The sequence below is a fragment of the Paraburkholderia sp. GAS38 genome (assembly GCF_050434965.1).
Taxonomy (GTDB): domain Bacteria; phylum Pseudomonadota; class Gammaproteobacteria; order Burkholderiales; family Burkholderiaceae; genus Paraburkholderia; species Paraburkholderia phenazinium_A.
The window spans coordinates 1-55,023 of sequence record NZ_JBNDJO010000016.1 but is presented as its reverse complement, the minus strand read 5'-3'; the positions used below and the strand labels follow the sequence as shown (position 1 = coordinate 55,023).

Here is a 55,023-nt window from a genome sequence, read left to right as displayed (position 1 = left end):
TTGGGCATCGACGGCGTTTACCTGAACAATGCACGGGAAACCGCGGCAAGCGTCGCGGCGAGCGCCTTCGGCGCGATCGCGCGGCTTGCGCTATCGTGGCGCGAAGCGAATCAGGAGAGCCCAGCGATGAAGAAGTACGCCGTCCGCGCCACCGTCGCGCGCGCGTTATCGATTGCGATGGTCGCCGTGGCTGCCGCGTGTACGCCGCTACAGGTCGTCACGCATTCGGTCAGTCAAACCGAAGCCAACGTACCCGCCGGGCAGTACACGCTCGATCCGCATCACTGGAGCATCACGTTCGACGTCGATCATCTGAAGTATTCGCGTTTCACGGTGCGTTTCGATCGCGCTACCGCTCAGCTTGACTGGAATGCAGGCGGACTCGAGAAGAGTTCGGTGACGGCCGACATCGACGCCGCGAGCGTCGATACCAACGTGCCGTTGCTCGACAAGCAGGTCAAAGGCAGCAGCATGTTCGACGTGGAGCGCTATCCGCAGATCCGCTTTGTGAGCACGCGCTTCGAACGGACCGGCGACGCGCGCGGCAAGCTCACCGGCAATCTGACGATCCACGGCACGACGCAACCGGTGACGCTCGATGTGGTCTTCAACGGCTTCGGCCCGGATCCGCTCACCAAGCAGGACACGCTCGGCTTTTCAGCGGAGGGCAGTTTCAGCCGGTCGAAGTTCGGTCTGGGGACATGGTATCCGGCCGTGGGCGATGACGTTCACGTGCGGATTCAGGCGGAATTCGTCCGGCCGCCTGCGGGCGCGTAAGCGGCGCACGCAGGCTTGCGGGCGGAAGTGTTTGCTGCTCGTCGAAGACTACGATGGGTTCGAAGTCTTCGACGGCCAGGCAGCGGGTCTGCGTGGCTTAAGCGGTCCAGTCGAGAATGACCTTGCCGCTTTCGCCCGAAAGCATCGTAGCGAAGGCACGCTGGTAATCGTCGACCGGGAAGTGGTGCGTAAGGATCGGCGACAGGTCCAGCCCGCTTTGCAGCATCGCGACCATCTTGTACCAGGTCTCGAACATTTCGCGGCCGTAAATGCCTTTGATTTCCAACCCTTTGAAGATCACCTGGTTCCAGTCGATGGCCGTTTGTGCCGGCGGAATACCGAGCAGCGCGACCTTGCCGCCGTGGTTCATCGCTTCGAGCATGCTGGTGAACGCGCTCGGCACGCCGGACATTTCCAGGCCAACGTCGAAGCCTTCGGTCATGTGCAGATCGGCCATCACGTCGCGCAGCGAATCGCGCGAGACGTTCACCGCGCGCGTCGCGCCCATCTTGCGCGCGAGCTCGAGCCGGTAGTCGTTGACATCGGTAATCACGACATTGCGTGCACCGACGTGTTTCGCGATCGCCACCGCCATGATGCCGATGGGCCCGGCACCGGTAATCAGCACATCTTCGCCGACCAGGTTGAACGACAGCGCCGTGTGCGTCGCGTTGCCGAACGGGTCGAAGATGGCCGCGAGGTCGTCGGAGATTTCGGGCGGAATCCTGAAGGCATTGAAGGCGGGAATCACCAGATACTCGGCAAACGCGCCTTCGCGATTCACGCCCACGCCCACCGTGTTGCGGCACAGATGGCGACGCCCGGCGCGACAGTTGCGACAGAATCCACAGGTGATGTGTCCTTCGCCCGAGACGCGATCGCCGACGGCGAAGCCGCGGACTTCCTGGCCCATTTCGACGATCTCGCCGACGTATTCGTGACCCACGTGCATCGGCACGGGAATGGTCTTCTGCGCCCAGTCGTCCCACTTCCAGATGTGGATGTCGGTACCGCAGATGGCCGTGCGCCTGATGCGGATCATCACATCGTTATGGCCGACTTCGGGCTTCGGCACGTCCGTGAGCGTCAGGCCCGGCGCGCGTTCGAGTTTTGCGAGTGCTTTCATGTGCGCCTCCAGGTCTTAAATGATGCCGAGCGAACGGCCCACGCGCGCGAATGCGTCCACTGCGCGGTCAATCTGTTCAGGCGTATGCGCGGCGCTCATCTGCGTGCGAATGCGCGCGCGACCCTTCGGCACCACCGGGAACGAGAAGCCGATAACGTAGACACCTTCTTTCAGGAGCTCTTCCGCCATGCGCGAGGCAAGTTGCGCGTCGCCAAGCATCACCGGGATGATGGGATGTTCGCCCGGAACGAGCGTGAAACCGAGCGCGCTCATCTTGCTGCGAAAATGCGCGCCATTGGTCCGCACGCGAGCACGCAATTCGGCGCCTTCGGCACTCGCCAGCAGCTCGAGGACCTTGAGCGAAGCCGCTGCGATGCTCGGCGTGAGCGTGTTCGAGAACAGATACGGGCGCGAGCGTTGCCGCAGCAGTTCGACGACTTCCTTGCGCGCGGCCACGTAGCCGCCCGATGCACCACCGAGCGCCTTGCCGAGCGTGCCGGTAATGATGTCGACGCGCGAAAGCACGCCGCAATGCTCCGGCGTGCCACGACCGTGCTCGCCGATAAAGCCGACCGCATGCGAATCGTCGACCATGACCAGCGCGCCGTAGCGATCGGCCAGATCGCAGATGCCGGCGAGGTCGGCGATGATGCCGTCCATCGAAAATACGCCATCTGTCGCGATCAGCTTGAAGCGCGCGCCGGCGGCGTCGGCTTCTTTCAGCTTGGCTTCGAGGTCGGCGAGATCGTTGTTCTTGTAGCGAAAGCGCTTCGCCTTCGACAGCCGCACGCCGTCGATGATGCTGGCGTGATTCAGCTCGTCGCTGATGATCGCGTCGGATTCGTCGAGCAGCGTTTCGAACAGCCCGCCGTTCGCGTCGAAACAGCTCGAGTAGAGAATGCAGTCGTCAGTCTGCAGGAACGCGGCGAGCGCCTGCTCCAGTTCCTTGTGCACCGTCTGCGTACCGCAGATGAAACGCACCGACGCCATGCCGAAGCCGTCGCGATCGAGCCCGTCTTTGGCGGCCTCGATCAGCCGCGTGTCGTCAGCGAGGCCCAGATAATTGTTGGCGCAGAAGTTCAGTACGTTCGTGCCGTTGGCGAGCCGCACGCCGGCCGATTGCGGACTCGCGATCACGCGCTCAGTCTTGTAAAAGCCGTCGGCGCGGATCTGCTCGAGCGTGCTGCGCAGATGGGCGAGGTAGGGTTCACGCATACGTCAGACTCCTGAATGGGCGGCAGGCCGCACGGCCGCGATGTTCGGCGCTGTGGCGGCCTGCTATAGTCGAATATCAGTTTTATCGAACAACTTCGATATTCCGAACTTAAGTTCGGTATGTCGAACAACTTTAAACGATAGGTCAGAAAATGGCAAGTTCGGGCACCCGGCGCGCAGCAGCCAGCGCTGCACCCACTCTAGCCCAAACCGTCGCGGCACCGCCGCGGGTGGGCGAACAGATTCAGCGGCTGCGCAGCGAGCGCCGCATGACGCTCGACGATCTGTCGCGCGCGGCGGGCGTGTCGAAGTCGATGCTGTCGGAAATCGAGCGCGACAAGGCCAATCCGACTATCGCGGTTGCGTGGCGCCTGACCAATGCACTGGGTGTCAGTCTCGATTCGCTGTTCGCGCAGCAAAAGGCACCGGAGGCGATCGCCGTGTCGGGGCCGCACGAGATTCCGACGCTAAGCGGGCACGACGCTAAATATCAGTTGCGGGTGTGGGGGCCGATCGAGTTGGCCGGCAAATTCGAATGGTACGAGCTGACGTTGCAGCCGGGTGGCGCGCTCGTGTCCAACGCGCACGAACCCGGCACGCGCGAACATTTGACGGTGTTGCACGGCTCGATCGAAATCGAGGCGGCCGGGACCACCAAGCGCCTGAAGGCGGCAGACACGGCGCGCTACGTGGCCGACGAAGCGCACGCGATCCGCAATGCCGGCAAGAGCGAAGCCAAGGCATTGCTTGTGGTGATTCACGGCTAAGCGGTTAGCGCACCGTTAATGCAGAACGAATAAAGCCGAGGAAGAGGGCGGGTTAGCCATTTGGCCGAGTTGCGCTGAGTACTGTATGTTTGTACAGTATACGCAGATTGACCGGAGCCGAAATGAACGAACTGACAACCCACCACGCCGACCACGGCCTGGCTGCGCTGCGCTTCCAGACCGCGGCGCGCGATCTCGAACACATCGTCCAAAGCATCGCCGCGCGGTATATCGTGCAACAAGTTCCGCTAACGTGGCGGCTTCTGCACGCCATTGAGGCGGAGGCCCTCGCCGACCTCGGATTCGCCAGTCGCCACGACGCGCTCATGCTCGGACTGTTTCAGCGCCCCTCGGCACTGCCGTATCCGGAGACGGACGAGCCGGTGGATTTCGGCGCGTCAAATGCACTGCCGGCGGTGTTCGCGTTCGCTGTTGCCGTTTACGAGCACGCGTATCGCAAGGCGGCGCAGGCCGCGCCGCGAGCGAATGTACGCCGGCGTGCGCGGGCTTGGGGAGGGTGATCGTGATCACGCCTGCTATCCGATTGGTGGCGTCTGACCTACAATAAGACGCAACTAACGGTAAAACAGACTATGGTCTCTTCCCACTCGCCCGGCTCCGCCGGCCGAGACATCCCCGCTGCCGATCTCTTCGATCAGGAACGCGAAGACTGGCGTCGCGATCCGCGTATTGCTTTCGACGCGTGGCTCGCCAAGCAGCAGTTTCGCAAGTCTTCCGCCGAGGTGTATCAAGCGCAATGGGGATTGTTTCTCGATTGGTTGAAAGTTCGGCATGCCAACCTTATCACCGTAGACACCCGGACAATTGCCGATTTTGTCGCTGGACTGGCGATCCGAAAACCGCAACGGGTACGCTATTTACGGCTGATCGAACGTGTGCTCGATCATGTCCGCGAGATCGAACTTGCGTCGACCAATCCCGCACGGTTTATCGCCCAGGACGGTGAAGCAGCCTGGCGCAATGCACGCGACAACGAACCCACTGGTTTTCTGACCAGCCATGAGCGAGCGTTGCTGGTTGCACATCTGTTCTCGCCGATCACTGCGCTCTCCGCAGCGCAGCGTTGGAGAGAACGCCGCGACCGGGCATTGATTGCGGTGTTTCTCGGTGGAGGATTGAAAACCGGTGAAGCGCGAACGCTTACGGTTAGTTGCGTGACAGCCGGTTCACCTTGGATCCTGATCGAGTCACCGAATCCGCTGACGGCGCGCCGAACCCGGCTATCGCCGTTTGCCGTCGCGGCGCTGGATGCATGGCTCGCGGAACGGCGCCTGTCGGAACTGGCCGGACATCTCGTATTTCCCGCGTCGCCCTCTGGACGGCCAATGCACAAGGCCACCATGCTGCGTTCAGTCGACGCGCTGATCGAAGCGGCAGGCTTCGCAGAATCGCGCGAGTCGCGAGCCAGCCCGCAAACGCTGCGCAACACCTTTGCCGCCGACCTGTTCGAGACAGGTGTCGCGCCGGAGTTGGTCGGCCAATGGCTTGGGTTCATGCAACCCGTTTCCGCCAATCGACTCCATCGAGCGTGGAAAACCTGGTCCGAGCAGCAGAAAATTCCCATCGGCGACGCGCCGAATTCCGACGAACCGCCTGGTCGGACAACGCCGGACGGCGGCCGTTCGAACGAATAAGAGTGTAAAAACTGCCCCGGAAAGACTCACCTTTCCAGTCCCGAATTACCTCACCTTTGGCCGGCTTCCTTCTTCTAGGGTAGCCAGGCGTGTCCCACTATGCAGTCGAAGTGACCGGTTTCAGCGCCAAAAACCGGCTGACCGCCTCAAGCCGCGAGTGACCAGGCCCCGACGAATGCTCGCACTCCGGGCACTGGAGTTCGTAGCGGTGATCCACCTCGGACAGCTCGGGTTCACCTTCCTCACACTTTGGACAACGCAGCGGCAACGCGACATGGCCGTCCGCGACAGTACCGATCGTCGCCATTTCGTCGGAACTCAGGCGACCGGAGTTCGCGAGCGTACATAACAGGCTCGCGACGGCTGGATCCACGTCCTGTTGGGTACGCAGCACTGCAATTTCTTTTGTCAGCGCGTCGAGTTCGTCCGATTGTTCACGCAGTTGCGAGTCCAGACGGTCGCCTCTGGCTTTTGCCGCCGCGATCTGCTGGATGAACTCGAACTCCTTGCGACTGGCATCGCGCACGCCGGATTGGTAGGTCGCGGCCATGCTGCGCAACGAGTCGAGCTCGACCAGCATGGGCTTGACACGCCGTTCGGCCTCGGCCACGGCGTCCTTGATCTGTTGCGCATAGTGCTCGGTGCTTTGACGCAACTCGACATGTAATGCGTCGATTCGGTCACGCAAGCCGGCGTTGGTGGATTGCTCGGCTTCAAGCCGTTTGCGAAGCGCTTCGTTCTCTGCATCGAGCCGGCGGACACTGGATTGCAAACTGTCCTGATGAACCGTGCCGTGCGTGTTGGCCGTGGCCAGTTCCGCTTCGAGCGCGCGAACCCGTTCCCACGCCGCGTCGGCTCTTGCGTCGCTTCGGCGAATGGCTTCCTCGGACGCCTGGCGACGAATGTCGGCCTCGCGCGTGTCGCGTACCGCGGCCGTGATCTGCGACTGGACTTCTTCGCGCTCGCTGTCGAATGCGGAGCGTGCATGAACGATCGCTTCCTCGAACAAGGCGCCGAGCAATTCACCGGCCCTGTCCTCAAGCGCTTTGGGGATGATTCCAGCACCCACACGAACACGTGACGCACTGCGGATACGCTCCCAGAAGGTGTCGATGTCTTTGGGAATGTCGCTCGCACTGCCGGTTTGGGTCAGATCTCGCACCGCAGCCATTGATGGGCGAATGCCAAGATCGAAAAAAAGTCGCTTGCAGGCATGCAACGACAATTCCTGGCGACGTGCGCCGTTTTCACGCATCGACTCAAGTTCCTGCCGGATCGACTGACGTTCTTCGTCCAGATTCATTTACACCTCGACGTTGCTCGAATTCGAGGAATCATAACAAATTACGTAGTATTTGCTACAAGTATGAAGGCCGAACTGGCTTTCTCGTCAAAGGGAGCCAGATTCGGTCTACATAGCCGAGTCCGTAGTAGCCCAATGCAGAATTTCCGTGAAACAAAACGAAGAATAGTCAATAAGCCATTGGAAAGAAACGAGTTTTTCGGTTTTTTCAGCGTGTCGTCACTGTTTCACGAAGCGGAATGCCGACTGGTGTTGGACTTGGGGGATGTCCGAAGGACGCGCGGGGTGGAAATTCTTGAGAGTAATAAAAGTAAACACCCTTGAACCCTTGTTAAAAACGTTAACGCCACGGCAGATCCTTACCAGGCAAGGGTTTCAGCGAGGTCAGGTGAAGCTTTACGGGAGTCCTGGTGAGGGCTTGCAGGATAGTCGAGTGATGGGGTTCGGGGGCCGTGGTGAGGGCCTGCGGGACAGTGAGTGAGCGGGTTCAGGAGCTGCTTACAAAGTACCGGCCGGCGAAAGGTGAGATTTTGCGGGACCAGATGGGCCGGGCAGCCCGGCTGGACGTAAAAATGACCTGGCCGTCGCCCGATCGATGCGGTGAGCGCTTTCGGGATAGATTTTAGACGCTCTTTTTAGGGTAAATCGAGGCCCCAAAAAGCCTCCGGTGAGACAACGCGGGAGAAAACGCGTACCCAAGGTGAGGCTTTTCGGGGGCTGACCGCGGTTATGCCCGATTTTTGGGCATGTAATGCCCTAAGGTGAGGTTTTGCGGGAGCAGGTGGCGGCCTCTCCGTGTCCCAGGGCATTGATTGAACCTGGGAAAGGGCATTGGCGGGCAAAGGTGAGGTTATTCGGGAGGCGTCGAAGGGGAGCTCCGGCACCATCGGAAACCGCACCGTTCATGCTTGAGGTGAGCGTTTCCGGGAGCTAGTCGGAGGCTAAAAATCGCCTGAGGTGAGGTTTTTCGGGAGGAAGTTTGCGGTTACTTACGTGAAATGCCCCACTGAGCTTGATTGGTGAGAGCGAATTCGCCCGGACCGAATCTTCAATGGTGAGTCTTTTCGGGAGATTGCCGTGATGGGGTGATCGGGTGGCCGGCGCTAGTAGCCGACAGCTAAGGTGAGATTTTTCGGGACCTATTATTTCAAGAGATACTCGATATGTGTTCCATAACCAATTGAAATATAAGAGTATTTTAGTGATTAGTGAGAATGGTGAGTCTTTTCGGGAGCTGAATGTGGCCGTGCTGCGGGTGCGCAAGCGAGGAGCGATTCCGGTCAAAGGTGAGGCTTTTCAGGAGCGTTTTGGGGCGATATTCCAATGCGATTTGACGCGGGCCGCGTGTTTTCGCGGCTTCGGCTGGAGCAAAGGTGAGTGTTTTCGGGGGATGGGTGAAGCGGATTTCGGGCGGTAGTGGTTGTTGAATCGTGGCTAAGTAGACCGGTTGAGCTGAATACGTCTCCTGAGTCGTGCCGTTGTTGCTGCGATGCCGCGAAAACGCCGCCCTGCTCCGGCCAACCCCCGGGCGCTCGCTGGTGGGGCATTGACGTGTTGGCGCCGTTCACAGTGGGAGGCTGCGACAGCGGCAATGAGGCGCTTTGTGGGTCGAGTGGGCCTGGCGAGACGGCGCGGTATGCCGCCGGGCTGGCCGTGGGGCGATACGTCGCGGCCCGTGTCTTGTCCGCAAGGTGGCTGCATAGGTTGGCAAGATGCGAGCAGTGCGTTAGTGCGAGATGGAGCGCCTCAGCGAGGGTTGCAGGCGGCCGCGGGTTACTTCCGGGGGAGCGGGATCCGAAGCGGTGCGTTCGTGTGGGCTGGAGTGCCTCACCATCGGCTGTAGGCGATTCTGTGTTGCCTTCCAGGGGCGCGAGATCTGAAGCGGTGCGTTTGTGCCGAGTGGAGCGCCTCACCATCGATCGCAGGACGATCCACGAGTCGCCCCTGAGCCGCGAAATCCGAGCGGTGCGTCGACGAGCATCGCCGCTGCTCACCGTGGCTCGCCGGTTATGCCGTGGGGTGCCGAGCTTCACGCGACGGTCACGGCTGCGCTGTGCGCATCCCCCCAGCGCCGTTTCACGCGCAATGGGTGCGTCCTCGACAACGAGTCGATCTCCGGCAAACCCATACCAGTGCCTGGTTCCAGGGTTTGCGCTCGCCAACCTGGTAAGTGGTTTGGCCCGCACGGCGATTTCCGACCGGTCGACCCGTGCCGACCACCCAGGAGTGCGAATCAAGTCGAGAATTTGCGAGAAATTTTAGGGTGAGTCGATACGGGAGCAAACACCTCCCTTTCGGGATGGAGCCAGGAAAGGCGCATTTTTGCCTATCCCGCGAGGAGCAACGACGCCCGCAACCTGGCCCGAAACGCTTGAGGTGAGCGTTTTCGGGAGTGAACCGAGGTGAGTCGGGAGCCGTAAGCGCACTTCACCGGGAATGGTGAGGGGCGCCCTATAGACGTGCTTCACCACAGTCGGTATGCTCTCGCCAAATCCCTCCTCGACCCGACGCATGGCCACGAAGCGCGCGAAGAAGACTGATGTGGTGAGCCCTAGCTCCGCCGAATTGCGCAAAGCCGTTGAGGCGATCGCGATTCAGCCCAAGAGCGGCAAAATCACCCTACTCACCCGAAAGCTGTTCAACGTTCTGCTGGCGGTCGCCCAGCAGGCCGACGAGTCCGGCGACACGTACCGTGCGCTACTCTCGGATATTGTGGCCAACTCGGCGTTCGACTCGAACGACACCGCGCTCGTCAAGGAACACCTGCGGCGGATGGTGTCGGTGCAGGTCGAATGGAGTACCGGCACCTCCAGCCAGAAACCTGGCCGCAAGTGGGGTATCTCCACACTGATCGCGGACGCGGAAATTCTCGAAGACCCGACCACGCGGCGCGTGTGGGTCGAGTTCTCGTTTGCACCCAAGATCAAGAAAAAGCTGCTCGACCCGGTTCAGTACGCGCGTCTGAGCCTGCAGTTCCAAAGCCAACTGCGCAGTAGCGCGGGCTTGGCGCTGTACGAGATCTGCGTGCGCTATCTGACCAATCCGAGTCATCTCACGATGCGCGAATCGTGGGAATGGTGGCGTCCGATTCTCTCCGGCACGCCCGACACAGAGGCCGGCGACGAGGCAAAGCGCGAGTACAAGTACTTCAAGCGTGACTATCTGCGTCCGGCTATTGCTGAGGTGAACGCGGTAACCAACATCTTCGTCGAGCTGATCGAGCATCGCGAAGGTCGCCGTGTGGCCGAAATCCAGTTTCGCGTGACGGAGCGCAAGCAGCCAATGTTGGCGCTCGATGAGCACCCGAACGTCTTCGACAGCACGCTCGTCGACCGTATGGTCAAGATCGGCATTCCGCTCAAGGAAGCGCAGACGCTTTACGCGGACAGCGAGGAAAACCGGATTCGCGCTGCACTGCAGATGACGGAACAGCGCATGCGCAGCACGTCGCTGCCGCCGGTGCGTAGTGCGCCGGCGTTGTTCAAGGATGCGTTGAAGAAGGGTTATGCGCCGCCGGTTGAGGCACTGGCATCGGGCAGCGGTGGCAAGGCGGCCGTCGCGGCGCCGGCGGACGACCTCAAGGCACGCCTGCTGGGCGAATATTCTGCTTATCGTCGCAAGGAAGCGCGTGCGCTCTATGACGAGCAAGGCGAGTCCGACCGCGAACTGGCGCGTCGATCGTTTGAGGACGACGAGTTGCCGGATCTGGGTACGCACATGCGCGACGACTGGCGTCGTCGCGGCCTGGAGTCGAAGATCACCGAGACCGCGTTCTTCGACTGGCTCGCCCGCAAGACGTGGGGTGAGCCGACCGACGGGGACCTGCTCGCTTTCACTTTGAGCCAGTCCCGAGCAGCCTGACAAACCTGCTTCAGCTACTTGTTCGTACTAGTGCGGCGTCACGGCCGACGCCGCACTTGCAAATCACTTCTGCTGCAACATCTGCTCGATCTGCCTCAGGATGTCGTCGCGCTTTTCCTTCGACAGACCCTTCAGTCGCAGTTCGATGCGGTCATCGCCGTACGACTTCAGATCGCCAACCGACACCCCATCCAGCTTGATCTCGAGACGCTGCGCGTAGCGCTGCCGGCCCGCGGGCTTGGTGCTCTCCTGCGCGGTTGCGCGACCCTTCACGATGTCGGCAACCTGGCGCGTACTCAGATCGTCCGACAGGATCTTGTTGATCAGCCGTAGCGTGGAGTCGGATCCGCGGGCGGAGTGATACCGGCCAACCTGATAAGCCATGTTCGAGCCGAAGCGATCTGTTCTCGCGACCATCTCCTGCATGACTACCTCGGGCAACTTGGCAATCGACAAGGCAACCGCGACCGTCGACTCGTCCAATCCGAGATGCTCGGCCAACTCCTTCTGGCTTTGGAAGTACTTCTCGTCCAGAAAGCGCTTCCACACGACCGCGTTGTCGAACACCGTTTGCGAGTCCCGCTGCACGTTAAGGTCGTAACCGAGCTTGTAGCTCTGGAGGCCGATGGGCAGATCAATGACGATCGCCTTCACCGATTCCTTATTGGCTTCCTTCAACGCGCGCACGCGGCGGCCGCCGTCGCTGACGAAATACGTGCCGGGATTGTCGTAGTCGGGGATCACATGGATCGCCTGCTGCTGTCCCTGCTTCGCCAGATTGACCGCGAGCTCCGCGATCGATGACTTCAGATAAAAATGGCGCGGATTGAACGGGCTGGGCTTGATCGACTTCAGCGTGAGTTCGATCACCTGACCGGGGCGGTAACCGTGCTCGAGGCGCCATGCGTGGTACGCGGCAGACTCGTTCAGCGATTCCGCGGTGTCGGCTTCGGCGACGACGGGGGCAGAAACCGGCTGACTGGAGCGGCCTGCAAAGTCGCTCGCCTTCGGTGCGTTCTGTACCAGACCATCGATGGCATTGAGGCGGTCGAGGGCGGTTCGCTTTTCGCTGCTAGTCGTGTCCGGACGTGCTTGAAAGCCTTTGGCAAATTGGGAGGGTTTCATTCAGTGTCCTTTATGCGCATAAATTCAGGGGAGCAGGGCGGCGATTTCATCCGCGAACGCCCGTACTTCGGCGGCGGCCAGTTTGGCGCCGCGGTCATTCATTTGCAGCACGGTCTGCCCTAGCGCCATGGCCTGCTTATAGGCTTCGCGGGTGGGGATCTGGGTTTTGAGCAAGGGGAACCCCAGTTCTTCCAGCGCGCGCTTGAGTTCGCGGGTCAGCATCCGCTTCTCTTCCGTCTTGTTGAGCAGGAAGACCGCGCGCAGGTCTTCGTTCATCGCCTGCGCTTGCTGGATCAGTTTGACCAAGCCCACGCTCGACCAGTAATCCGCTGGTGAGGACGAGGTTGGGATGATGGCGACGGTCGCGGCGAGCAAGACTACGCCGGAGACTTTCTCAGTGATGGAGGGCGGGCAGTCTACGACGATGATGTCGTAGTCCCCCACGAACTTCTTGATCTCGCGGTGGATCTGGCCATCGAACTCGGAGAGGTTGACGACCGGAAACGGGATGCCGTTTTCGCTATCCGATGAGGCTCTGGTCCAGTGAACCAGCGTGTTTTGTCCGTCAGCGTCAACGACGAGGACGCGCTTACCTTTCTCATGAAATGCAGCGCCGAGGTGCATCGCGATAGTGCTCTTCCCGACCCCACCCTTCTGCTGAGTTACCGCGATGATTTCTGCTGCCAATCTTCACCTCCTCTTTTTAGACGCTGTTGGATTTTACCTTGATGAATTTGTATTTCAATCGCTTTTGTCGTAAACGTGCGACGCGTTAGCCATTTGGCCAAGGTTTATGCGCATAAAGGAGGCTGGCTGGTCGGACGGACTCGGCAACGGAGGGCCGGCGTGAATAATCGGAACGGCAACGGCAACGGCCGGAGGTCCGTGCTCACAGGTGGGTAGATCGAGCGAACTATGGCGTCTGGCCGTGACGATGATGTGTTGGATACCTTGGGTGCTGTTGAGCGGAAGGACCAAGGGGGCCGTTCATGAGCCTGCTCTGCGAACCGCGTGCTCCGCACCACAAATGAGGTGCCTGTGCGTGAACGGAGTCGAGGCATTGGCTGTGAGCAGGAGCAATCGCGGGGCATCGTTTGGAGACGACCGAGGCAGGGTCTTTATGCGCATAAACAATGTGCCGAGACGCTGAGATTGACCGGATCGGCAGCACGGGCTCTTACGAGGACTTAGCCTCGCCGTCTAACAGATGGCGTCATGCGCGCCCTCACGCGTCCCCCCCCGTCCCACCCCCCCCGCATCGGACACTAAAAGCTAAAATCCTCCCTCCCCACGCTCACCCCTTCTCAAGCAGAACGCCGCCATGATCACGATCTATCACAACCCTCGCTGTTCCAAATCGCGCGGCGCATGCGAGTTGATCGCCGACACCTACAACGTCGCGAACGAACCCGTCGAAGTCGTCGAATATCTGAAGCAACCCTTGTCGGTGGAGCAACTGAAAGCATTAAACGTCATGCTGGATTGCCCGGTCCGCGAGATGCTGCGCGACACGGAAGCCGAATACAAACATCTAGGCCTGAACAGCGCCGAACTCTCCGACGATCAGTTATACGAAGCGATCGAGAAACACCCCATCCTGATGCAACGTCCGATCGTCGTACGCAATGGACGAGCGGTCATCGGACGGCCACCCGAAAATGTCAAAGTGCTATTCGACTGAATTCACCCGTTGCCTCCACCTGACCGACCCAGCCCACAAAAGCACAGAAACACAGCGCAAGAAAATCGCTCGCCATCGAGAACACCCGCGTCGTCGCCCCGCCGACCCCACGTTCTCGATATGAGTCCCTGAAAGCTAAAGCCGGCTTCATCACACCCCACCCCGAGGCCCGCTACAATCGCCGTCACCGCGCATAACCGCGGTGGCGTCAATCAACAAAAGGGACATCGTGCATTTACCGACAACACTCGCGCCGTGGTCGCCCCACGACACCCAACTGATCCTTTCATGCGTGCTCGGGCTCGCGCTGATCATCGTTTTCATCAGCGTGCTGAAACTCGCGCCGTTCCTGTCGATTCTGGTCGGCACGTTCGCTGCAGGATTCGCCGCCGGTTTGCCGCTCGAGGCCGTGGCCGGTGCGTTCAGCAAAGGCGCGGGTGCGCTGCTGGGCGACGTGGGGATCATCATCGCGCTGGGAGCGATGCTGGGTGCGCTCATGGCGGAGTCCGGCGCCGCAGACCGGCTCGTATCGACGATCCTCAAGCATTCCACGCCGCGATTGCTGCCCTGGATGATGGCACTGGTCGCCATCATCATCGGTTTGCCGCTGTTTTTTGAAGTCGGGCTGGTGATGATGGTGCCGATCATCTTCGTCATGGCGCGCCGCTCCAAACAGCCGATCCTGCTTATCGCGATTCCCGCGCTGGCCGGCATGACGACACTCCACGCGCTGTTGCCGCCGCACCCGGGTCCGCTGATCGCCGTTAGCGCACTGCACGCCGATCTCGGTCTCACGCTGCTGCTCGGGCTGGTGGTCGCGATTCCGGCGGTAATTCTGGCCGGTCCGGTCTACGGCCTCTGGCTGTCGAAGCGCATGCACGTGCCCGAGCCGGAAGAAATGGGCAAACTGTTCACGGCCCAGCAGGATGCTGCCGAGCCGCCCAGCTTCGCCATCTCGCTGATCACCATCCTGTTGCCGGTGATTCTGATGTTGGGCCGCACGGTCGCCAAGCTGCTGCTTCAGCCGGAGACCTTTCTCTTTAACGCGCTCAACTTTCTCGGTGAGCCGTTGGTCGCACTGGGGCTCACCGTCCTGTTTGCCATTGTGGCGCTCGGCTGGTCGCGGGGCATGCCGCGTGATCGGGTCGGCGGCATCCTGCGCAAGAGCCTGCCGCCCATCGCCGCGCTGCTGCTGACCATCGGCGCAGGCGGAGGGCTCAAGCAGGCGCTGGTGGTGGCCGGCATCAGCACGACAGTCGGCAAGATCGCCGTGGGGGCCCATATGCCGCTGATCCTGCTTGCGTGGCTGATCGCCGTCGCGTTGCGTCAGGCCACCGGCTCGGCCACCGTCGCCACGACGACGACGGCCGGCATCGTGGCCCCGGTCGTCATCGGTCTGAGTCCTACGCACGATTCGCTGATGGCGTTGGCAATCGGCGCAGGCTCGGTGTTCTTCTGCCACGTCAACGACGCGGGCTTCTGGATGGTGCGCGAGTACTTCGGCCTGAAACTGAAGCAGACGGTGTTCGTCTGGTCAATCCTGCAGACCATCGTGTCGGTGGTCGGCCTCGTGCTCACGCTTGTCATGTGGAGTGTCCTGACCTGAGCCCGCCGCTGCCTCGCGGATACCGAGGGGCGAAGCAGCCGCGTGCAGCCGGTGTCCGCGAGGCAGCGATTGAAGCCTGATTGGCACTTCGCCCACCCGGCGCCGGCCTACACTGCTTCGTATCGGAAGGCGCTACAGAACGCGCCTTTCTCTCTCTGGATACGGAGCATGTGATGCTTGAACTGAGGCCGTCCTGCGAACGATGCGGCAAGCCATTGCCGCCGAACGCGTCCGACGCAATGATCTGCAGCTACGAATGCACCTTCTGCGAAGCCTGCGCGTTGAGCACACTTTGCAATGTGTGTCCGAATTGCGGCGGCAATTTCCAGCACCGGCCAATCCGTCCGCGCGCGATGCTCGCGAAACACCCTGCCGGCATGCAGCAGCACGAGCCGCACGTCGACGAACCCGCTCATGCGGCTTATCTTGAGCGGTATCGCACGACGCCCCCCAGCGAACGCTGATCACCGCCTTGCGCGGTGCGCGAGCGCCGCCGCGTCTCACTCTTCCGGCCGAACCTCGCCGGCGCCGTCGAGGCCACTGACTTCACGCGAGGCCGCCCGCAGCAGACCGATGTGCTTGCGGTAATTGCGGCAGCCGCTGCAGGTGGGCAGATGCAGGCCGACGGATACCCATTCGCCGGCCGTCAACGGCCGATCGAGCGCGTCCGATAACAGACGCGTGATGTTCTTACACTTCCCCATTCGCATCCTCTCTCGATAGGCCCTTTTCGGTGAGGCACGTACGCAGCCTGAGCCGCGCGCGATAGATCAGGACGCTGCAGTGATTGGCGGTCATCTGCAGTTCGGTGCAGATCTCCTCGGTCTCCAGATCCAGAAACTCGCGCATCATGAACACCCGCCCGATATGTTCCGGCAGATGGTCCAGACACATCTCGAAGAGCTGCCAGAACTGCTGTTGACGCAGCGCGGTCTCCGGTGTCGGCCAGGGGCGCGGTTTCGCCTCGTTGGACCAGTGGCCGTTGTCCTTGAAGAGCTCGCGATCGAGCAGCGCTTCACCCTCGAGTTCGGAGTCCAGTTCCGACAGGTTCACGGTCCGCTTGCGGGCCCGCAAGGTGTCGACGAGCTTGTGCCGCAGGATGCCGAACACCCAGGTCTTATGCTCCGATTGCGCGGCGAACCGGTCGGCTTGCGACCATGCGGCGGCGAGCGCTTCCTGCACCGCGTCTTCGGCAGCGGCCGCATCGCGCAATTGCAGGCGTGCGAAGCGCAACAGGTCGCGCCGCAATTGCATCAGATAGATCGGGTCGTCGAACGCCGGGCCGGCCGTCTGCGTCATGCGAGCCTCCGGCATGACGCGCCCAGCCTTGAGGTAGCGGACGTCCCGGCCGGTTCGACGCGTCTGTCCGCGCGTTCTGCAAGATCGATGGTCTTCATGACTGAATGTTTTTCTACGTGCTCGAGGTGGACCCGGCATCCATTCTCTCGCACGCTCCTGCCGGAGTGAACCGGAATTCAACATGGCTGAGCCCACCATCGACGACTTCAATCCTCATCAGTCGTTCGAAAGACGAATTTATGACAGACGCAGGGTTAGAAATTAATTATTGCGTTATTCGTAAGTACCGCAGCAAGACGAAAGCCGCTCCACCTTGATCAGCATGCCTTTGGCGCCCGAAAACGCCCTCCTGGGCTCAGTGCAATCCGTCGATTATTGCATTTTCAAAGAGAATCTCTTCGTAACTCTGCGGTTTTTGCGGAGAGGCTTCGTCGATATTCTTTCCCCAGCCATCGAACCGATCGTCCCTGATCGCGAAACCCACGCTGAGTTGAGGAGTATCACCATGAAACGCGCCATTACCGTCCTGATCGCTTCCGTCGCCTTGTTTGCCGCCGTTTCGGGCGTGGCCGACGCCGCTGCTCCGGCCAAATGCAACGGTCCCGCTTCGTATTGCAACGTGTTCTTCGGTCAGTAACCGTTACCCTCGACGGACGACGCGGCTAGCAGATTCCCCCTCAACCGCGCGGCCTTCGAATCCGCTTGAAAATGGGCGCCCGCGAGGCGCCCATTTTATTAAGGAAAGCAGAATGTCCGTTTTCCTGAAGTGACCGTCTGGGTTTCGCCTCCGCAGACGTTTTCCCCGCAGACCGCCGCGTGTCAAATGTCCCGGGCCGGCGGGCCGCATACGTGCTACAGTGAGCCAGCCGCTTGTAGATCTCTCGCGCGCTTGCGCCGACCCGCCCAAGTCTTCGCCTTATTGCGCTCCCCGGATCGATCAGGATCCCTTCTTTCATGTTGCTTCGCGTGGCCGCCGGTCCGATGTATTGGTGACGCTGTCGTGCGCGTATCGACAACCCCTGCGCCCGTCGCAGGACCGCCTGCCGCGGAACAATGCAGTGAGCAGCCGCGTGTGCGGCGCCGAACCGGCGCTGTCGCCACCGCTCTCGCCTCGCAGGTCACTCAACGGAGACGACTACCATGAACAACATCATTAGAAGCTACCGAGGTCTCGAGATTTATCCGTTGGTGTATCCGCATCAGCCGCGCGGCGCGAACGGCACACGTCACTACGATGCCGGTTTCGACGCGGCGGTGAAAATCTGCCGGCGCGGCACCGACAACACCGTGACGACCAGCCGCGTGTTTCGCGTGCCCAGCCGCTCGCCGTTCGGCACGACGGGCGACGCGCGGATGGCGTCGGCGAGTCATGCCGAACTCGTCATCGACGGCATGGTTGCCGGACAGTCGATCGTCGGGTTGTGAGCCGCGTGTCGATGACCTATTCCAGCCACGCGCGGCGCGATGCGCCGCATGACCAGTCGGACCGTTCGGGCCGGGACAACTATCACGTTGCGGTGTCGTCGCGCCGCACGTCGAGCGGGACGGTGCCCACACTCAAGGTCACGCGGCTAAGCGATGCCCGGGTGATCTACCCGTTCCAGGGCCACGCCGACATGCCGTTCTTCGAAAGCGCGCAAGCGGCCGAGCTGTTCGCGCAAACGTACGGCCTGAAACTGGTCGATGGGGATATCGCGGTGCCGGAATAACACGTCCGGACGATCGCGCACACCGCAAGAGAGACAAAGCCGCTGTCACCCAGCGGCTTTGTCACGATACGAACCACGAGTGCTTTATCGACGCACCTTTGTCGCCGGCGTCACTGGGCGATAGCGCCACTTTTCGGCACCGGGATCGATCTGCGCGTCGTCAGCTTTGCGCTTTTCCGCTCGGGCCTGATCGGCCTCCTCCAACTCCGTCCGTCTGTCCTTGATAGGACGCATTGCATCGATCCGGTATGACATACAGCCTCCGTGGTTGTCTTGCGTCTGGAATTCTTAATAAAACGTTCATTTGCCTGAAATCGTCTCAGACCGGAGACGGGCTTGACTGGAAAGGCAAAACCCCCAGTTATCCACAAGGTTATTCAGTGAAATTGTGGATAACTTTTCGGGCGACGAGGTTATCCACTGCGCGTCCCGCGAAGCGGAGGAGGGTTCCAGAATTTCCCCGCGGCGCTTCCGCTTTTTAGCCTGTAGGTCGTTCCGCGCGGCCACCCACCGCCTATGATGGATACGGCAAACCTTTCTTGCGCCGCGTGCGCTTAACTGAGGGAAAACCCACCATGGCCCATCACATCGCCGTTGTTGTCGGCAGCTTGCGCCGGGAATCGATTAACCGGCAACTCGCTCAGGCGCTGATTTCGCTTGCCCCAGCCGATTTCTCGTTCGAATTTCTCGACATTGGGGCGTTGCCGCTCTACAGCCAGGACTACGACGCGGACTTTCCGGACGTAGCGCGCCAGTTCAAGCAGAAGATCGAGGCGGCCGATGGCCTGCTATTTGTCACCGCCGAGTACAACCGCTCGATCCCGGGTGTGTTGAAGAATGCGCTCGACTGGGGCTCCCGTCCGTGGGGCACCAATTCGTGGGCCGGCAAGGCCGGTGCGGTGGCCGGCACGTCGCCGGGTGCGACGGGCACCGCGCTGTCGCAACAGCATTTGCGCAATGTGCTGTCCTACCTGGACGTCGCCACGCTCTGTCAGCCGGAAATGTTCATCAAACACAATCCCGCGGCGATCGACACGGCCGGCAACATCCTCAATGAGGATACGCGCAAATTCCTGCAGACGTTTGTCGATCGCTATGCGGCGTGGGTGAGCCAGCACGTCGGTTGATCGGCGCCACGCCAGCCTTCTCTTCCACGTCATCGCATCTCATCGAGCGAGGGTGGCGGCATGATGCCGCCGGTTTCCCGCTAGCGCGAGTGGGGAAACCGGCGGCTTCCATCAGACGTGGTGATGTCCCGTCACGCGGTCCCAGCCGTGCCGTACCGCTGCCTTGAAACGCTCCCACGTGTCGATCTCGCCGGGCGACGTGGTTTCCCAATGACGACGCGCTTCCGGTTCCACCTCGTCCCACGGACGATCGCGGTAGCGCACATCACGGGCGATCGTTGCACCGTACCGGTACGCGGGCACGTAGTCTTCGTAGCGGGCCTGATCGCTCGCATACTGCGCGTCGTAGTGAGTCCGGAAATCCTCTTCGTACTCGAGAAACTCGTCCGGGATGGCCTGCTCCTCGAGGGGTTCAGGGCGCCGCGCTGCAGGAGCGACCTCGACGGGCGTGAACACGGCGCCAAAGCCCGGCGCGCTGCCGGCGGCGATCGTGTTGAGCGTCGCCGCTTCGCTGAGCGGCGGCTGCCGTTGCGTCAAGGGATCGTCGACGCGCGGTTCAGCCGGTAAGGGCGACCCACTACGCAGCGGGTCGTCCACGGACCGGGGCGCGGCAGGGACCCGATTGGCGCTGCCGACTCCGAGTTCGTCGAGCACCGAGTGATCGCGGCGCGCATCGGGGTCCTCCAATGCTGTGTCCCAGCCGGGCAAGCGCTCGCCGATGTCGGCGGCGCCCAGCCGGGTCAGGGTCTTGCTGGCGAGTTCCGCATGCGATTCGCTGGCCGCACTGACGCACACCAGCACGGCGCCGCGGCGCACGGCCTCCGCGTAGCGGTCGGCCTGGGCGGGGCGCGGTTCCTTGGCGAACAGGCTGGCAATGAAGCGCTCGATGTTGGCGAGGACGCTGGCGCCGGCGGCCGCATCGGCCGCCGCATTCGCAGATGGCTGCGGATTCGCTTGCAGTTCGATCGTGTCGCTGGCGAAGCCGGTCTGCACGAGCGTGTCGCGTGCGTTTTCCGCCTGGGAATAAGTGTCGAATAAACCAATCACGGTATGGCGCATGGCTGTCTCCCGACGTTTTACTGAGCGGCCGCCGCAGTCGCGCGGGACCTTGCATCCGTTGGGAGCCGCAACGATCGTGCCGGATCGCGCCGCGCCGCTTCAGGGCCTTGCCGGCCGATTCCGCAGGGGGTTGTCCGGCAGCGTGGTGGATGGCCGCCGGCAGGGTGTCGAGGCGCTTTTACAAAATCCGGGTAATTCCGCCGCGCCGCACCGTACTGCGCCGCGCCGTGGCGGGATGAGCCAGACAGAGAAAAGCGCTTACTCGGCAGGATGCGTGCTGGCCTGCGCCAGTTCGTGCTGAAGATCCTGCAGCAGCTTGTCGAGCAGTGCGATATCGAAGGGCTTCGACAGCACCCGCACGTCGACATGGCGCGCGCGGTCGAGTTCTTCCGCATAGCCCGTCACGAGGATCACCGGCAGGCGGGTTTCGAACCCCTGGACCGCTTCAGCCAGATCGATGCCGTTCATCGTGCCGGGCATGTGGATGTCGGAAATCACCAGATCGAACGGCAGCGGTTCGCCGGTGCGCGCCTGCTTCGCGTGGGCGTCGTCGAACAGGCGCAGCGCGGTGTCGGCGTTGAAAACGCAGGTGACCTGGTGGCCCATCATCTGCAGCAGGGCTTCGGTGCCGGCGGCGACCTCGTCGTTGTCCTCGACCAGCAGAATGCGCAGACCGTGCGGCGTGCCGGCGTCTTCGACGTGTGGCTCGGCGGGACGTTCGACTTCCGGCAGGGCCGCCGCGCGCGGCAGATAGAGCCGTACCGAGGTGCCCGCGCCGATCGCGCTGTCGATGGCGGCGAGACCGCCGGAGCGCTCGCAGAACGCGAACACCTGCGGCAGACCAAGGCCGGTGCCCATGCCTTTGGGCTTGGTCGTGAAGAGCGGCTCGAAGGCCCGGGCGAGCACCTCGGGCGGCATGCCGACGCCGGTGTCTTCGAGCGAAAGCTGCACGAACTCGCCCGTCAGCGGAAAGCCTTCCTCATGACGGAAGGTGATGTTGGCCGCCCGCACCGTGAAGCGGCCGCCGTTGGGCATCGCATCGCGCGCGTTGACGGCGATATTGATCAGCGCCAGTTCGAGCTCGGCGACGTCGACCCGCATCGGCCAGACGTCGGTGCCGATGTCGATCACCAGCGACACCTTCGCCCCCAGCGACGCACGCAGCAGCTCGCGACAGGCCGGCAGCCAGCGCTCGACCGCGAGCGTCTCGTTACGCAGTGGCTGCTTGCGCGCCACGCCCAGCAATTGCCGCGTAAGCGACTGGCCGCTCTTGAGCGCGCGCTCGATGGCCGACAGCTCCCGGTCGAGCCCGGGGGCGCCGCGCCGTCGGGCGATCTGGACGTTCGCCGAGACGATCATCAGCAGGTTGTTGAAATCGTGCGCGACACTGCCGACCAGATTGCCGAGCGCTTCCATCTTGCGCGACTGCCGGTAGGCGGATTCGATGGAGCGGCGCATCGACGCTTCGGCCTGCCAGCGCTCCCACGCTTCCTCCTCGGCGCCCAGCCGGCGCAGCGACAGCCAGATCACGCACCACAGCACGATGGACGGCGTGAACATCGACAGGATCAGGACGCTCAGATGGCGGTACCAGGCCGCCCAGATCGCGGAGGTGCGGTAGCCGCACAAGACATAGGCCGGATACGCGCCCACCCGTCGGTAGGCCACGATCAGATTGTCGTTGTCGAACACGGAGCGGGTCCGAACCACGCCGGCGCGGCTGCCGCGGGCGAGGGCGTCGGTGAGTGGCGTATGCGCCGCGATCATGGTGGGCTGGCCCGGCGCGGATGGGTAATGGGCGAGCACCGCGCCATCGGCGCGGGTCAGGCTCATGGTCATCGGCGTGTCGGTGCCGCCGAGCAATTCCTGGTAGAAGTCGCTGAAATAGCTGGGCCGCAGCGCGACCGAGACCACCCCGGCGAACGCACCGTCCACGCCGCGCCTTGCGACGCCGGTATTGAAGACTTTTTCGCCGGCGACCTGGCCGACCATGTCTTTCGAGACGTGCTCGAGCATCTTGCCGTCGCGAATGCCGGTGAAGTCGTCGCGCTGCGCAATCGAAACGGTCGGCGCCGGATAAAAGCGGCTGGTTGCGAGCAGCGCGCCGTCCTCGCCGAAGATGGACACCGCCGAGACCTGCGGATAGCCGCCGCCCATGGTGCCCAGCTTGTCGTGGATCTCGCTCTGGCTCGCGCGGATGCCGTCGTCGTCGAGGCCCTGAACCAGATCGACGACGCGCGCATCGAGCGCTTCGTTCATATCGAACACTTTCAGCGCATGTTCTTCCGCGACCCGCACGGTACGCAGCGTCAGGTCGGTCGCGTCCGCTTCGCGCTCCCGCAGGTCGCTGAAGGCCATGGCCGCGACATATACGCACGGCAGCACGACCGCCGCGACCAGCAGGGCGATCAGCGTCATGCGCCGGACATGGAAATTCTGTTCCGGTACAACCGGGAACAGCGTCTCGTCCTGCCGGTTAGCGGAGAGACGGCTCGCTTCGCGCGAGTCGGACCGGTCGGGTGTCATCTGTAATACCGCTGCAAGGCGTCTGGGACGGAAAATCTTACGGTTACCATCATACGAGAAGCCGAAATATGCCGGGAAGGATCTGTCGGGCCGGTAAGAATAGACCGCGCGAGGCCCGCGGAAGTTTTTCTCTAAACAGCGACGAATCCGGAAGCGCAAACGTACACAAAAGTATAAACGACGTTAGATAACCGGAAGAGGGTCGAAAAACTCCTTGAAAACTGGATTCATGAGTAATTCATGTTCGTTAAATCCATTTTGACGAGTTGCCTTTTCGCTGGTTTAATTTAAGAATCTCGCCACGATAAATATTAGTGCGTCCGCCATGCTCGGACGCCTGTACCGCGAGGGCCAGCCAGACAACGCAAACAAGGCGTGACGGAGGGGGTTCGCGGAAACGCGCGCGACAGGCTGGAGTTCCGCCTTTCCACTCGGCCGCGCAGAACCACCTACGGGGTAGGCTCGATCATGCCGGTCATCGTTATCGTCGCGCGTGCGCCCACGCGCATCCGTACCGTTCCTCTCGCACGCGCCGCCGCGTGCGTCCTCCCCGGCTTTTCGCAATCGGCCTTCGCACTCGCATCGGAGTATCCTTCCGCCGGTCCGTCGTCGCGCCGCTAAAGAAATTTTGAACCAGGCCGTTAACGCGACCGAGCCAATCCCGTTTTTCTGACCCTCCGCCATGTCATTGCCCATTGTGATCGCCGACGATTCGCTGCTTGCCCGCAAGGTGCTCACAAAGGCGCTGCCACAGGACTGGGATGTCGACGTCAGCTACGCATCGAACGGCCGCGAGGCGCTCGCGCTGTACCGCGAAGGCAAGGCGTCCGTGATGTTCCTCGATCTGACCATGCCTGACCTGACCGGCTATCAGGTGCTGGAGGCGCTGCAGCACGAAGACCTGAACACCTTTGTGATCGTGGTGTCCGCCGACGTGCAGCCGATGGCGCAGGCGCGCGTGCGTTCGCTCGGCGCCATTGCCTTCATCGCCAAGCCCGTCAGCCCCGAGGCGGTACTACCCATCCTCAAGGAGTACGGGTTGTATGTCTGAGCCAGTCCTCAACGAAGATCGGCGCGACGCGCTGCAGGAGGTCGCCAATCTGGCGATGGGCCAGGCCGCAACCCGTCTGGGACGGTTGCTCGACGCGTTCATCGAACTGTCGGTGCCGCGCGTGCAGGTGGTCGAGATCAGCAAAGCGGCGGCGGCGTTGCGCGAGATGACCGGCATTCAGGAAGCGGTGAGCGCGGTGCGTCAGGGCTTCCGCTCGGACATCAAGGGCGAGGCGCTGGTGATCTGCCGCAGCGGCAGTATGGAGCAACTGTGCGGGCTGGTGAACGACCCGTACCCGCGCTCCGCCTACGAGCAGGTGAGCCAGGAAGAGCTGATTTTCGACGTCGCCAACGTGCTGACGGGGGCGTGCGTTTCGTGCATCCTCGAGCAGCTCGGCCGCACGCCGGTGTTTTCGGCGCCGGGCCTGCTCGGCGAATCCATGTCGCTTGACGACGTGTTCCAGCCCGGCGTGCTCGCCTGGGAAGTGGCGTTGCTCGTCGAAGTCAATTTCGCGCTCGAAGACCAGAGCTTCCGGGCTCATCTGGTCATGCTCATGGCTGAAGAGTCGATCCGCCACATGAATGACGCGCTTGACGCGTTGCTGTCCAGTCTATGAATGTCCCCCCTGCTTCGTTAAGCGATCTCGTTGTCGAGCGTGTCGGCTTCGGTATTTTCGTCCTCGACCGCGAGATGAACGTGCTGATGTGGAATCGCTTCATGCAGGATCACAGCGGTTTGTCGGCCGATCAGGTTGTCGGCAAGTCGATTTTCGCCAGTTTCCCCGAGTTGCCGCGCGTCTGGCTGACCCGTAAGCTCGAGAGCGTGTTCCAGCTCGGCAGCTTCGCCTTCAGCTCATGGGAACAACGCCCCTATCTGTTCAAGTTCGACCACGACCGGCCGATTACCGGCGGGGTGGATTTCATGCAGCAGGACTGCACCTTCATGCCGCTCACGCGCGAGCGTGAAGTGGTGGCCGTGTGCGTGACCATCTCGGACGTGACGCACGTCAGCATCGTGCAGCGCGAGCGCGAAGAGGCGGTGGCCAAGCTGCAGGAATATGCGGATCGCGACGGCCTCACCGGCATCGCCAATCGCCGCTTTTTCGAGGCGCGGCTGCGCGACGAATACACGCGCTGGCAGCGCTATGGCGGCGAGATGTCGGTGTTGCTGTTCGATCTGGATCACTTCAAAAAGATCAACGACCAGTTCGGCCACGGCGTCGGCGATACGGTGCTGCGCGAGATGGCGCAGCGGGTCGCCCAGGTGGTGAGGGTGCAGGATACGTTCGGCCGGTTCGGCGGCGAGGAATTCGCGCTGCTGCTGCCATGCACGCCGCTCGCGGACGCGATGCTGGTCGCGGAAAAGATCCGTAATACGATCGGTGACGTGCCGGTGGACGTACAGGGCGTGTCGGTGCCGGTGACGGCGAGCGTCGGCGGGGCCGCGGCGCGGGTCGGCGTGCCGAATTACGACGTCTTGATCAACGAAGCGGACGCGGCGCTCTATAGCGCCAAGCGTCAGGGCCGCAACCGGTCGGTAGCTTTTATCTGAGCGCCGGCCGGCGGGCGCCGCTGCCAACGCATTCGCGAGCCGCTCTCGGCCGGCGCCGGCCGGCGCAGCAGGTGTCCCACCGTGCCCGCAAGCCGCGCCCGTCGTGGCTTGCCACCCGGCCCGCCGTGCGTGTGATTCGGCAATAATGGCCGATTCTTCCGCCTCAAACTGCGCTATCCCGCAAAGGTTGTTATACTTTTCGCCGTTTCCGGCATCCCTGCCGACGTATTTGCGCGTGTCCGCGCGCGCGGCTTACCCTGCGGGTAGGCACGACTTCTTGATCGCCTCCAGAGGGCCCCTCAGCGGAGATCGTCTTGGCTGTTTCCAATCTTGTCGTGGACGATACAGAAACCGACGCCGCTGCCGCCACATCGGGCAGCTCGTTCTATCTTGCGATGCGCATCCTGCCGGCTGCGCAGCGCGACGCGATGTATCAGGTCTACGCTTTTTGCCGCGCTGTCGACGACATTGCCGACAGCGATCTGCCGCGCGCCGAGCGCGCCGCCGGGCTTGAACGCTGGCGTGCCGACATCGACGCCTGCTATGCCGGCGCGCCGCGCGCTTCGTTGCGCGCGTTGACGCGGCACATTCATACGTTTCACCTGCAACGCGACGATTTTCACGCGATGATCGACGGCATGGCGATGGACGCCGCCGCCGATATCTGCGCACCGGACGAGGACACGCTCGATCTGTATTGCGACCGGGTCGCCAGTGCCGCAGGCCGTCTATCGGTGAGGATCTTCGGGATGCAGGAAGAGCCTGGCCGCCGGCTGGCGCACCACCTCGGCCGCGCGCTGCAGTTGACCAATATCCTGCGCGATATCGACGAAGACGCCGGCATCAACCGCTGCTATCTGCCGCGCGAACTGCTGGCGCTCGAAGGCATTGCGACGGCCACGCCCGGCGTTATCGCCGACGACCCGTCGCTGCCGCGCGTCTGCGCCAAACTGGTGACGCGGGCCCGCGAGCATTTCGCTCAGGCGGACGCGATCATGGACGCCGTGCCGCGCAACCAGGTCCGCGCCCCGCGCATCATGTCCGGGGTCTACCGCTGTCTTCTCGATCGCACCGTTGAGCGCGGCTTCGATTTGCCGCGCACGAAGGTCAGCAAGCCGCGCGCGCGTCTGCTGTGGATCGTGGCGCGGTACGCTTTTTTCTGATGTCGAAGCTCGTCCACGTGATCGGCGCGGGCCTCGCCGGCCTGGCCGCGGCGGTGCAATTGCAGCGCCGCGGTGCGCAGGTCGTGTTGCACGAGGCGGCCGAGCAGGCCGGTGGACGGTGCCGCTCCTGGTACGACCGCGCGCTTGGCGCGACGCTCGACAGCGGTAATCATGTGGTGCTGTCCGGCCATGCCGCGACGCTGAATTATCTGCGCGCGATCGGCGCGGCCGACGAGCTGACGGGGCCGGCACAGCCCGAATACCCATTCGTGGATCTCGCGACGCGTGCGCGCTGGAGCGTGCGCCTGTCGGCCGGGCGTTTGCCGTGGTGGATCTTCGATCAAACGGCGCGGGTGCCGAACACCCACCCGAGCGACTATCTGACGCTCGCGCCACTGCTGTTCGCGAAGCCAGGCCGCACCATGGCGCAGACCATGCGCTGCGATGGCGTGCTATGGGACCGCTTGCTGCGACCGCTGTTCCGGATGATGCTCAATCACGAACCGCGCGAGGCTAGCGCCGAGCTGGCGGCCGCAATGGTGCGCGAGACGTTGGCGGCGGGTGGCCCGGCGAGCCGGCCGCTGCTCGCGCGCAATGGCCTCAGCAGCGCCTTTGTCGATCCGGCGTTGCGTCTTTTGCAGCACGGCGGCGCCGCGATCCGGCTCGGCGCGCAGTTGAATCAGATCGTGTTTGCGGACACCGGCCGGGTCAGCGCGCTGGATTTTGCCGGCGAGGCGCGTCTTGAGCTCGCCGCCGGCGCCGGCGTGGTGCTGGCGGTGCCGCCGGACGTCGCGCGGGCGCTCGTCCCCGGTCTGCAGGCGCCGCGCCGCTTCAGCGCCACCGTCAACGTGCACTTCGCGGTCGAACCGCCGTTCGGCGTGCCGCTGCTGACTGGCCTGCTCAATGGCACGGCCGAGTGGATGTTCGCGTTCGACGGGCGTCTGTCCGTGACGATCAGCGGCGCCGAAAGGCTGCTCGACACGCCGCACGACGTGCTTGCGAAGACGATCTGGGCGGAAGTGGCCCAGGCCGCCAGCCTGCCGCTCGAACCCATGCCGGCCTGGCAGGTCGTGATGGAACCGCACGCGACCTTCGCGGCCGTGCCGGGCGAAGAGATGCATCGCCCGGGCACTCGCACCCGCTGGAAAAACCTCATGCTCGCGGGCGACTGGACGGCCACCGGCCTGCCCGCGACGATCGAAGGGGCGATCCGCTCCGGCCAGAAGGCCGCGGATACGCTGCTGAACGAACCGATGGAACGCTGATGAACGACTTATCCCTTGCCCAGACGACGGGCAACGAATCGCCCGACTCAACCGCGACGCCCGTTGCTCCGCCCGCGGTCGAGGCAAGCGCCGCCGCGCTGGACGCCGCCGTCACGCGGGCAACCGACGCGATCCTCGACGCGCAGAAGCCCGACGGCCATTGGGTCTACGAACTCGAAGCCGACGCGACCATCCCCGCCGAATACGTGTTGCTGGTCCACTACCTCGGCGAAGAGCCGAATGCGGAACTGGAGCAGAAGATTGCGCGTTACCTGCGCCGCATCCAGTTGCCCAACGGTGGCTGGCCGCTCTTCACCGACGGCGCGCTCGACGTCAGCGCGAGCGTGAAGGCGTACTTCGCGCTGAAGATGATCGGCGAGCCGGAAGACGCCGACCACATGCGCCGCGCCCGCGAAGCGATTCTGGCGCACGGCGGCGCGGAAGCGTCGAATGTGTTCACGCGCATCCTGCTGGCGCTGTTCGGCGTGGTCTCCTGGTACGCAGTCCCGATGATGCCGGTCGAGATCATGCTGCTGCCGCAGTGGTTCCCGTTCCACCTGTCGAAGGTGTCGTACTGGGCGCGGACGGTAATCGTGCCGCTGCTGGTGCTGAACGCCAGGCGTCCGGTGGCGCGCAACCCGCGCGGCGTGCGGATCGATGAGCTGTTCCACGGCGCGCCCGTCACGACCGGCCTGCTGCCGCGTGCGCCGCATCAGCACCAGGGCTGGTTCACGTTCTTCCGCGGCGTCGATCACGTGCTGCGCCTCGTCGACGGCCTGTTTCCGAAGTACACACGCGAGCGGGCGGTCAAGGCTGCCCAGGCGTTCGTCGACGAGCGTCTGAACGGCGAAGACGGCCTCGGCGCGATTTTCCCGGCCATGGCCAACTCGGTGATGATGTACGACGTGCTGGGTTATCCGGCCGATCATCCGAACCGCGCGATTGCCCGTCAGTCGATCGACAAGCTGCTCGTCATCAAGGACGACGAAGCGTATTGCCAACCGTGCCTGTCGCCGGTATGGGATACCTCGCTTGCCGCGCATGCGCTGCTTGAAACCGGCGACCCGCGCGCCGAGCAGGCGGCCGAACGCGGGCTGCAATGGCTGCGTCCGCTGCAGATTCTCGACGTGCGCGGCGACTGGATCTCGCGCCGCCCGAACGTGCGTCCGGGCGGCTGGGCGTTCCAGTACGCCAACCCCTACTATCCGGACGTCGACGATACGGCCGTGGTCGTGATGGCGATGCACCGCTCGGCTGGGCTCACGCAGTCGGACGTCGACGGCGAAGCGATTGCCCGCGCCCGCGAATGGGTGGTCGGCATGCAGAGCAGCGACGGCGGCTGGGGCGCCTTCGAGCCGGAAAACACCCAGTACTACCTGAACAACATTCCGTTCTCCGATCACGGTGCCTTGCTCGATCCGCCCACGGCGGACGTGTCGGGCCGTTGCCTGTCGATGCTGGCTCAACTGGGCGAGTTGCCGGCCAACAGCGAGCCGGCGCGCCGCGCCTACGACTACATGCTCAAGGAGCAGGAAGCGGACGGTAGCTGGTATGGCCGGTGGGGCATGAACTACGTCTACGGCACATGGACGGCGCTCTGTTCGCTGAACGCCGCCGGCATGGCGCACGACGACCCGCGCATCAAGCGCGCGGCGCAGTGGCTCGTGTCGATCCAGAACGAGGACGGCGGTTGGGGCGAGGACGGCACCAGCTACAAGCTCGACTACCGCGGCTACGAGCGCGCGCCGAGCACGGCCTCGCAGACTGCCTGGGGCCTGATGGGCTTGATGGCGGCGGGCTGCGTCGAGCATCCGGCGGTGGCGCGCGGCGTCGAATACCTGCTGCGCGAGCAGCGCGAACACGGTCTGTGGGACGAAACCCGCTTTACGGCGACCGGCTTCCCGCGGGTGTTTTATCTGCGCTACCACGGCTATCGCAAGTTCTTCCCGCTCTGGGCGCTGGCGCGTTACCGGCAACTGAAGCGTGACGGGCTGACGCGCGTCGTCGTCGGGATGTAATGGTGTCCACGTCTACTCGCTTTACCCAGTCGGTATTGTCGTCCCAGGCTGCCGGCGGCCGCTTGCCGGTCATCGCCGTCACCGGCATGGCCTTCGAAGCGCGGATCGTGCGCGGCGAAGGCATCGAGGTGGTGTACGCGGCGCGTGCCGATCTGCTCGAGCGGGCGCTGAGCGCGGCCGTCGCGCGTGGCTGCGCGGGGATCGTCAGCTTCGGCACGGCGGGCGGCCTCGCGCCTGGCCTGGAACCGGGCGCAGTGATCGTGGCGGACGCGGTGGAGGGTCCGCTTGGGCGCTTCGCCACCGACTCGCGCTGGTCCGGGCGCCTCGCCGCCGCGCTGGCCGCGACGCCGCTCGGCGCGCGCTTGCACCGCGGTCTGCTGGCCGGCGTCACGGCGCCGCTGACCGGCGCGGACGACAAAGCCGCGCTGCATCGCTCCAGCGGCGCGCTTGCCGTGGACATGGAATCGCATGTCGCCGGGGCCATTGCCGCGGCGCACGGTGTGCCGTTCGCGGTGTGCCGCGCGATTGTCGATCCCGCGTGGCGCACGCTACCGTCCGCTGCGACAGCAGGGTTGCGCGACGACGGCAGTACCGCGATTGCGCCGATCCTGCGCGAACTGCTGAAGCAACCCTCGCAGCTTGGACCATTGCTGCGGGTCGCCGCCGACGCGCGCGCCGCCCGCACGGCGCTGGTCCAGGCGCGTCATGCCCTCGGTGCTGCGGGTGCGCTGCAGCCGACGGTCTGAGACAGGCCGGGCGTGAGCCGGCCATGCCTCTTTTTGGCGGCCTAGGGAAAACCCTTATTTTTGGTATAATCTAGGTATTAACCCTAGGTTTCGGTCTTGCGACCGTACCCCATCACCTCACGCAGGGGATACCTGATGAATTTCCATACCAGAAAATGGGTCAAGCCCGAAGACCTGAACCCCAACGGCACGCTGTTCGGCGGCAGTCTGCTGCGCTGGATCGATGAAGAAGCCGCCATCTATGCCATTTGCCAGCTGGACAACCAGCGCGTGGTGACCAAGTTCATGTCGGAGATCAATTTCGTCAGCTCGGCGCGCCAGGGCGACATCATCGAGCTCGGCATGACGGCGACGCATTTCGGCCGCACGTCGATCACGCTGCGCTGCGAAGTGCGCAACAAGATCACGCGCAAGAGCATCTTGACCGTCGAGAAGATGGTGTTTGTGAACCTCGGCGAAAACGGTGAACCGGCGCCGCATGGCCGTACGCAGATCCGTTACGCGGACGAAGCGTTCGAGCGGTATCGGGCGGATTCGATCCCGGCGCCGCAGCCGGCAGCGAGCGTCGAGGACGCGGTAGCGCGGGTCGAAGCCGATACGATGCATTGAAGACGGTGTGCGGCAAGCCTGGGTTCAGCGGCCTTTGATTGGTTGGTTGGTGTCGCTCAGACCGTGCGCTTGCGATCACTGAAACGAAACAGCCCGACCCGGTGTGAACCGGTCGGGCTGTTTTGCATGGTGCGAGTGCTGGCTACTTGACCGGAACCGGCACAGCAACAGCAGAGGCGGCGGATGCAGCCGCCGCGGCTGCCGCTGCGCTCGCTGCCTTCGGCGAACTCGCGCTTACCGCAGGCTGGGCCGCTTGAGCGGCGTTACTGGCAGGGCTCGCCGGAGCCGCCGGCGCGGCGCTTGACGCCCCATTGGCCGGCGCCGCCGAATCGCCCGGATCCGTGTAGTTCGGCAAGTCCGCGGGTGCCGTACCCGACGCGCCATTGGCCGGTGCGGCCGGCGCCGACGTATCGCCCGGATCGGTGTAGTCCGGCAAACCAGCCGGCGCGGTACCCGACGCGCCCGGTGCCGTGCTTGCGCCGTCGGATGCGCCCGGATCGCCATAATTCGGCAGTGGCGCGGCGTTCGAACCCGAACCCCGGATCAGCGAGACACGTTGCTGCGTGTAAGCGTCCCGTACGAAGGAATACTTGTCGAGCGCGGCCGCCTGCAACAGGTCCGACGCACCGAGCAGGTCGGCACGCGCGCTGATGAACTGGGCGATGTACATCGGATTGCGCACCGCCGGCTTCATGTAGTGGATCACGTTGAAGCGGAAGTCGACGACGTAACCGGTACTGTCGCGCACCGAACTCGGACCGAACAGCGGCAGCACGAGGTAAGGACCGGCCGGCACGCCCCAGCGCCCGAGCGTCAGGCCGAAGTCCTCGTGGTGCTTCGGCAGTCCTGCGGGCGTGGCGAAATCGAGCAGCCCGCCAAGCCCGAACGTCGAGTTCATGGCGAAGCGCATGATGTCTTCGGTGGCATCGGTGATCTTCAACTGCAGCAGGTTGTTCGCCGCGTTGCCCAGGTCCCCGAGGTTCGAGAAGAAGTTGCTGATGGCCTGGCGGACCGGTTGTGGCGTGACCTTCTGATAGCCCCGCGCGACCGGCTGCGCCACCGTCCGGTCGAGCGCGTCGTTGAACTTGAAGATCTGGCGGTTCATCGGCTCCAGCGGGTCGCCGGGCTTGCGGTCGGGACCCGTCGCACACCCTGTGGCAACACCTGCAACGAGCAGGGCCAGGGCGGTGGTTCGCATCTTCATTTCGTGATTCCTTGCTTTTCTTTTGATGCGCGACGCGCGCGCGGCTTACCCATCAAGACGGGTTGAAACACCACGGCACCGATCAGTGTGCAGAAGAGGGAGAGCGCAAGCAGCCGCCCCATGCTCGACGTTCCCGGATGATGCGACAGCCAGAGGCTACCAAACGCAGTCGCGGTGGTAGCGGCGCTGAACATCACGGCGTGGGTGAGGCTCGACTGCAGCAGGCCGGTCTGCCCGTTGCGCCATGCCATGACAAAGTAGATCTTGAACGCGACGCCTACGCCCAGCATAAGCGGCAACGCGATGATGTTGGCGAAATTAAGTGGCATGCCGAACACAACGCACAATTCAAGCGTCACCAGCGCCGACACCAGCAGCGGGATCAGCGTGCGCAGCACGTCGCTCAGGCGCCGCAGCGCGAGCCACAGCAGGATGGTGATGGTCAGCAGCGCCCAGCCCGCGGCTTGCAGGAAGGCCTTGATGATGACGTCTGCGGAATGCAGGATCGAGATCGTGCCGCCGATCGCACCAGGCTCTGCGGCCTTCACGGCACGGGCGAAGCGGCGCAGCATCGCATCGTCGCCGGGGTCGGCGCCGGGCGCGACCTTGGGCGCGATATCGACGAGCGCGTGGCCGTCCGCCGAGACCCAGTCGCGCGAGATCTCCGGCGGCAAGCTGGCGCGCGTGATCTCAGTGGGCTGCAGCAGCGCGGCGAGTTGCGCAAGCGCGATCTTCAGCGTGCCGGCCATTGCGGTTTCGGCGCGGTCGCGTGTGGCGGGGCTAGCGGCGGCGAGCTTTTGCAGCGTCGCGGCAAGATGCTGGGCCTCCGCCGCGCCCGGACCCGGATGGTCCTCTGCTGCGAGCACCAACTGGTTTGCCGCGCGCTTCAATGCTGCGACGCGCAACGTGTCGCTCGACGGCGGCGCGGGCGTTTGCGTCAGCGCCGGCAGCAACTGCTGCGCCGCGCTATTGATCAGCAGGAGCTTTTGCGTCTGATCGGTGGGGATGAAGGTGCTCAACGTGGTGACGCGGCCCACTTCCGGCAGTTTCTTCAGATGCGCCTCGATCTGATCCGCCGCCGCAAGCGAAGGCGCCAGCACATGCACGTTATTGACCGCCGCTTCCGGCGAGTCCTTCAGCGAGAGCAGCGTTGCCATCGATTCCGTATGCGGATCTTTCAGATGCAACGGATTGAAATCGAAGCGCAGATGCGTGAGCAGCGGCAGGGCGCCGATCACGACCACGAGGGTGCCGATCAGCACGGGCTTGCGATTGCGGTCGAGAAAATCGTCGACGGGCGCCAGTTGCTTGAAACCCGGCGCGGCGGCTTCGCCTGGCGGGTTGAAGATCTTCAGGAGTGCCGGAAACAGCGTCATGTTGGTCGCATAGGCGACGAACATCCCGACGCCGGCGATCTGCCCCAACTCGGCCACGCCGCGGTAGGCAGTGGGCAGGAACGAGAAGAACGCCTCGGCGACCGCGACGGCGGCGAGCGTCAACGGCACGCCGATGGTGTGCGCGGTATTGACGAGCGCAGCGGACAGACGGTCGTCGCGATTGCGCTCTTCGCGGTACTTGACGCCGAACTGCACCCCGAAGTCGATCCCGAGCCCGACGAACAGCACCATGAAGGCGACCGAAATCATGTTGAGCGCGCCGACCATCATGAGACCGAGCGCAGCCGTGATGGCGAGGCCGACGAACAGCGTGATCAGCACGGCGACGATCATGCGTCCCGAGCGCAACGCGAGCCACAGGATGATCAGCACGACGACGAAGGTGATCATGCCGTTGAGCGCGGCGCCGTCCTGCACCGAGGCGAATTCTTCATCGGCGAGCGGCTGCTCGCCGGTCAGACGGATCGACGCGCCGTAGTGGGCGCCGAGGTCGAGCGATGCCGCGGTGGCGCGGATGTCGGCCGAGGCGCGCGCACCGGGTTCGAGCGCGCCGTAGTCGACCACCGGCTGCACGGTGATGAAGGCGCGCGCCGGGTTGGTGGAGACGTCCTTGTCGACGAGCGCGCGCCATGAGAAGGCGGCGGGCTGGCCGGCGAGTACACGGTCGAGCACGTCGGCGCTTTGCGAAAGCAGGTGGCTCATATCGCTGAGCTTCACCTGGCCGAGTTGCAGCGGCAGCAGCAGACTGGTGGTAAGGACGCCTGCGAGACCGGTCAGGCTGGGATCTTTGGCTAGCGCGTTGACGAGGGGACGCGATTGAACGAGTTGGCCGGTGGTGGACTGCACGTCATCGAGCGAGGGGAACAGCAGGCCGTTGTGCTCGAAGAACGAGCCGCCGGCCGGTTGGGTGACGGCGACGAATTCCTTGGACTGGCTTTTCAGCGCGGCGGTGAGGGCATTGGCGGCGGCGTCGGCGAATTCGGGGGCGCGGGCTTCGACGACGACGAGCACGGTCTGGCCGCGTTGGGGGAATGCCTTGTCGATGGCGTCGTCGAGGGAGGACCAGGCCTGATCGTTTTCGACGAGACGGCTGATGTCGGTATTGATCTTGAAGTGGGCGGCAACGTAATAGCCGCTCAGGACCGCGAGGATCAGCGAGACCACGATGACGCGCAGTGGGCGGCTCACCGACCAGGCGACGAGACGGACGATAGATGACTTCAGCATGTAGGGGAGTTGGGCCCTGTCACGGATGGCGTTTTTGGCATAAGGGCATAAGTATACCGAGGTGGGGCTGATTGGCTCAGGTTATGGGGCGCGGCTGAACGTCCAAAATCGGTATACTGGCTTTCAGCGTGGCCCAGCGGGTCATCCAGTGGTCATTTTTACTGTCCTGATGAGCTTATGAAACGTTATCTGTCTGCTTTTCTGGCGGCTGCGGTGGTTTCCACTACGGCTTTTGCGCAAGCTGCCCCTGATGCGGTGGTGAAGAACGCGGTTGAGGGCACGGTCAGCGCGATGAAGGCTGATCCCCAGGCGCGCGCGGGCGACATGGGCAAAATCACGCAGGTGGTGGTAACACATTTTGTGCCTGCTACGGACTTTCAGCGTACGACGCGGATTGCGGTGGGGAAGGCGTGGACCACGGCGACGCCGGAGCAGCAGAAGCAGTTGTACGAGCAGTTCCAGACGTTGCTGGTGAGGACGTATGCGGCTTCATTGGCGCAATTGCGGGATCAGGACGTGACGTTCAAGTTTGCGCCGGCTAGCGTCGTGGCGGGGGGCAAGGATGCCGTCGTGCAGTCGCATGTGATTAGCAATGGTGGGGATGATTCTGTCGGGTATCGGATGGAGAAGACGGATTCCGGGTGGAAGGTCTATGACATCGATATGATGGGCGCCTGGCTCATTCAGGTTTATCAGACGCAGTTTGCGGATCAGCTCTCTAAAGGCGGGGTTGATGGGCTTATTAAGTTTTTGACTGAGCATAATGCTCGGAGTGCGGGGTAGCATTTTTTGTTTGTCTGGCTGACGGCTTTTTTTGCCTGCGGCGCCTTGGTTTTGCGCTGTGGTCTTAGGGTGTTGGCCTTTCCTTGATTTCTTAGTGGTCTATTAGCTTCGCCCCTGTGCGGGGCAGCACTTACTTTCTTTGCCGCCGCAAAGAAAGTAAGCAAAGAAAGCGGGCTGCAACCGCCAGCCCGTAGTGAGCCACCTCTCATGTGACCACGAAGTGGTCCGAGACAAGACGGTCTCTCGCATTTCCCTCGTTCGTGACACAGCGCTCATCCATCCCGCTTCGCACTTCGTGCTTTGCGGATGGGTCCGCCTCGGATGGCGCGCCTTGCCGGAAGTGCCGGGCTAAGTAAACACTGCAGAACCGTCGGCGATTCCGCCGTTTCGGATTAGGGCTGGCCAGAGAAAGTTAGACATCCTACGGAACACGCAGAAGGCGCTATGCCTGACGGCGGGGCGCGAAGCGCGACGCTGGAGCGGATGAGTGCTTTGTCACTGAGGGGAATGGAGCGAGAACGGGTCTCGTGTTGGGCCGTTCCCGGTGGTAGACCGGGACGGCTCACTAAACGCTAGCGGTGTGAGCCCGCTTTCTTTGCTTACTTTCTTTGCGGCGGCAAAGAAAGTAAGTGCCGCCCCGCACAGGGGCGAAGCTAATAGACCACTAACAAAGCAAGGAAAGGCCAACACCCTAAGACCACAGCGCAAAACCAAGGCCCCGCAGGCAAAAAAAAGCCGTCAGCCAGACAAAACAAAAAACCTCGACCTTAAACTTCCCGAGCAGCAAGCGGCTGCATCAACTTAGCGGGCAGCTTAAACTCAACCTTCTCCTCGCGGCCGGCCATAGTGGTGACATCAACAGGCCCAAGCGCGCGCAGCGCATCAATAACGTTCTCGACCATTTCCTCGGGCGCGGACGCGCCAGCGGTAATCCCAACAGTCTGCACGCCGGCAAACCACTCCGCCTTCACCTCAGACCCATCGGCAACCAGATAACTCGCCACCCCGGTCTCGCTGCCAATCTCCCGCAAGCGGTTCGAATTCGAACTATTCGTCGCGCCCACCACCAGCAACACCTGAACCTGCGTGCTCAACTCGCGCACAGCCGCCTGACGATTCTGCGTGGCATAGCAAATATCCCGCGTATCCGGCCCAACGATATTGGTAAACCGCCGCAACAAAGCATCAATGATGCCCCGCGTATCGTCGACCGAAAGCGTTGTCTGCGTCACATACGCTAGCGGCGCGTCCAGCGGCAATTCCAGATGCGCCACCTCCGCCTCGCTCTGCACCAGCAACACCTTGCCCGGTATCTGACCAATCGTGCCCTCGACCTCCGGGTGCCCCGCGTGGCCAATCAGTATCAGTGTGCGGCCGGCCGCCACGTACTGGCGCCCCTGCACATGTACCTTGGTGACCAGCGGACAGGTCGCGTCGAGCACATCGAGCCCGCGCTGCTCCGCGTCGCGTTCGACAGTCTGGGCCACACCGTGCGCACTAAAAATCGCCACCGCGCCCTCAGGCACCTCGTCGAGCTCTTCGACAAAGCGCGCCCCCTTCTGACGCAGGTTGTCCACCACGTGACGGTTGTGGACGATTTCGTGACGCACATACACGGGTGCCCCGTGTTGCTGCAACGCGCGATCGACGATTTCGATCGCCCGGACCACCCCCGCACAAAAACCACGGGGTTGAGCAAGGATGACTCGCATAGGCTGCCGAACTCCGACTGACGCAGGTTTCGAGGAAGTCGATATAAACGACTTTATCGCCGCGACATTGATAATAATTGATGTCTAAAAACCGGCGCAAAGCCGGTAGACGAAAACCAAACGCGCATTCTAACGCTATCGGGCGCGCTTTGCTCTGGCCGATCCCCGTCCCAGGCGGCCTGTCGGGGCCGTCCAGCAGTCGTTGCACGCTGCAGTCGCGCTGCAGTCGCCCTGCGGAACCCTTAAACTATAGGGTCCTGCGGTTATTGCTTACAACCGCATTACCCTATGTATTCGAGGCTCGCCGTATGGAAGCCGATCACTACGAAAACTTACCGATCGCCAGTGTGCTGCTGCCGAAGGCGCTCCGTCTGCCCGTCGGCGTGATCTATCAGGTCGCCCGCACGGCCGCGGACATCGTTGAAGAAGGCGATTGGAGCGCCGCGGAGCGTCACGCGCGCCTCGCCGATTTCCGCGCCGGGCTCGACGCCGTGGCAAGCGGCCACCTCGCGCCCGTGCATCCGCTGCTGTTCGGCAAGCTGGCCGGCGTGGTCGCGCAGTATCAATTGCCGCTCGCGCCGTTCTACGACCTCGTCTCGGCGCTCGATCAGGAGATCGACACCACCCGCTTCGCCGACCAGCCGGCCCTGCTCGATTATTGCCGCCGCTCCGCGCACCCGGTGGGGCAACTGATGCTGCACCTGTTTAATGCGGCAACGCCGGCCAATCTGGCCGACTCCGATACGATCTGCACCGCGCTTCATCTGATCAATTTCTGGCAGGACATTGCGATCGACCTGAAAAGCGGCCGCATCTACCTGCCGCAAAGCGACCTCGAGCGCTTTAACGTCACCGAAGCCCGCATGACCAACGGCACCGCGGACGACGCATGGCGCGCACTGATGGCCTATGAGGTCGCTTACGCCCGCACCATGCTGGTCCGCGGGGCGCCACTCGCGCTGCGCATCCCCGGACGCGCGGGGCTGGTGCTGTGCGGCATTGTCCACGGCGGTTTGCGCATTCTCGAGCGCATCGAGCAGGCCGGCTATGACGTGTTCCGTCGCCGTCCGGCGCTCGACGGCTTCGACTGGTTTGTCGTCACAACGCGCGCGCTCGCAATGTGGCTGTCCCGGCGCGTCGGTGTACGCGTCACTTCGATTGAGGGCAACGCGTAATGCAGGTGGTTCTGTTTGGTCTGTCGTGTCTCTCCCTGTTGATCTGGTGCGTGCTGCTGTTTGCCCGCGGCGGTTTCTGGCGAGCCCGCCCCGCTACGCCGCTCGCGAACACGTCACGCGATGCGTGGCCGGCCGTCGCCGCCGTGGTGCCGGCCCGCAATGAAGCCGACGTCATCGCCGAGGCGGTCAGCACCCTGCTCGCGCAAGCGTACGCGGGGCCGTTCCACGTGATCGTGGTCGACGACCACAGCACCGACGGCACCGCCGACGCCGCCCGTGCCGCGGCGCTGGCGCTTCAATGTCCCGAGCGCCTGACGGTGCTGAGTGCCAAGCCGCTGCCGTCGGGTTGGTCGGGCAAGGTGTGGGCGCAGTCGCAAGGCATCGAAGCCGTGCGCACGCTTGGTCTGCCAGCCGACTTCCTCTTGCTGACGGACGCTGACATCGGCCATCCCACGGATGCCGTGACGCAACTCGTCGCTCGCGCCGACGCCGAACAGCGCGATCTGGTGTCGTTGATGGTGCGCCTGCGCTGCGATTCGTTCTGGGAAAAGGCGCTGATTCCGGCCTTCGTGTTCTTCTTCGCCAAGCTGTATCCGTTCTCGTGGGTCAACAACCCACGCAACAAGACAGCCGCGGCGGCCGGCGGCTGCATGCTGGTGCGGCGTACGGCGCTGGAAGAAGCGGGCGGCATCGAGTCGATTCGCGGCGAGCTGATCGACGATTGCAGTCTCGCCGCGCGCATCAAGCATCGTGGCGAGGGACGTCATCCGATCCGTCTGGATGTGGCGGCGCGTAGCGTCTCACTGCGTCCGTACGACAACTGGCGCGAGATCTGGAACATGATCGCGCGCACGGCCTTCACGCAGTTGCACTACTCCGCATGGCTGCTGGCCGGCACGCTGGCGGGCATGGCGATCATCTATCTGATCCCGCCGGTGGCCGCGCTGGAACTCGGGCCGCGCGGCTTGCCGGCGTGGCTCGCATGGGCGGCAATGTGCTGCGCGTATGCGCCGATGCTGCGCTATTACGGTCGCTCGCCGCTGTGGGCGCCGTTCTTGCCGCTGGTGGCGTTGTTTTATGTCGGCGCTACCTTTGCGTCCGCGGTGCGCTATTGGCGCGGCAAGGGCGGTCAGTGGAAGGCGCGCGTGCAGGCGCCGGTGCAACAGGATCGGTGAGTGGGCGGCGCGGTAGCCGAACGCGCACTCTGGGCGGCGTGCGAGGCGAAGGCCTTGCGCGCGGTCCGCAGCGGACCTCGCTCATAGCGGCGCACGAAGCGCCGCCTTTCGCATCAACGCTGCGTGAGTAGCGCGTACATCTGGATCACGTTATCCGGCGAGAACGTGAACGGCACCCAGCCGTGTCCGGTATGGCGCATGATCAGCAGGCGATCGCCGTTCGAGTGCTTCTGCACGGCCAGCGCGGGATTCTTCGTCGACACGAAGCGCCAGCCGGGCGGCACGCCCATCGCCGGCTCCGGCGTCATCGAGGCGCGCGCATTCGACAGTTCTTCGATCAACTGACCCACCTGCTCCGGATGGAGCGACACGGTCTTGCCGCCGATCGTCATGGTGATGACGTTCTGCGTGGGCCGGCCAATCGACAAGGTGGGCTTTTCTTCAGCCGGTGCAACAGCGGCGGCTTCGGTTGTTTCAGCTACGGTTTCGGCCTCGGTTTCTGCCGCCGCATGCGTTGCGGGCTCCGCCTGGGCCGGCGTGTCTTCGCTCGCGGTGATCGCGGCAGACACCTCTGGCGCTGCTGTTGCTGCGGGTGTCTCGGGGATGCTTTGGGCCTGCGGGGCCACGACAGCCTGAATGAGCTGATCGACGCCCACTTCAAGCGCGCCGAGCTGTTCGTGAAGGTTCATGCGAGGATTCTCTGGTAAGACCCGCGATTTTACCTGTTGCGCGCGGGCTTTGACCCGCCGCGGGTCGGACGACGTTGTAACAAAGTGCTTGCGGGTCCGTTGGGCGGTCCGTCCTCACGCCTTCAGATACCCCGCTTGCCTGAACCACTCGAGCGCATCGGCCAGCCCCTCGCGGTAGGGCCGCGCGCGATAGCCGAGCTCGCGTTCCGCCTTCGCGGACGTGAAGTACATCTTGTTCTTCGACATCTTCAGACCGTCGACCGTCACAAACGGTTCGCGCTTCGTGATCTTCGCGACCGCTTCCGCACCCATGGCGAGCGGGTAGAGCGGCCAGCGCGGCAAGCTGATGGTCGGAGCCTTGCGTCCGGTGAGCGCGGCGATATCGGCGAGCATCGTCTGCAACGGCAGGTTCTCGCCGCCGAGGATATAGCGCTCGCCGATCTTGCCGCGTTCGAGCGCGAGGAAGTGCCCGGCCGCGACGTCGTCGACATGCACGAGGTTCAGCCCGGTGTCGACGAAAGCCGGAATCTTGCCGAGCGCCGCTTCGACGATGATGCGGCCGGTCGGCGTGGGCTTCACGTCGCGCGGGCCGATCGGTGTCGAAGGATTGACGATCACGGCGGGCAGCCCGTCCTCGGCGATCATCCGCTCCACCGCGCGCTCGGCCAGCACCTTGCTGCGCTTGTAGACGCCGATGGCCTGCTCGGCCTTCAGCGGCGACGTCTCGTCGGCCGACTGGCCGGAGCTCGTCACCTTCAGCGTGGCTACGCTGCTGGTGTAGACAATGCGCTCGACGCTTTCCTTGAGAGCCGCGCGCATGGTCGCCTCGGTGCCTTCCAGATTCGAGCGTTCGATTTCGCCTGGATCCGGCGCCCACAGCCGATAGTCCGCGGCGACGTGCAGCAGATAGCGCACGCCGCGCAGCGCAACGCGCATCGACGCTTCGTCGCGCATGTCGCCGACGACGATTTCCGCGTTGAGCGCCTCGACATTGCGGCGCGGACTGGTGGCGCGCACCAGCACGCGGACGTTGAAGCCCTTCTGTTGCGCGATGCGCGCCACGGCCGAGCCGACAAAGCCGGAGGCCCCTGTGACGAGTACGAGATCGCGGTTCTGATCCATCATTCTTTTCCAATTCCCTGCGTGGCGGTCGTCGGATTGTACGTGGGGCGTGCACCGCGTGTCGCGTCGCGCGAGTCCAACGCGTTCCAGGCAAACTCGCCACGACGCGACTAGAATGCCGGCTTGAAAGATTTGCGTTAGGAGAGGACGGTATGACAGGCCCGGATCTGGATTCGCGGATCGAAACCTATTACGTGCGGGTTCGCGGCGTCGTGCAAGGCGTCGGTTTCCGTCACGCGACGGTGCGCCAGGCGCACGCGCTCGGCATCAAAGGATGGGTGGCCAACCTTGAGGATGGCTCGGTCGAAGCTATCTTGCAGGGATCGGCCAATCAGGTCGACCGGATGCTCTCGTGGCTGCGCCACGGGCCGCCGGCCGCCCGCGTGAGCGAAGTGGCCGGCGAAGAGCGCTTCACGGACAAACGTTACGAACGCTTCGAGCAGCACTGAGCGTGCTACGCGGCCACTGACGGCGCCGCAAGCCGTCAGTGCGTCATGCGCTCCTACTGCGCGACCAGCAGGCTCTCCGCAAAGCCCCACTCGCGTTCAACCCACTGATGGCTGCACGCGAAGCCGGCGTCGTCGGCGATCGCGGGGACTTCTTCGGCGCGGTACTTGTGGCTGCTTTCGGTCCAGACCGTTTCGCCTTCCTCCAACGTCACCGTCAATTGCGCGGCCCGGATATGGGCGGTGACCGGACGGCGCGCGCGCAGATGCATTTCAATGCTGCGTGCGTCGGGGTTAAAGCGCGCTACGTGCTGAAACGCGTCGAGCGGAAAATCGCCGCCCAGTTCGCGGTTGATGCGCGCGAGCAGATTCAGGTTGAAGGACGCGGTGACGCCGATCGCATCGTCGTACGCGGCCACCAGGACCGGGACCGGTTTCTCCAGATCGGTGCCGAGCAGCAACGCGTCGCCGGGGGCCAGCATGCTGCGGATGGCGCGCAGAAAGCGCGTCGCCGCGAGCCGGCTGAAATTGCCGATCGTGCTGCCGAGAAACAGCACCAGCAGACGCTCGCCGGATGCGCGCTTCTTGCTGACTTCGGCGAGACCCGCCAGGTAATCGCGCTCATAACCGACAATCGAAATGCGCTCGATGTCGCCCAGCTCGCGCCGACACAATTGCAACGCGGTGCGCGAAATTTCAATCGGGCAGTAAGAAGTGGGCCGCTTTTTACACAGCGCTTCAAGAATCCGCCGCGTTTTGCGGCCACTGCCGCTGCCAAGTTCGGCGACAGTGACGTCGTGCGGAAGCTGCGCCACGATGTCCGCGGCGTGCTTCGTAAGCAGGCGTTCCTCTGCGCGCGTCACACCGTATTCGGGCAGCACCGTGATCACTTCGAACAACGCAGAGCCGACTTCGTCGTACAGATACTTGGAGGGCAACTCCTTCTGCGGCGTGTGGGTGAGTCCGGCGCGAACCTCGGCGGCGAAATCGGGCGAGACATCCTGCGATAGGGCTGGCTGAGTCATGCTTGCTCCGTTTTTCACGTTCTGGTGACGGTTTTCTGTCAGGGACTGGGTGTTGGTGTGCGCGACATTCGACTGCGTCGCACACGTCCAGGACGAGCGGACTTCGGGTCCGCATGGATGGCGTATTCGCCGGACAGGCCGGGATGATCAAGCAAGAACTGCGCTTGCGCGCGCTTCCTGCGGCGGCGTGCTGTGAGATCGGCGCACGCGTGAAGTTATGTTCTAGTTCATCGCAGACCGTCGTGCACGACTAATTGCCGGCGCGCGCGGCGTCTCGATGTCAACCCGTCTGGAATGCCGGCTTGCTTCATCAAATTGAAACGAATGACGAATAGCAGCGCCGTACACGATGCGCTGCACGCTTGAGAGACCGACTTCCCATGACACCACATTGCGCCGCGTTGCTTCGCGCAACGTGGCCCGCGCATGCGTGCGAGCATGCCGCGCTCGCCGCATCTGCTGCCCCGAGGCCGTCTGTCCCATGAACCAGTATGAACCTGGACGCGGAATCGCGCTTTCCGCGTGCGCGTCGACGCTGTTCGCGTTGCGGCAGCGCTTACCGTTGCTAAGGCAACTGGTTGCGCGTGCCGTGAGCGAGCCGCGCGTGGGTCTCGGGTTCGCCGTCAGCGCGGCGCTGCTCGGCGCGCAACTGTGGGTGTTTGATTGGGCCCACGCGGCAGGACGCGTTATTGCCCATGGTGCGCTGCCGCACGGTCCGGATTGATGCGCGTAGCACCCACTTCGGCTTCGATCGCGTGCTGCAGGGCCGGGCGCCAGCCAAAACCGAACAACACTTCGGCCAGCACAAACAGCGGACCGATCAGCAGACCGACGAGATCGTCGACGAAAGCCGGCTTGCGATGTTCGTAAGCCATGTGGCCGACGAACTGAAACACCCAGCCGACCACAAAGAGGCCAACGCCGGTTGCGAGCCAGGCCAGCGTGGATTGCGCGGCGAGCCACTGGCCGCACGCGAGGCATAGCGCCGAGAAGACGACCATCATCAGGCCCAGCGACACATCGAGCACGAGATAGTAGAGCGTCGCCACTACAAACAACACCCATGCGGGCGAGAGTGGCATCGGTAACGCGGCCACCATCCATGCAGGACGGCTTAGCAGCACCGCAAGCGCCAGCACGATCATCGGGATGCCGACGAAATGCGTGGCGATATTGCGCCGGTCACGGTGGTAGGCCGCGTACTGGGTCAGTTGCTGGGTCAGCGTTCTCATGGGTGACGCTCCTCGATGAAAGTCATCATAATCGCGGTCAAGCCGATTTCAAACCTTCGGGTAGCCGACAATCTCCGCATTTCAGTTTCGCACGGTGCCAGCCTATGAGTTCGTCTTCTCCCATGAATGAGCCGCTTGCGGTGCTCGGACGCAGCGCGTGGTTTCGCACCGCACCCGAGACGTTGCGCACGCAACTGGTCCAGCTTGGTCGCATGGAGCGCCTGCAGGCAGGCGAGCGCCTGTTTATGCGTGGCGACCCTGACGACGGACTCTACTGCGTACTGGATGGCCTCATGCGCATCAGCGCCGCGAGTTTCGCCGGCAAGGAGGCGCTACTCGCAGTGATCGAGCCGGCCAACTGGTTCGGTGAGATCGCGCTGTTCGACGGCGGTGCGCGAACGCACGATGCGTATGCCGAACGCGATTCGCTCCTGTTTCACTTGCCGCGCGCGGAACTGGTGGTGCTGCTCGAGCGCTCGCCGCAGTACTGGCATTGTTTCGGCTTGCTGTTGACACAAAAGCTGCGTCTTGCGTTCGACGCCATTGAAGAAGCCGCGCTGTTGCCGGCGGCACAGCGCATCGCGCGCCGCTTGCTGCTGATGGCCGGCGGCTACGGCGAGCCGGGCGTGTTGCGGCGTGTGCTGAAGGTGCCGCAAGAAGATCTCGCGATGATGCTGGCGCTGTCGCGGCAAACCATCAATCAGGTTCTCAAGCAGTTCGAGGCACAGGGTGCGGTGCAACTGCGGTATGCGGAAATCGAAATCGTCGATGCGAAGAAACTCGCGGCGCAGGCCGATCCTGCGGCGAATGCCTGAAGCGCATTCCTGAGGCGAATAAAAGCACGTAAGCCCAAAATAATTCGCCATGCTATCTATCAGACGCCAAACAAAAAAAGCGAGTCCAAGGACTCGCCCTCCCCAACGGCATATTCGGCTTCGACTATAACGACACAGCGGCCGGATTGTGCCGACGACCGATCACCTTAATTGGTCTTGGTGGCGTCGGTCTTGGCGCCGTCGGTTTTGACCGGCGCAGTGTTGGCCTCTTTGCTGCTATCCCCCGTGGCCTTGGTCTTTTCGGTGCTGGCAACTGAAGCATGTTTCGTCTTGCTAACTTTATGCGCCTGAGTCTTTTGTACGCGAGCGGCGCCGCTCTTCTTGGCGTGAACCTTCGCTTCGGTTTTCTCGGTGGACGTGCTGGCTTGCTTGGCCGCTGTGTCGGTCTTCGCCGCATCCGTGGACGTGGCGCCGCCAGCCTTGAGATTGGCCTGGCCAGCCGCTTGAGTTTGTTGATCGCCTGACATCGCCGGTGCAGCAGTTTGTGCGAAGGCCGTCGAAACGAGCAGGGCGGACGCGAGCGCAGCGAAAATGGTCTTCATGGTCTAACTCCTTATGTCGCGGCTGAAAAGGTTCAGCGCTGCCGGTTTAACGCTAGCCGGATCACAGGAGTTGACGCTGCTCTGGTGACAAAACGTAACCGCGGAAACAAACGCTTCCAGGAAGAATGAAGATGCATCCACACCTCACAGGTGTGACGATTTAAGTCTTCCTTAAGAAATGGAGAAGCGCTGTGCTGAATATGGAAGGGGGAAGTGAGAAATAATACGGATTGCAAAATGAAAACGGAAGCCGGGAAGCTGCCGATTCGTCAATACGCCTCTATGGCATCCCGGTAGACCCGGGCGATCTGGGCCGCCACCACCGAATGATCGAAATGCTTGCGCGCATAACGGCGGCATGCATCGGCGCTGGGCATGACACGTACGCCGAGCAGTGCATCGGCGATACCGGTGCCGAGCGCCTTGTAATCGCCCGACGGCAGCACGAGGTGATCCGATAGCGGCGCCACCGCTTCCGCGGCACCGCCAACGGCCGTCACCAGCGCTGGCGTGCCGGCGGCAAGCGATTCGATGGCCGTCAGTCCACAGTCTTTCATGGCGACGGTCGGTACGACCGTCACGTCGGCGGCGCGATAGTACTGCGCCAAGGCATCGTCCGCGACGAAGCCCGCGAGACGCACCTGGTTCTCCAGGCCGCGCGCGACGATGCGTGCGTAAAGCATGTCGAACTCCGGTCCGGCGCCGGCGATGACCAGAAACACGTCGCGCACGGTCAGCTTGACGACAAAGATCGCATCGATCAGGTCCTCGAGTCCGATGCCCGGCAGGAGCGGTCGCACGCACAGCAGAACCGGCCGGTCCTGCGGTATCGCGAGACGCTTGCGCGCCTGCTTTCGGGTGACGCGCAGCGCAAAACGCGCGGTATCGACACAGCCCGGCACCACGCGGATCCTCTCTTCCGGTATCCGGTAGCGCATATGCAGGAGGTCGCCGGACTCGCGCGACAGCACGATATGCCGCGTGCCGCCGCGATACACCATTCGCTCCAGACCGTAACGCAACGGGCTCAATAAAGCAGCTCCGCGCTCGGCACTATGCTCGTCAACCCACGAGCCATGAAAATGCACGACGCGCGGTACTTTGCCGAATTTGCCGAGCGTCGGCGCGGCGTGCGGGGCGAAGTGCAACGCGACGACGTCGGGTTTGCGTTCCGGTTCGGGCGTGCCTGGCCGCGCGGAGTTTCGCCGCAGCATCCGGCCGAGATTCGCCTGCGCATTGACGAAGGTCTGCAGCGTGGCACTGGAGGAGGCTGGCGCGGTCGGCACGACGGTGCGCGGATCGCGTACGTTGACACCTTGGCTGGGCAAAGCCGCGGCCATTGTCTGAAGCATTCGGTCGAGGCCGTCGGGGCGCGCCAACGGGCGGCGCATGCCGATTTGCAGAGAGTCAATCGGCGCATTCATGATTCGGTCCCTTCATCACTACCCTTGCAGCCTGTTTGGCGGAGAGGCCCGGCTGAGGCTCGGCTAAGGTTCGGCCCAAGCGGGATCAGTGGAAGGTACGTCCGCAAAACGTGCGCTTCTGTGTGGTAGCGCACTTAACGCTTTGCGGAATCGGGGGTGATGGCCGTTTTTCGCTGTTGACAGTCCGAAACGCTCCGGTCGCGAGGCGGCACGCAGGCAGCGACGCACCGCCGTACTGATACGTCTAAGGAATGGTCAATTGAACGGATTGTCGACGCTGCCGGGTTTGGCGTCGGGTTCGTCCTTGATCCGCTGAGGCAGGTCAGCCTGCGCCTGCAACGCGCTGACAATACTGTCGAGCGCCTGTTTCAACGCGAGCGCAGCCTTCAGGCCGCGTTGGTCCTTCGTCAGCGCCAGCGTGCCGCTCAGCGTGACGCGCGTCGTGCCGTTGCTCACGGTGAGCGCGTCGCCCTGAATGTTGAGGACGTCGTCGTCGTTCGAGAAAGCGTTAAACACCTTTGAGTCCTCCTGGACGCTGATCCTTCAACGACTCGGGAATGCCGGGAAAGCGGATGCCGCTCGTCGCTTCGAGTTCGTGAACGGTGGTGAGGGTGTAGCGGTTAGTCGAGACATTGTCGACCACGACGGCAAACGCCATCTGCTTCGACGGCACGTACACGAGCTTGAACAACTGCGTCGGCACGAAGACGCGCGTCGCTCCGATGGTTTGCAACTGCTCGCCGCTGAACATCGGGCCGGTCACGACGTACGTATCGTCGTCCCGAAGCGCGATGTTGCGCACGGCGGTTTCGATGCGTGCCCAGAGGCGCTGATTGTTCTCGCGATTCTGCGGCACGACGTTCGCCAGCGAAAACGATTGCGCCATCGCCTGCGGATTCCAGCGGTTGCCGGCAGGGCTCATGTGGCCGCGATCGTAGCCGCTGCGTTTGTAGTCGGCGAGCGTTGCGCCTTCGCCGTCGGGCAATCGCGCGTCTTCGAAAAACTTGTTGGTGCGCACCATGTCCTGCGCGGCTTCAATGTGGTCGCGCGTGAGATGTTCCGCGGACCACAGCGGGCCATGCGTGATACCCGAATGCAGGACGGCGAAGTCGGCGTAGCAGAGCATGCGCGTCTTCGGCGCCATCTTCGGATTGACCAGCACCGGCCACTGCGCGTTGGGCGTGAATTCGGTGCAGGAGGGTGCCGCCATCGCGTGAGCCGCGACGACGAATAACAGCGAGGCAAACCACTTCTTCATGAGTTGGACATCGAAGGAAACGGGGGGGGGCAAAAGTATAGCGTCGCCCGCGGGGTTTCAGCGAGTGTTGTCCGAATGCGGTAGGCAAACGCGCCCGCCGCATTGCAGCATGCGCGGAAGAAGAAAACTGGTCGACGACCTGGCCCGCTTATCTAAGGCGTATATCGACGCCTAGTTGTCGAAGATGCGATGTTCCGCGTGGACCGGTTGACGGTCGACAGCTTGCAAACGCCAATAACCGGTCGCCGGCGCCCGCGCATGGACAGCGGTCCACGCGGCCGAGCCCTCGGCGGAACTCACGCGTTGCTTGCGGTCGACGTGCAGGCCGCGCAGCGTACAGAGCGGCGCGTCGGTACTCGGCGCACAAAGCGTCGTGACACCGTCGGTGTCGTGCATTTCGCCCCACGGGGGCAGATCGATCCCTTGATGCGCTTCTCTCGACCACCGGCGCTCATCGGTGTCGAGCCATAACACAGCGTAGTCGTGATTGACGGTGGGATCGGAACCGTTGATGAGAATCGTCAAACGCATGGCAGTTCCGTTACACAGAGTGCGAAGTGATGCACTACCAGTCTAGACGGAGGCTCGCGTTATGCAAGGTCAACGACTATCGACGGCATTGAAAAACACAATTGGGGAACGTCTGCCGCAGCTTCTAGATTTAAAGATGCGGCGCAGCCACGCGCGTCTGCCCGGCAGCTACCCAGACGATCGCTCGTCTACCTCGCGCGCCCCACAATATCGCTTGCTATAAGCTTGCATGGAGGCTCAGATGTCGCAACTCAAGGGTTCGAAGACCGAGGAGAATTTGAAGGCAGCATTCGCCGGCGAATCGCAGGCGAACCGTCGTTACCTGTATTTCGCAGCCAAGGCCGATGTCGAGGGTCAGAATGATGTCGCGGCACTGTTCCGCTCGACCGCCGAAGGCGAAACCGGTCACGCGCACGGCCACCTCGAATATCTGGAAGCGGTAGGCGACCCGGCCACCGGACTGCCGTTTGGTTCGTCGCGGCAAAATCTGCAGGCGGCGATTGCCGGCGAAACCCACGAATACACTGACATGTATCCGGGAATGGCGAAGTCGGCGCGCGAAGAGGGCTTCGACGAAATCGCCAACTGGTTCGAAACGCTGGCAAAGGCCGAACGCAGCCACGCCAATCGTTATACGAAGGCGCTCGAAGCACTCGTCGACTGACACGATACGCAGCGGCGCAAGTGCCGCCTCATTGAAACAGGCCATGGGAGCTTGCGGAAAGGGTCCGCAGGCTCCCGTTCGTGTGCATTCAAGGAGTCTGACTCCATGCCCCACAAAGAAGGCAGCCTCGAGGCGCCCACCCGGCATCCGCTCGATTGGCTTTCGGATGCGTTCTACGATCAGGAGGCGCTTGACCAGGAGCTGGCGCGCGTCTTCGACATCTGCGCGGGGTGCCGCCGCTGCGTCTCGCTGTGCGGCGCGTTCCCCACGCTGTTCGATCTCGTCGACGCCACGGATACCGGCGAAGCGCATGAGGTCGACAAGACCGAGTTCGGCAAGGTGGTCGATCAGTGTTACCTGTGCGACCTCTGCTACATGACCAAGTGCCCCTATGTTCCACCGCATCCGTGGAATGTCGATTTTCCGCACCTGATGCTGCGCGCCAAGGCTGTCGATTACAAAAAGGGCGACGTCAAACTGCGCGACAAGTTTCTCTCGAACACGGATGCGCTCGGGCACTTCGCCGGCATTCCGGTGGTCACGCAGACGGTGAACGCGGTGAATCGCACGGCGGCGGCGCGCGGCATCATGGAGAGCGCGCTCGGCGTCGACAGGAACGCCTGGCTACCCGATTTTGCGCCGCGCAAATTTCGCAGTGCCGCAAAGAAATCGCCGGCCACTACCCAAGTGCGCGATGGAGAGCGCACCCCCGGCAAAGTGGCGATCTACGCCACCTGTTACGTGAATTTCAACGAGCCGGGGATCGGCCACGATCTGCTCGCCGTGCTCGCACACAATGAGATTGCTTACGAACTGGTGAAGAGCGAGGCATGCTGCGGCATGCCGTTGCTCGAGCAGGGCAACCTGCAGGGCGTGGCCGATAAAAAGGCCAAGAACCTGCCGGTGCTCGCGAAATACGCGCGTGAAGGCTACGCGATCATCGGCGCAATTCCGAGTTGCGTGCTGATGTACAAACACGAGTTGCCGCTGATGTTCCCGGACGACGCCGACGTGCGCGCCGTCAGCGAGGCGTTTTGGGATCCGTTCGAGTACTTCGTGTCGCGTCATCGTGACGGACTTCTCAAAACCGACTTCAAGACCGCGCTCGGCAAAGTGTCGTATCACGTGCCGTGTCACGCGCGGGTGCAGAACATCGGTCGTAAAACATCCGAGACCCTGGCGCTGGTGCCGGATACCCAGGTCACCGTAGTCGAACGCTGTTCCGGGCATGCCGGTACGTTCGGCGTCAAAAAGGAGTTCCACCGCACGGCGATGCAGATCGGCACGCCGGTCTTCAAGGCGATGGCGCAGCCGCATCCCGACTACATTTCGTCGGATTGCCAGCTGGCAGGCCATCATATCGAACAGGGGCTCGACGAAAACGGCCTGTCGAAAGGACAGCTTGCGCATCCGCTCACGCTGCTGCGCAAGGCCTACGGCCTCTGATAACCCTCACTGACTGGAAGGACTCCTGATGAGTATCGCCCGCAACTCGCTGTTGTCGCTCGAGAACTATTCGAAATCGCGCATCGCGATGCGCGCCCGGGTGATCGAGCACAAGAAGGATCGCACCGTGCCGCTCGGCAACCATGTCACGTTCCTGTTCGAAGACGAAACGACGATCCGCTATCAGATTCAGGAAATGCTCCACATCGAGAAAATTTTCGACGAGGACGGGATTCAGGGAGAGCTGAACGCGTATTTGCCGCTGGTGCCGGACGGCAGCAATCTGAAGGCGACCATGCAGATCGAGTACGAAAACGAAATCGAACGGCAAGCGGCGCTGGCGCGGCTGATCGGCATCGAGGACCGGGTCTTCATGCAGGTGGAGGGCGAGCCGCCGGTCTATGCGATTGCCGACGAGGATCTGGAACGCGACAACGATCAGAAGACCTCAGCCGTGCACTTCGTACGCTTCGAATTCACGCCGGCGATCAAAGCGCGGCTACGCGACGGGGCGGCGTTGCAGATCGGCTGCGACCATCCGAATTATCCGGTGCCCACGCAAACCATCGAGCCGCGAGTGCGGGCCGCGTTAGTGAAGGATCTCAACTGAGCGTGGGTCACCGCGGAGGCGAGTGCCCACTTACCAGTTTACGCGCATAAATTCACGGCCCCGCCTGAGTCAGCGGGGCCATCACATCCATCTCAAGCGAGATCGAGCGTTCCGGTTAGATCGCCCAACGGCGCAAGACCGTTTTGCGCGAATGCGCGGTCCCGTGCGACCACTCCTTCAAGCGGCGCCAGGCCGTGCACCCGGCTAATGAAACGCAGGATCGAGTTGGTATCGTAGACGGTGTGATCCACGTAGCCCTTTTTCGCCAGCGGCGAAACCACCAGCGCCGGAATGCGCGATCCCGGCCCCCAGCGGTCGCCCTTCGGCGGCGACACGGGATCCCACCAGCCGCCGTTTTCGTCGACAGTGACGATCACCACCGTATTCGCCCATTGCGGCCCGCGCTGCAGATGCTCGATTACCGTGGCGATATGGCGATCGCCCGATTCGACGTCCGCGTACCCCGCGTGCATGTTCAGATTGCCCTGCGGCTTGTAGAACGTGACGGCAGGCAGGCGGCCGGCTTCGATATCGGCGATCAGGCGGTTGGTGGAAGCGTCGTCGCCCACGCCGGCATCGCGCAGATGCTGACGGCGCGCGTCGGTGCCCGGCGCGTAGCTGACGAAATAGTTGAACGGCTGATGGTGGTACTGGAAGTCGGGCACATCGCCCGTGTCGTGATGATTGAGCGCGTATTGCCACGCCCCGGCGTACCACGCCCAATCGACGCCCTTGTCCGACAGGCGGTCGCCGATCGTCGCGTAGTTTTGCGGCGGCAGCACGCGCGGATTCGACGGATCGGCAAAGGCCGGATTGCCGCCGGCCGCCGGCGCGACGAAGCTCGGCTGGTACGGCGGCGCCATGGTGTTGACGGCGTAACCGTCGGGCGTGAACAGGCCGTCGTTGACGAACTTGGGCGGGCCGTCGAGCGCCGACGCCGGCGAAGTCGAGGCAAGCTTCAGCCGCGCACCGATCGGATCGTCCCCTTCGACCACGGACACAAACGCCTTGGCCGCGCTGGTATGCACGTCCGGCACCAGCGGCGCTTGCGCGGAGATCAGGAAGATATGGTTCAGCCATGAGCCGCCGAAGGCCGCCATGAAGAAGTTGTCGCACAGCGTGTACTGCTGGGCGAGATTCCAGATCCGCAGGGTGTCGGCGGAATTGCGGTAGTGCCCCATCACCAGCCCGCCGGAATCGGCCCACGCGACGAACTGGTTGTTGCGCCCGGCGTTGATCTGCATCTGGTTCTGATAGAAGCGGTGCCACAGATCGCGCGTGATCACGCCGTTCGGCAAAGGCGCGCCCTGCGCATCGGGAATCCGGAATGGCCGGTTGTGCAGATCGACAATCGCGTTCTCGCCGATCATATAGCGCTTGCCGTCCACTTCCTGCGCCTGCGGGACGAGTCCGCCCCAGATCTTCGGCAACTGCGGCAGCGGCGTTTTGCCGTCGCGGTCGAGCTGCACATAACGTTCTGCCGGTACCGCATCGAGCGGATGCTGCACGCCTGGGAAATTGCCATACAGATTCGCAAAGCTGCGGTTCTCGGCGTAAATCACCACGATATGGCGCACCTGGTCGTGCAGCGCGGCGTCGAGCCGGAGGTCGGCGGCGCTCTTCGGCGTGGCCGCCGCCTGCTCTTCCGTATTGCAGCCGGCGAGCGCGAGTCCGAAACCAACCGCCGCGATGCCGGTGAGGACCCGGCGGCGTTCAGGATTGTCGGGGCTGTCGTCGTTGCCGAGCTCCGGGTTCGCGTGCGGTACGGGCAAATCGTCCTTCTGATTCATTGGCTAGATCCTCAGGTCGGGGCTGCTTGTGCGGGCCCGGTGATCCGGGTCGCATGGCAGCGAGTACTTTGCGTTTTGTTTTCGTGACGTTGTTGCGGAAGCAGTGAAACGTGTTCGTCGACGATCTGCTAATGATGGCGCTGCACATGTTCTTTTTGTGTGTCAGGCGCGTTTCGCACGTGCGGATAGCGGTTCTTTGTGGTCGCGATTGTCGATGACCGCGGCGGATACGGTCAAGGCATGACCGGCGGCGCGTTCCCTGAAGCCGTCACGGCGCGCCCTGCCAGGCGCGAGGCTAAATTTCCGCACGACGCTTCGCGCTATCATGCTGACCTATAGACGATCAGTACGAACCACAGCCGCATATGGCAAAAGAAACCATGACAGGAGCGGGACGCAAACCGGCCAGGCCGCGCGGCGAGACGCCGACGGCTCAGGACGAGGCCGCGGTTCCCGTCGACCTCAACGAAACCGCCGACGAAGAGAGCGCTGGCGGCTCGACCTACCTTGTGCCTGGCCTCGAGCGGGGCTTGCGTATCCTCGCGGAATTCACCGCCCGTGAGCCGGTGCTCGGTGCGCCGGAGTTATCGAAGCGCATCGGGATTCCTCGCACGACCACCTTCCGCCTGCTGCAGACGCTGGAAGCGCTCGGTTTTCTGGAGCGCGTAAACGGCGACCGTCATTTCCGGCTGGGCGTCGCGGTGTTGCGGCTGGGCTTCGAGTATCTGAGCTCGCTCGAATTGACCGACGTCGGCACACCGCTTCTCGAACGTCTGCGGGACGCGACCGGACTCAGCACGCACCTGCTGATTCGCGATCAGCGCGACGTCGTGTTCGTTGCGAAGGCGCAGGCACATGATCCGATGTTCAGTTCGGTCAAGGTGCACGTCGGCACGCGTTTGCCGGCGCATGCCACCGTGCATGGTCAGGTGTTGATGGGCGATCTGAGTTACGAGGAATTGCGCCAGCTTTATCCTGAGCCGCAACTCGAACGCTTTACGGACCGCACGCCTGCCACGGTCGAAGAACTGAACGAGCGCGTGCGCGAAAGCGCGGCGCTGGGTTACGCGGTGAGCGAGGCGTCGTTCGAGCGGGGCATTTCTGTGGTCACGGCGCCGGTGCGCGACCAGACCGGTCGCATCGTGGCGGCGTTGACGGTGACCGTGCCGCGTTCGGATATCGGCGATGCGGGCGAACGCGAGCCGCTGATTGCGTCGGTGTGCAATGCAGCGGTCGATCTGTCGACGCGCCTCAACTACCGTCCACAGCCGGACGATCCGACTGTCGCAGCGGCACGCCGCAGTTCTGTGACGGCCAACTAAACATATAGGACGCCGCGCCGCGTCGTGCTGCGCCGTCGCCGGGCTGGGGCGCATTGCATTGCATCGCGACGTCGCCCCCGCCCAAGCCCAAGCCCAAGCCCAAGCCCAAGCCCAAGCCCAAGCCCAAGCCCAAGCCCAAGCCCAAGCCCAAGCCCAAGCCCAAGCCCAAGCCCA

At 63.1% G+C, this 55,023-nt stretch carries 54 protein-coding genes; 31 read left to right on the top strand and 23 right to left on the bottom strand.

Annotated features, from left to right (window positions below):
- Positions 1–126 precede the first annotated feature (126 nt).
- The gene (locus tag P3T42_RS30315) at positions 127–777 is read left to right on the top strand and encodes a YceI family protein (RefSeq protein WP_429308193.1); all 651 of its coding nucleotides are present in this window, start codon (positions 127–129) and stop codon (positions 775–777) included.
- A gap of 97 nt (positions 778–874) precedes the next feature.
- Here the strand turns inward: P3T42_RS30315 and tdh are convergent, their stop codons facing one another.
- Both tdh and P3T42_RS30305 read right to left on the bottom strand, forming a co-directional pair.
- Positions 875–1,903, bottom strand: a complete 1,029-nt coding sequence (tdh, locus tag P3T42_RS30310; RefSeq protein WP_429308118.1) for an L-threonine 3-dehydrogenase — start codon at positions 1,901–1,903, stop codon at positions 875–877.
- A 15-nt stretch (positions 1,904–1,918) separates the two neighbouring features.
- On the bottom strand, positions 1,919–3,118 hold the full coding sequence (locus P3T42_RS30305) for a glycine C-acetyltransferase (RefSeq protein WP_429308117.1): 1,200 nt from the start codon (positions 3,116–3,118) through the stop codon (positions 1,919–1,921).
- A 152-nt stretch (positions 3,119–3,270) separates the two neighbouring features.
- Here P3T42_RS30305 and P3T42_RS30300 point away from each other — a divergent pair, with 152 nt between their 5' ends.
- From P3T42_RS30300 to P3T42_RS30290, 3 genes are all read left to right on the top strand, one after another.
- Positions 3,271–3,885: a helix-turn-helix domain-containing protein gene (locus tag P3T42_RS30300; RefSeq protein ID WP_074293925.1), complete on the top strand. Its 615-nt coding sequence runs from the start codon at positions 3,271–3,273 to the stop codon at positions 3,883–3,885.
- 122 nt (positions 3,886–4,007) lie between these two features.
- Positions 4,008–4,406, top strand: a complete 399-nt coding sequence (locus tag P3T42_RS30295; protein WP_074293924.1) for a DUF2471 family protein — start codon at positions 4,008–4,010, stop codon at positions 4,404–4,406.
- 72 nt (positions 4,407–4,478) lie between these two features.
- Entirely contained in the window at positions 4,479–5,540 is a 1,062-nt protein-coding gene (locus P3T42_RS30290) for a tyrosine-type recombinase/integrase (RefSeq protein ID WP_429308116.1), read from the top strand.
- Between the two features lie 97 nt (positions 5,541–5,637).
- Here P3T42_RS30290 and P3T42_RS30285 read toward each other — a convergent pair whose 3' ends face one another.
- Positions 5,638–6,843, bottom strand: a complete 1,206-nt coding sequence (locus P3T42_RS30285) for a DNA-binding protein (RefSeq protein WP_429308115.1) — start codon at positions 6,841–6,843, stop codon at positions 5,638–5,640.
- A 1,165-nt stretch (positions 6,844–8,008) separates the two neighbouring features.
- On the opposite strand from P3T42_RS30285, the gene P3T42_RS30280 reads away from it, so the two are divergent.
- Both P3T42_RS30280 and P3T42_RS30275 read left to right on the top strand, forming a co-directional pair.
- Positions 8,009–8,260 carry a hypothetical protein gene (locus P3T42_RS30280; protein ID WP_429308114.1) on the top strand — a complete coding sequence of 84 codons (252 nt, stop codon included), beginning with the start codon at positions 8,009–8,011 and terminating at the stop codon, positions 8,258–8,260.
- A 1,094-nt stretch (positions 8,261–9,354) separates the two neighbouring features.
- The gene (locus P3T42_RS30275) at positions 9,355–10,704 is read left to right on the top strand and encodes a replication initiation protein (protein ID WP_074293921.1); all 1,350 of its coding nucleotides are present in this window, start codon (positions 9,355–9,357) and stop codon (positions 10,702–10,704) included.
- A gap of 63 nt (positions 10,705–10,767) precedes the next feature.
- On the opposite strand, the gene P3T42_RS30270 is transcribed toward P3T42_RS30275, so the two are convergent.
- Both P3T42_RS30270 and parA read right to left on the bottom strand, forming a co-directional pair.
- Positions 10,768–11,829 carry a ParB/RepB/Spo0J family partition protein gene (locus P3T42_RS30270; protein ID WP_074293920.1) on the bottom strand — a complete coding sequence of 354 codons (1,062 nt, stop codon included), beginning with the start codon at positions 11,827–11,829 and terminating at the stop codon, positions 10,768–10,770.
- 24 nt (positions 11,830–11,853) lie between these two features.
- On the bottom strand, positions 11,854–12,516 hold the full coding sequence (parA, locus tag P3T42_RS30265) for a ParA family partition ATPase (protein ID WP_074293919.1): 663 nt from the start codon (positions 12,514–12,516) through the stop codon (positions 11,854–11,856).
- 634 nt (positions 12,517–13,150) lie between these two features.
- Here parA and arsC point away from each other — a divergent pair.
- The 3 genes from arsC (at position 13,151) to P3T42_RS30250 (ending at position 15,580) form a co-directional block, all read left to right on the top strand.
- Positions 13,151–13,510 carry an arsenate reductase (glutaredoxin) gene (gene arsC, locus P3T42_RS30260; protein ID WP_074293918.1) on the top strand — a complete coding sequence of 120 codons (360 nt, stop codon included), beginning with the start codon at positions 13,151–13,153 and terminating at the stop codon, positions 13,508–13,510.
- Between the two features lie 229 nt (positions 13,511–13,739).
- Positions 13,740–15,116 carry a gluconate:H+ symporter gene (locus tag P3T42_RS30255; protein ID WP_074296976.1) on the top strand — a complete coding sequence of 459 codons (1,377 nt, stop codon included), beginning with the start codon at positions 13,740–13,742 and terminating at the stop codon, positions 15,114–15,116.
- Between the two features lie 173 nt (positions 15,117–15,289).
- Complete coding sequence (locus P3T42_RS30250) at positions 15,290–15,580, top strand: DUF1272 domain-containing protein (protein WP_429308113.1); 291 nt, start codon at positions 15,290–15,292, stop codon at positions 15,578–15,580.
- Between the two features lie 36 nt (positions 15,581–15,616).
- Here P3T42_RS30250 and P3T42_RS30245 read toward each other — a convergent pair whose 3' ends face one another.
- The gene (locus tag P3T42_RS30245) at positions 15,617–15,826 is read right to left on the bottom strand and encodes a zf-HC2 domain-containing protein (RefSeq protein WP_171991573.1); all 210 of its coding nucleotides are present in this window, start codon (positions 15,824–15,826) and stop codon (positions 15,617–15,619) included.
- Complete coding sequence (locus P3T42_RS30240) at positions 15,807–16,415, bottom strand: RNA polymerase factor sigma-70 (protein WP_074293915.1); 609 nt, start codon at positions 16,413–16,415, stop codon at positions 15,807–15,809. Before P3T42_RS30240 ends, P3T42_RS30245 begins: the two co-directional genes overlap by 20 nt.
- 505 nt (positions 16,416–16,920) lie before the next feature.
- Between P3T42_RS30240 and P3T42_RS30235 the strand changes: the two genes are divergently transcribed.
- From P3T42_RS30235 to P3T42_RS30225, 3 genes are all read left to right on the top strand, one after another.
- The gene (locus P3T42_RS30235) at positions 16,921–17,052 is read left to right on the top strand and encodes a hypothetical protein (RefSeq protein ID WP_290439555.1); all 132 of its coding nucleotides are present in this window, start codon (positions 16,921–16,923) and stop codon (positions 17,050–17,052) included.
- Positions 17,053–17,555: 503 nt separating this feature from the next.
- Positions 17,556–17,840, top strand: coding sequence for a hypothetical protein (locus P3T42_RS30230; protein ID WP_074293914.1), 285 nt, complete (start codon positions 17,556–17,558; stop codon positions 17,838–17,840).
- A gap of 11 nt (positions 17,841–17,851) precedes the next feature.
- Positions 17,852–18,124 carry a DUF6723 family protein gene (locus tag P3T42_RS30225; protein ID WP_074296974.1) on the top strand — a complete coding sequence of 91 codons (273 nt, stop codon included), beginning with the start codon at positions 17,852–17,854 and terminating at the stop codon, positions 18,122–18,124.
- A gap of 84 nt (positions 18,125–18,208) precedes the next feature.
- Here P3T42_RS30225 and P3T42_RS30220 read toward each other — a convergent pair whose 3' ends face one another.
- Positions 18,209–18,379 (bottom strand): hypothetical protein, encoded by a 171-nt coding sequence (locus P3T42_RS30220; protein WP_171991557.1) that lies wholly within the window; start codon positions 18,377–18,379, stop codon positions 18,209–18,211.
- 320 nt (positions 18,380–18,699) lie between these two features.
- Here P3T42_RS30220 and P3T42_RS30215 point away from each other — a divergent pair, with 320 nt between their 5' ends.
- Positions 18,700–19,251 (top strand): NADPH-dependent FMN reductase, encoded by a 552-nt coding sequence (locus P3T42_RS30215; protein ID WP_074293913.1) that lies wholly within the window; start codon positions 18,700–18,702, stop codon positions 19,249–19,251.
- A gap of 111 nt (positions 19,252–19,362) precedes the next feature.
- Here the strand turns inward: P3T42_RS30215 and P3T42_RS30210 are convergent, their stop codons facing one another.
- Together P3T42_RS30210 and P3T42_RS30205 are read right to left on the bottom strand one after the other, a co-directional pair.
- Entirely contained in the window at positions 19,363–20,310 is a 948-nt protein-coding gene (locus P3T42_RS30210) for a hypothetical protein (protein ID WP_429308112.1), read from the bottom strand.
- 258 nt (positions 20,311–20,568) lie between these two features.
- Entirely contained in the window at positions 20,569–22,836 is a 2,268-nt protein-coding gene (locus tag P3T42_RS30205) for an ATP-binding protein (protein WP_429308111.1), read from the bottom strand.
- A 682-nt stretch (positions 22,837–23,518) separates the two neighbouring features.
- Here P3T42_RS30205 and P3T42_RS30200 point away from each other — a divergent pair.
- The 8 genes from P3T42_RS30200 (at position 23,519) to P3T42_RS30165 (ending at position 31,239) form a co-directional block, all read left to right on the top strand.
- Positions 23,519–23,887, top strand: coding sequence for a response regulator (locus P3T42_RS30200; RefSeq protein WP_074293910.1), 369 nt, complete (start codon positions 23,519–23,521; stop codon positions 23,885–23,887).
- Positions 23,880–24,503 (top strand): chemotaxis protein CheC, encoded by a 624-nt coding sequence (locus P3T42_RS30195; RefSeq protein WP_074293909.1) that lies wholly within the window; start codon positions 23,880–23,882, stop codon positions 24,501–24,503. The genes P3T42_RS30200 and P3T42_RS30195 overlap by 8 nt, the downstream gene beginning before the upstream one ends.
- Positions 24,500–25,438 carry a sensor domain-containing diguanylate cyclase gene (locus tag P3T42_RS30190; RefSeq protein WP_074293908.1) on the top strand — a complete coding sequence of 313 codons (939 nt, stop codon included), beginning with the start codon at positions 24,500–24,502 and terminating at the stop codon, positions 25,436–25,438. Before P3T42_RS30195 ends, P3T42_RS30190 begins: the two co-directional genes overlap by 4 nt.
- A 314-nt stretch (positions 25,439–25,752) precedes the next feature.
- Positions 25,753–26,601 carry a presqualene diphosphate synthase HpnD gene (gene hpnD, locus P3T42_RS30185; RefSeq protein WP_074293907.1) on the top strand — a complete coding sequence of 283 codons (849 nt, stop codon included), beginning with the start codon at positions 25,753–25,755 and terminating at the stop codon, positions 26,599–26,601.
- Positions 26,601–27,866 (top strand): hydroxysqualene dehydroxylase HpnE, encoded by a 1,266-nt coding sequence (gene hpnE, locus P3T42_RS30180; RefSeq protein WP_429308110.1) that lies wholly within the window; start codon positions 26,601–26,603, stop codon positions 27,864–27,866. Before hpnD ends, hpnE begins: the two co-directional genes overlap by 1 nt.
- Positions 27,866–29,884, top strand: a complete 2,019-nt coding sequence (gene shc, locus P3T42_RS30175) for a squalene--hopene cyclase (protein WP_429308109.1) — start codon at positions 27,866–27,868, stop codon at positions 29,882–29,884. The genes hpnE and shc overlap by 1 nt, the downstream gene beginning before the upstream one ends.
- An 86-nt stretch (positions 29,885–29,970) precedes the next feature.
- Positions 29,971–30,630, top strand: a complete 660-nt coding sequence (locus tag P3T42_RS30170; RefSeq protein WP_429308192.1) for a phosphorylase — start codon at positions 29,971–29,973, stop codon at positions 30,628–30,630.
- Between the two features lie 135 nt (positions 30,631–30,765).
- Positions 30,766–31,239, top strand: coding sequence for an acyl-CoA thioesterase (locus P3T42_RS30165; RefSeq protein WP_074293903.1), 474 nt, complete (start codon positions 30,766–30,768; stop codon positions 31,237–31,239).
- Positions 31,240–31,381: 142 nt separating this feature from the next.
- Here P3T42_RS30165 and P3T42_RS30160 read toward each other — a convergent pair whose 3' ends face one another.
- Together P3T42_RS30160 and P3T42_RS30155 are read right to left on the bottom strand one after the other, a co-directional pair.
- A complete protein-coding gene (locus tag P3T42_RS30160) occupies positions 31,382–32,443 on the bottom strand; it encodes an MlaA family lipoprotein (protein ID WP_074293902.1) in 1,062 nt (353 codons plus the stop codon).
- Positions 32,440–35,067, bottom strand: coding sequence for an MMPL family transporter (locus P3T42_RS30155; RefSeq protein ID WP_429308108.1), 2,628 nt, complete (start codon positions 35,065–35,067; stop codon positions 32,440–32,442). Before P3T42_RS30155 ends, P3T42_RS30160 begins: the two co-directional genes overlap by 4 nt.
- Positions 35,068–35,244: 177 nt before the next feature.
- Between P3T42_RS30155 and P3T42_RS30150 the strand changes: the two genes are divergently transcribed.
- Positions 35,245–35,850 (top strand): MlaC/ttg2D family ABC transporter substrate-binding protein, encoded by a 606-nt coding sequence (locus P3T42_RS30150; RefSeq protein WP_074293900.1) that lies wholly within the window; start codon positions 35,245–35,247, stop codon positions 35,848–35,850.
- Positions 35,851–36,617: 767 nt separating this feature from the next.
- On the opposite strand, the gene ispH is transcribed toward P3T42_RS30150, so the two are convergent.
- On the bottom strand, positions 36,618–37,562 hold the full coding sequence (gene ispH / locus P3T42_RS30145) for a 4-hydroxy-3-methylbut-2-enyl diphosphate reductase (protein ID WP_074293898.1): 945 nt from the start codon (positions 37,560–37,562) through the stop codon (positions 36,618–36,620).
- A gap of 308 nt (positions 37,563–37,870) precedes the next feature.
- Between ispH and hpnC the strand changes: the two genes are divergently transcribed.
- Positions 37,871–38,737: a squalene synthase HpnC gene (hpnC, locus tag P3T42_RS30140; protein ID WP_074293897.1), complete on the top strand. Its 867-nt coding sequence runs from the start codon at positions 37,871–37,873 to the stop codon at positions 38,735–38,737.
- Positions 38,737–39,912 carry a glycosyltransferase gene (locus tag P3T42_RS30135; RefSeq protein ID WP_074293896.1) on the top strand — a complete coding sequence of 392 codons (1,176 nt, stop codon included), beginning with the start codon at positions 38,737–38,739 and terminating at the stop codon, positions 39,910–39,912. Before hpnC ends, P3T42_RS30135 begins: the two co-directional genes overlap by 1 nt.
- Before the next feature lie 113 nt (positions 39,913–40,025).
- Here the strand turns inward: P3T42_RS30135 and P3T42_RS30130 are convergent, their stop codons facing one another.
- Together P3T42_RS30130 and hpnA are read right to left on the bottom strand one after the other, a co-directional pair.
- Complete coding sequence (locus P3T42_RS30130; protein WP_429308107.1) at positions 40,026–40,601, bottom strand: hypothetical protein; 576 nt, start codon at positions 40,599–40,601, stop codon at positions 40,026–40,028.
- 114 nt (positions 40,602–40,715) lie between these two features.
- Positions 40,716–41,726, bottom strand: a complete 1,011-nt coding sequence (gene hpnA / locus P3T42_RS30125; RefSeq protein ID WP_429308106.1) for a hopanoid-associated sugar epimerase — start codon at positions 41,724–41,726, stop codon at positions 40,716–40,718.
- Between the two features lie 149 nt (positions 41,727–41,875).
- Between hpnA and P3T42_RS30120 the strand changes: the two genes are divergently transcribed.
- Positions 41,876–42,172: an acylphosphatase gene (locus P3T42_RS30120; RefSeq protein WP_074293893.1), complete on the top strand. Its 297-nt coding sequence runs from the start codon at positions 41,876–41,878 to the stop codon at positions 42,170–42,172.
- A 53-nt stretch (positions 42,173–42,225) separates the two neighbouring features.
- On the opposite strand, the gene egtD is transcribed toward P3T42_RS30120, so the two are convergent.
- Positions 42,226–43,194: an L-histidine N(alpha)-methyltransferase gene (egtD, locus tag P3T42_RS30115; RefSeq protein ID WP_429308105.1), complete on the bottom strand. Its 969-nt coding sequence runs from the start codon at positions 43,192–43,194 to the stop codon at positions 42,226–42,228.
- A 481-nt stretch (positions 43,195–43,675) separates the two neighbouring features.
- Between egtD and P3T42_RS30110 the strand changes: the two genes are divergently transcribed.
- A complete protein-coding gene (locus tag P3T42_RS30110) occupies positions 43,676–43,918 on the top strand; it encodes a hypothetical protein (protein ID WP_429308104.1) in 243 nt (80 codons plus the stop codon).
- Here P3T42_RS30110 and P3T42_RS30105 read toward each other — a convergent pair.
- Positions 43,881–44,426, bottom strand: coding sequence for a DUF962 domain-containing protein (locus P3T42_RS30105; protein ID WP_074293890.1), 546 nt, complete (start codon positions 44,424–44,426; stop codon positions 43,881–43,883). The genes P3T42_RS30110 and P3T42_RS30105 overlap by 38 nt on opposite strands.
- 104 nt (positions 44,427–44,530) lie before the next feature.
- Between P3T42_RS30105 and P3T42_RS30100 the strand changes: the two genes are divergently transcribed.
- Positions 44,531–45,241 carry a Crp/Fnr family transcriptional regulator gene (locus P3T42_RS30100; RefSeq protein ID WP_429308103.1) on the top strand — a complete coding sequence of 237 codons (711 nt, stop codon included), beginning with the start codon at positions 44,531–44,533 and terminating at the stop codon, positions 45,239–45,241.
- A 167-nt stretch (positions 45,242–45,408) separates the two neighbouring features.
- Here P3T42_RS30100 and P3T42_RS30095 read toward each other — a convergent pair whose 3' ends face one another.
- The 5 genes from P3T42_RS30095 to P3T42_RS30075 form a co-directional block, all read right to left on the bottom strand.
- The gene (locus P3T42_RS30095) at positions 45,409–45,804 is read right to left on the bottom strand and encodes a hypothetical protein (protein ID WP_074293888.1); all 396 of its coding nucleotides are present in this window, start codon (positions 45,802–45,804) and stop codon (positions 45,409–45,411) included.
- Between the two features lie 269 nt (positions 45,805–46,073).
- Complete coding sequence (locus P3T42_RS30090) at positions 46,074–47,228, bottom strand: glycosyltransferase family 4 protein (protein WP_429308102.1); 1,155 nt, start codon at positions 47,226–47,228, stop codon at positions 46,074–46,076.
- Between the two features lie 255 nt (positions 47,229–47,483).
- Positions 47,484–47,744, bottom strand: a complete 261-nt coding sequence (locus P3T42_RS30085) for a hypothetical protein (RefSeq protein WP_074293886.1) — start codon at positions 47,742–47,744, stop codon at positions 47,484–47,486.
- Positions 47,737–48,486 carry a DNA/RNA non-specific endonuclease gene (locus tag P3T42_RS30080; RefSeq protein WP_429308101.1) on the bottom strand — a complete coding sequence of 250 codons (750 nt, stop codon included), beginning with the start codon at positions 48,484–48,486 and terminating at the stop codon, positions 47,737–47,739. The genes P3T42_RS30085 and P3T42_RS30080 overlap by 8 nt, the downstream gene beginning before the upstream one ends.
- A 171-nt stretch (positions 48,487–48,657) precedes the next feature.
- On the bottom strand, positions 48,658–49,017 hold the full coding sequence (locus tag P3T42_RS30075) for a DUF3564 domain-containing protein (protein ID WP_074293884.1): 360 nt from the start codon (positions 49,015–49,017) through the stop codon (positions 48,658–48,660).
- A gap of 241 nt (positions 49,018–49,258) precedes the next feature.
- On the opposite strand from P3T42_RS30075, the gene P3T42_RS30070 reads away from it, so the two are divergent.
- The 3 genes from P3T42_RS30070 (at position 49,259) to P3T42_RS30060 (ending at position 51,737) form a co-directional block, all read left to right on the top strand.
- A complete protein-coding gene (locus P3T42_RS30070) occupies positions 49,259–49,681 on the top strand; it encodes a rubrerythrin family protein (RefSeq protein ID WP_074293883.1) in 423 nt (140 codons plus the stop codon).
- Between the two features lie 105 nt (positions 49,682–49,786).
- On the top strand, positions 49,787–51,127 hold the full coding sequence (locus P3T42_RS30065; protein ID WP_074293882.1) for a heterodisulfide reductase-related iron-sulfur binding cluster: 1,341 nt from the start codon (positions 49,787–49,789) through the stop codon (positions 51,125–51,127).
- Positions 51,128–51,155: 28 nt separating this feature from the next.
- Entirely contained in the window at positions 51,156–51,737 is a 582-nt protein-coding gene (locus P3T42_RS30060) for a DUF3501 family protein (RefSeq protein ID WP_074293881.1), read from the top strand.
- Between the two features lie 92 nt (positions 51,738–51,829).
- Here the strand turns inward: P3T42_RS30060 and P3T42_RS30055 are convergent, their stop codons facing one another.
- Positions 51,830–53,527, bottom strand: coding sequence for an acid phosphatase (locus tag P3T42_RS30055; RefSeq protein WP_429308100.1), 1,698 nt, complete (start codon positions 53,525–53,527; stop codon positions 51,830–51,832).
- A gap of 365 nt (positions 53,528–53,892) precedes the next feature.
- On the opposite strand from P3T42_RS30055, the gene P3T42_RS30050 reads away from it, so the two are divergent.
- Positions 53,893–54,849 (top strand): IclR family transcriptional regulator, encoded by a 957-nt coding sequence (locus tag P3T42_RS30050; RefSeq protein WP_074293879.1) that lies wholly within the window; start codon positions 53,893–53,895, stop codon positions 54,847–54,849.
- Positions 54,850–55,023 lie beyond the last annotated feature (174 nt).

What these genes read in the sequence shown, in the direction of transcription:
- P3T42_RS30315 (WP_429308193.1), top strand. Translation starts at nt 127, where the DNA reads ATGAAGAAGTACGCCGTCCGCGCCACCGTCGCGCGCGCGTTATCGATT.
- tdh (WP_429308118.1), bottom strand. Translation starts at nt 1,903, where the DNA reads ATGAAAGCACTCGCAAAACTCGAACGCGCGCCGGGCCTGACGCTCACG.
- P3T42_RS30305 (WP_429308117.1), bottom strand. Translation starts at nt 3,118, where the DNA reads ATGCGTGAACCCTACCTCGCCCATCTGCGCAGCACGCTCGAGCAGATC.
- P3T42_RS30300 (WP_074293925.1), top strand. Translation starts at nt 3,271, where the DNA reads ATGGCAAGTTCGGGCACCCGGCGCGCAGCAGCCAGCGCTGCACCCACT.
- P3T42_RS30295 (WP_074293924.1), top strand. Translation starts at nt 4,008, where the DNA reads ATGAACGAACTGACAACCCACCACGCCGACCACGGCCTGGCTGCGCTG.
- P3T42_RS30290 (WP_429308116.1), top strand. Translation starts at nt 4,479, where the DNA reads ATGGTCTCTTCCCACTCGCCCGGCTCCGCCGGCCGAGACATCCCCGCT.
- P3T42_RS30285 (WP_429308115.1), bottom strand. Translation starts at nt 6,843, where the DNA reads ATGAATCTGGACGAAGAACGTCAGTCGATCCGGCAGGAACTTGAGTCG.
- P3T42_RS30275 (WP_074293921.1), top strand. Translation starts at nt 9,355, where the DNA reads ATGGCCACGAAGCGCGCGAAGAAGACTGATGTGGTGAGCCCTAGCTCC.
- P3T42_RS30270 (WP_074293920.1), bottom strand. Translation starts at nt 11,829, where the DNA reads ATGAAACCCTCCCAATTTGCCAAAGGCTTTCAAGCACGTCCGGACACG.
- arsC (WP_074293918.1), top strand. Translation starts at nt 13,151, where the DNA reads ATGATCACGATCTATCACAACCCTCGCTGTTCCAAATCGCGCGGCGCA.
- P3T42_RS30250 (WP_429308113.1), top strand. Translation starts at nt 15,290, where the DNA reads ATGCTTGAACTGAGGCCGTCCTGCGAACGATGCGGCAAGCCATTGCCG.
- P3T42_RS30245 (WP_171991573.1), bottom strand. Translation starts at nt 15,826, where the DNA reads ATGCGAATGGGGAAGTGTAAGAACATCACGCGTCTGTTATCGGACGCG.
- P3T42_RS30240 (WP_074293915.1), bottom strand. Translation starts at nt 16,415, where the DNA reads ATGACGCAGACGGCCGGCCCGGCGTTCGACGACCCGATCTATCTGATG.
- P3T42_RS30235 (WP_290439555.1), top strand. Translation starts at nt 16,921, where the DNA reads ATGAAACGCGCCATTACCGTCCTGATCGCTTCCGTCGCCTTGTTTGCC.
- P3T42_RS30230 (WP_074293914.1), top strand. Translation starts at nt 17,556, where the DNA reads ATGAACAACATCATTAGAAGCTACCGAGGTCTCGAGATTTATCCGTTG.
- P3T42_RS30225 (WP_074296974.1), top strand. Translation starts at nt 17,852, where the DNA reads ATGACCTATTCCAGCCACGCGCGGCGCGATGCGCCGCATGACCAGTCG.
- P3T42_RS30220 (WP_171991557.1), bottom strand. Translation starts at nt 18,379, where the DNA reads ATGTCATACCGGATCGATGCAATGCGTCCTATCAAGGACAGACGGACG.
- P3T42_RS30215 (WP_074293913.1), top strand. Translation starts at nt 18,700, where the DNA reads ATGGCCCATCACATCGCCGTTGTTGTCGGCAGCTTGCGCCGGGAATCG.
- P3T42_RS30210 (WP_429308112.1), bottom strand. Translation starts at nt 20,310, where the DNA reads ATGCGCCATACCGTGATTGGTTTATTCGACACTTATTCCCAGGCGGAA.
- P3T42_RS30205 (WP_429308111.1), bottom strand. Translation starts at nt 22,836, where the DNA reads ATGACACCCGACCGGTCCGACTCGCGCGAAGCGAGCCGTCTCTCCGCT.
- P3T42_RS30200 (WP_074293910.1), top strand. Translation starts at nt 23,519, where the DNA reads ATGTCATTGCCCATTGTGATCGCCGACGATTCGCTGCTTGCCCGCAAG.
- P3T42_RS30195 (WP_074293909.1), top strand. Translation starts at nt 23,880, where the DNA reads ATGTCTGAGCCAGTCCTCAACGAAGATCGGCGCGACGCGCTGCAGGAG.
- P3T42_RS30190 (WP_074293908.1), top strand. Translation starts at nt 24,500, where the DNA reads ATGAATGTCCCCCCTGCTTCGTTAAGCGATCTCGTTGTCGAGCGTGTC.
- hpnE (WP_429308110.1), top strand. Translation starts at nt 26,601, where the DNA reads ATGTCGAAGCTCGTCCACGTGATCGGCGCGGGCCTCGCCGGCCTGGCC.
- shc (WP_429308109.1), top strand. Translation starts at nt 27,866, where the DNA reads ATGAACGACTTATCCCTTGCCCAGACGACGGGCAACGAATCGCCCGAC.
- P3T42_RS30170 (WP_429308192.1), top strand. Translation starts at nt 29,971, where the DNA reads ATGGCCTTCGAAGCGCGGATCGTGCGCGGCGAAGGCATCGAGGTGGTG.
- P3T42_RS30165 (WP_074293903.1), top strand. Translation starts at nt 30,766, where the DNA reads ATGAATTTCCATACCAGAAAATGGGTCAAGCCCGAAGACCTGAACCCC.
- P3T42_RS30160 (WP_074293902.1), bottom strand. Translation starts at nt 32,443, where the DNA reads ATGAAGATGCGAACCACCGCCCTGGCCCTGCTCGTTGCAGGTGTTGCC.
- P3T42_RS30155 (WP_429308108.1), bottom strand. Translation starts at nt 35,067, where the DNA reads ATGCTGAAGTCATCTATCGTCCGTCTCGTCGCCTGGTCGGTGAGCCGC.
- P3T42_RS30150 (WP_074293900.1), top strand. Translation starts at nt 35,245, where the DNA reads ATGAAACGTTATCTGTCTGCTTTTCTGGCGGCTGCGGTGGTTTCCACT.
- ispH (WP_074293898.1), bottom strand. Translation starts at nt 37,562, where the DNA reads ATGCGAGTCATCCTTGCTCAACCCCGTGGTTTTTGTGCGGGGGTGGTC.
- hpnC (WP_074293897.1), top strand. Translation starts at nt 37,871, where the DNA reads ATGGAAGCCGATCACTACGAAAACTTACCGATCGCCAGTGTGCTGCTG.
- P3T42_RS30135 (WP_074293896.1), top strand. Translation starts at nt 38,737, where the DNA reads ATGCAGGTGGTTCTGTTTGGTCTGTCGTGTCTCTCCCTGTTGATCTGG.
- P3T42_RS30130 (WP_429308107.1), bottom strand. Translation starts at nt 40,601, where the DNA reads ATGAACCTTCACGAACAGCTCGGCGCGCTTGAAGTGGGCGTCGATCAG.
- hpnA (WP_429308106.1), bottom strand. Translation starts at nt 41,726, where the DNA reads ATGATGGATCAGAACCGCGATCTCGTACTCGTCACAGGGGCCTCCGGC.
- P3T42_RS30120 (WP_074293893.1), top strand. Translation starts at nt 41,876, where the DNA reads ATGACAGGCCCGGATCTGGATTCGCGGATCGAAACCTATTACGTGCGG.
- egtD (WP_429308105.1), bottom strand. Translation starts at nt 43,194, where the DNA reads ATGACTCAGCCAGCCCTATCGCAGGATGTCTCGCCCGATTTCGCCGCC.
- P3T42_RS30110 (WP_429308104.1), top strand. Translation starts at nt 43,676, where the DNA reads ATGAACCAGTATGAACCTGGACGCGGAATCGCGCTTTCCGCGTGCGCG.
- P3T42_RS30105 (WP_074293890.1), bottom strand. Translation starts at nt 44,426, where the DNA reads ATGAGAACGCTGACCCAGCAACTGACCCAGTACGCGGCCTACCACCGT.
- P3T42_RS30100 (WP_429308103.1), top strand. Translation starts at nt 44,531, where the DNA reads ATGAGTTCGTCTTCTCCCATGAATGAGCCGCTTGCGGTGCTCGGACGC.
- P3T42_RS30095 (WP_074293888.1), bottom strand. Translation starts at nt 45,804, where the DNA reads ATGAAGACCATTTTCGCTGCGCTCGCGTCCGCCCTGCTCGTTTCGACG.
- P3T42_RS30090 (WP_429308102.1), bottom strand. Translation starts at nt 47,228, where the DNA reads ATGAATGCGCCGATTGACTCTCTGCAAATCGGCATGCGCCGCCCGTTG.
- P3T42_RS30080 (WP_429308101.1), bottom strand. Translation starts at nt 48,486, where the DNA reads ATGAAGAAGTGGTTTGCCTCGCTGTTATTCGTCGTCGCGGCTCACGCG.
- P3T42_RS30075 (WP_074293884.1), bottom strand. Translation starts at nt 49,017, where the DNA reads ATGCGTTTGACGATTCTCATCAACGGTTCCGATCCCACCGTCAATCAC.
- P3T42_RS30070 (WP_074293883.1), top strand. Translation starts at nt 49,259, where the DNA reads ATGTCGCAACTCAAGGGTTCGAAGACCGAGGAGAATTTGAAGGCAGCA.
- P3T42_RS30065 (WP_074293882.1), top strand. Translation starts at nt 49,787, where the DNA reads ATGCCCCACAAAGAAGGCAGCCTCGAGGCGCCCACCCGGCATCCGCTC.
- P3T42_RS30060 (WP_074293881.1), top strand. Translation starts at nt 51,156, where the DNA reads ATGAGTATCGCCCGCAACTCGCTGTTGTCGCTCGAGAACTATTCGAAA.
- P3T42_RS30055 (WP_429308100.1), bottom strand. Translation starts at nt 53,527, where the DNA reads ATGAATCAGAAGGACGATTTGCCCGTACCGCACGCGAACCCGGAGCTC.
- P3T42_RS30050 (WP_074293879.1), top strand. Translation starts at nt 53,893, where the DNA reads ATGGCAAAAGAAACCATGACAGGAGCGGGACGCAAACCGGCCAGGCCG.